The organism is Candidatus Magnetominusculus xianensis (genome assembly GCA_001541255.1).
Lineage (GTDB): Bacteria > Nitrospirota > Thermodesulfovibrionia > Thermodesulfovibrionales > Magnetobacteriaceae > Magnetominusculus > Magnetominusculus xianensis.
In genome coordinates this window covers 1-51,095 of sequence record LNQR01000035.1, presented here as the reverse complement: position 1 = coordinate 51,095, position 51,095 = coordinate 1, and the positions used below count along the sequence as shown (strand labels likewise).

Genomic DNA, 51,095 nt, shown 5'->3' with positions numbered 1-51,095 from the left:
TTTGGCAATTGCATAGGCCATGTAGCAGATTGCTATGTGTGCACGTATACGACTTGGGGTCCAGTGAAACACAGGACGAAATTTCAGGTCATGTTTCTGGACTCGGAATGCCTCCTCAATCTGCACAGCGGTCTTGCCGTTTTTTCTCAGCTTGGTTCGTATAAACATGTTGGTAGTGCAACATAAGCAATCAAGAAAGTCATGTGTTATTTACGTGGAGGCACTACATTCCGCGAATTCACTCCCGCCCCAGTGTTTTCAACCCTCGCCGCGCACCCCGTGCATTCCAAGCGATATAGTCGTGATAAACTGCGACTTAAAGTACAACATGGGCTGCTATTTAATTTTGGAAAATGTAGACATAACGGTCAACACAGGGAAGATATAGTCAAGCTGGTCAATAAGTCTTGCCTGTAGCCTTGCCAGAGTTGTCGAAGATTGGAAACCTTGCAACCCCGTGTTTTTGGCAGATATATTTAAGCGATGCGGCAACGACGCCAAGCCCGTATGTAACGCTGCGTGAGAAATTAATAGAGGACGCCTCGTCGAAGTACTTAGTTGGACAGCTTATCTCGCCGATTTTAAAGCCGAAGTGAAGCGCCTGGACAATCATTTCATTGTCAAAGATGAAGTCATCGGAGTTTTTCTCAAATGGAATCGTCTCAAGCAGTTGTCGGCTAAAGGCACGAAAGCCTGTGTGGTACTCTGAGAGCTTTATTCCAAGCAGCCAGTTCTCGAACATTGTCAGAAACCTGTTGGACACATACTTGTAAACCGGCATCCCGCCCTTAATAGCAGTGCCGCCAAGTATCCTTGAGCCTAGCACAAAGTCGTAATGTCCTGATACTATCATAGAGGCCAGCGCAGTAACCAGGCGCGGCGAATACTGGTAATCAGGATGGAGCATTACAATAATATCAGCGCCGCCTTCAAGGGCGCTCCTGTAACAGGTCTTTTGATTCCCGCCATAACCCTTGTTTTTTTCATGGACAATGGTCTTCAGCCCAAGGCTTCTGGCAACGGCAGGGGTATCATCGCGCGAGGCATCATCGACAACGATAACCTCGTCAACATATTCGTGGGGCATCTCATCATAGGTCATCTGAAGGGTTTTCCCTGCATTATATGCAGGCATTACAACTGCGATCTTCTTATTTAGTATCATCTTGTCCCTCTGCCTTTAATGCATATAGCTCTACTATGCCGCCACGCCCGGCAACGAAAGACTCAAACAGTGAAAATACCATAGACAATGAAGTATACAACGGCACGACAAGTGCGGTCAATATGATATCTTGTAGTCGTGCAGCAATAAGGGCACTTTTCCACCTTCTGGGCGCTTTGAGTAACTCATACAGCATGTTCCTTTGCACGCCGGTAATATTCAGCAGCGTCTGAAGCCAGCCGAAAGGTGAATACTCAAGGTCAAAGTGTCTCTTTCTGTCAATATTAAATGAGACCGCTGTCAATAAAGAGGATATCCCCTTGTCAGAAAAATGATATAAATGATAGGGGACATCGAGATGAAACCAGTTTTTTCTTCCGGCTTTGGACTGAATACCGTCTAAATTGGGAACGGCAATAATCAGCAGCCCGCTGCTTTTCAGAAGTCTGTGACAGGCTTGAATCAGTTCTTTTGGATTTGGTATGTGCTCAAGGACATGATTTAAGGTAATCACATCAAAGGATGCCGGTGCAAATCTCCATGTCTGAGGCTCACCGGAGATGACCTCTATCCCATAGTAAGAGGCGGCATTAGAGGCGGCAGCCTCGTCAAACTCAACCCCTGCAACTTCCCAGCCGTCTTCTTTCATTACGTTGAGAAAAAGCCCTCTGCCGCAGCCTATATCCAGGATTCTACCGGTTTTAATGTATTTTTTAATCCTGTTCTTTCTCTTATGCCTGAAATATAAAATAAAGTTTTCAACAAATGGAATAAAGCGCTTACCGGTCTTTTCCCTGTAACTACCGACTGTGTAGAGTTTTTTCAATTCTTCAGCCGTGGGGACAGGTGTGGTTATGCCAACGGCACAGCCTCGGCAGTAGAACACATCATATGTGTCAAACTCACCGGCTATTGAGCTGATTATCAAATCATCTGTTTCGCTGCCGCATATCTTACAAAGCGCTTTGTTTTTCATTAAATAATCCCTGGCACAGACCATGTGCTAATATGTGATGGAAAAAGGTTCGGCTTCACCCGTGTAGTTCTCCCACTTAATTGAAATATTTGTGACAAGGCTGCCTGGCGGCCCCTTGTAGCAGTTGGCTATCACAACGCCCACGTCTTTTTTAGCGCCTTCGAGGACTGCCTCGACGTCCCCGTTGGGGAGGTTTTTGACCCAGCCTCTGACATCAGACCTGCGGGCTATATCCCTTGTGAACGCCCTGAAGCAAACCCCCTGGACGCGTCCTTCTATCGTTATATGTGCCCTTACTTTACCTTCCATAGCGTATATCATGAAGTGCCGTGCAACCACAAGCGCTGCCCGGGGGAAATGCATAGTCGGGAAAAGTGTTGACAATGAAGACTACTCAAAAATATCCTCGATATTGACTTGAAGTCCTTCGATGACTTTGGATGTAACTATGCCTTCAAATGCAGCGATTGAATGTAATTTATACTTTTCATCCTCTATGGTCAATATCTCGACGGTTTTCAGTTCAGGTATTACGATCCAGTACTCAGGTACTCTGTATTTCTCATAAATTGCCTTTTTTATTTCAATATCCTTTTCATAACTACCATGAGATACTATCTCGCAAACCATATCGGGTACGCCTCTTATCCAGTCTTGAAAGATACTCATGTTTTCTTTCTTGATAAACAATATATCTGGTTGAAGGCGGTTAACCCCTTCCTCAAAGATTACATCAAGTGGAGAAAAATAAACCTTCCCTAATCCATTTGTTTTTATGTGATGTCTTATGATTTCATTTAGGTTACCAATAATATCCCGATGTTTCCCAAACGGGCTTGGACCCATAACTTCCTCTCCATTAATAGTTTCGGTAATAATTTCGGTTAAATCTAAATCTATGGTTTGCATATAAGTATTTTATCATTTGGGTCGATGGTTTGTCTATGACGATGAAACTCATTTTCTCTCCCCGTTTTGCACTTCCCCGGCAGCGCTGCACTACCACAAAAAAATACAGGGGAAACGTTGCCGCTTCCCCTTTCTCCCAACCCGAATGTCCCCTATGGGTTGTTCTATGCCGTCAGGTCAAGGCTTTGCACGTTATTTGCTGCGCTTGTGAGCGAGTTCGCCGTGCTGGAGAACTTCGCCATAAGTGAGTTCATTGGATGTGCAGCCATAAGTTCCTGTATTCCAACAGCCCCTTTAGCGGCAGTGTCGATCGCAGAGAATGCCTCTGGTGAGATATTCATCTCAGTCTCGGTTAATTTCCCGTCACCGTTTATGTCATAGGTCTTGATTAAATCCTGAGTTGCAGTGGTTATCTCTTTTTTTATGTACGCCGCGTTTAACTCATTTGCATCGAGCTTGCTGTCTGCATTCGTGTCTATCGAGGCAAACTCCTTCTGGGAAAGCCCAATCTCATCGGCGCTCAATACGCTGTCCCCGTTTTTATCCAGGGTCTTGATCAAGTCTGACGTTTTTTGCTGTGTCTGTTGCTCAAATGTCTTTAAAAAATCGCTATTGTTCGATGCGACATCGCTTTTCCCTTCCTTTGCCGCAAACATCGAAGACAATGCCGATGAAACCAGCCCTGTAACTGCCCCAAATCCAATCATGTTAACCTCCTTACTCAATTATTTATCGTCACTTAGTTAATAATACTTTAATAATTAAAGCCTTAGTAACCGGGCGATTAATCCTATCTTCTTAAAATACGTAGCAAATAACATACCAGTGATTGTGCAGCACTAAACAACCGCTGATAGTGTCATATATAAATGGTTTTGGACATGGGCAGGTATTTTTTTCCCTGTTAGCTTTGGCGGCAAGAAAATACTACCCGTGGTTGAGTCTTCTGATATTACAAAGCAGCCCTCTAAGGCGGTAAGAGCCAAAGGCCGGGTCGTAGGGCGGTGTATCTGCCGTCAGACAATTGGCATTGGACTCCCACAGGCTCTCAAGCTCATTGTCTCTCTCTGGAAACCACCAGCCATGTTCAACGCTTATAACCTGCGGGTGGATGTCCTCTGTTACATGTACTTTAAATTTTGCCTCACCGCGAATGGTTGACACAACCGCCCAGTCACCTTCAGAAATGCCGGTGGCTGCTGCCGCCTTTGGGTGGAGTTCGCAGGACGGCTCTGGGTGCAGCCTGCGTAATGAGGCCACTTGCCGCTGTTCGCTGTGGAAAAACTCCTTGTTTCTTGCCCCCGTGATAAGCACATAGGGATATTCGGCTGACAGCTCCGGCGAACTTACCGGGCTTTCAGGGGGTTCTGCATACTCCGGCAGCGGCGGGTAGCCCATGCGTTTTAGCACAGAGCTGAAGAGTTCCACCTTTTTTGACGGGGTACGAAACCCGTGTTCCTCATATTTCCTGTACTTATGGGGCGGCATATGATAGCCCTTTTGGGCAAGTGCTGCGTGTGTCAGGCCGGTTGATGAGAGCTGGTGGGCATAGATGTCCTTGTATGACATATCTGAGCCGTGTAGTGAGAGCCTCTTTGACAGTTCGTCAATAATCCATTCGTCCTGTCGGCATTCCGCCGTCTGTGTAACGGCAGTCTGGGCATAGGCATAGTTTTCAACAACGAGGGGAAACCCCTGCACATGGTCTATTTCCGTCCAAAAGGCTGCGGGCAGGACATAATCAGCCAGCCGCGCCGTAGGGGTCATAAATAAATCAGTAACACACAACAGCTCAAGGGCATTAAGCGCCTCATAGACCTTCCTGGAATTTGACACAGTAAGCAGCGGATTACCGCCAAACACCAGCAGACCCCTTATTTTATAAGGCACGCCGTCTGTCATTGCGCTAAACAGGGCGGGTATATGGGCCGATGGCATGTAGGCGCGCCAACTGCTCAAAAGTTTAAACTCCTCGCCGCCAAGCCGTTTTTTTGATGAGTCTGGCGGCAGCTTATCCTTTAAAATCGGGTATCCTTTCAGTATATTCATCCCCAGAATATCGCCGCCTGGTACGTCTAAGTTGCCCGTGATTGCCCTTAAAATGGCAACTGCCCGGACGGTTTGCAGGGAGTTTGCATTTTGCTCAAGCCCCAGCCCCCAGTCCAGGACTGCTGGTTTAGACGTGGCGTATTGCCTTGCCGTGTTTACTATTGCCTCAGCCTTTATCCATGTGACACCCTCTGCCCACTCTGGTGTGTACCTTGCAGTGTGTGCTTGCAGCAGGTCAAAACCTGTCGTATGAGTAGCCACGAATTCTTTGTCATACAGGCCCTCGGTAATTATTACGTTTATCATAGCAAGGGCAAGTGCGGCGTCGGTTGCTGGCCTTATCGCAAGCCAGGTCTTACACCTTTTAGCGGTCTCTGACCTCCTTGGGTCAATTGCAATTGTAGCACAGCCCTCAGTCATTGCCCTTTTTACTGCGGGGGCAAGCTCACCGTCGGCACTGGAGACAAGGGGATTATGCCCCCAGAATATAATACACTTAGGCTTAACCTCTCCATAGTAGTCCCCAACGACAAACCCGCCGTAGGTTAAATGGCTTACGGTGATTCTTGGAATGAAGCACTGAGCGAGGCCGGGTTCGTACCAATTTGGTGTGCCGAGGGCATTTGCAAACCTCACAACATGCATGTAGTGGTGCCTGCCGGTGCCTTGTCCTATGGCTATGGACTCCGGGCCATGTGTCTTTCGTAAATCATCGATTCTATTTGAAATTTCATCAAGGGCCTCTGTCCAGCCGATCTCACTCCAGCGGTTTTCACCCCTGCGGCCTGCCCTTTTTAAAGGGTGCTTTAATCTGTCGGGGTGGTTTGCGATGTCCGGCGATTTGAGACCTTTTACGCACATCCATCCTCTGCTGACAGGGCTTTGTGGGTCGCCTTTTATCTTTACTACCCTGCCGTCCTCAACGCTTACAAGCGCGCCGCAGCCGCCATGACATACCCTGCAGATACTCTTAACTACTGGCATTACTTGGTCGGAATTGACAGAGATGGAGTATTGGTTGTAGTCTTGTTTTTGAATATATCAGAGACCTGTTGAGTCAGTATTATGCCGCTTTCGATAGAGATTAGAAATCCCATTATAGTACCAATTGCGGAGAAGTAACTGCCAAGCGTGGCAATCACAGTGGGGCGGACATACACCGCGTCTCCAGCCATTAAATTAATATTTTGGGACTGGTCGCCCTTAAGCGCCCTGTTTAAGTCAACGGTATAGACCTGAGCGCCTCGTATAAGCGATACCTCAGATGTCTTGGCGCTTCCCGTAACACCGCCCGCTTTTGCGATTGCCTGAAGCAAGGTCATAGGCTCTTCCATAGTGATGACGGTTTGATTTGTAACCTCACCGAGGACAAATATCTTCTTGCTCGATATCGTAACGGCGTTTATGCTGACCTTTGGATTGACTATATAATATGCCAACTTCTCCTCAAGTTTTTTCTCGGCATCCTTAACCGGCATATCAGTTACCTTAAACTCACCTATCAGGGGGACAGATATTGTGCCGTCCATTCTGACCTTCATACTGGTCAACGTAAGGTCGTCGTGCCTGAATACCTTTACCGTAATAACATCACCTGAGCCAAGGGCAAAACTTGGGTCGCCGGAGGGCAGGGGTTTTTCCTGAGTTACTGGTATTGGATTGTTTACACCGGCAGTGGCACATCCGAAGGAAAACAACACCATAACGGCAACAAGCCTTAAAAGCAGCGTCCCCGCCGTGCCAGATTTACATCGCTGATTAAACATCGCAGTAGTAAACATAACATAGTGCGCCGATATGTTTCAAGTTTAACAGTTATTCCTGATGAAAAAAAATATATAGCGCTGCTATCTTACATTCCTGCCAGATGATGATGTAAAATATACGCTGTTCTTAGAGCTATCAGAGATGGCAAGGGGGGCAGGAGGTAAAATGGCATTAATTGTCAGCGGTTTATTAGCTGCCTTATTAATCGGCAGGCTTGTCAGGCTAGTCCTGGTCAGGCTAAATATAATAAAGGGCGGCGCCCGCACAATCACCAATGCAATCAACGACATTGTATTAACCTATTTAATCACCTTTGGCGTAATCTTGTTAATAACCAGATGGCAGGCAAGGCTGTTTATTCCGGGCATTGCTGTAATGATTCTTTACGACATCGCAAGACTTAAACTGTCTGCCCTGAACCCCCGCAGCTTCGAGCACCAGGACAGCGGCTGTAATCAGCCTTCTGCTGAGGCAGACGACCCATATACGATACTTGGCGTACACAAAAATGACTCAATAGATAAGATTAAACGGGTATATCTAAAACTTCAGGAGGCATACCACCCCGATAAACACGCTGCTGACTCGACCGAGGCATCGATGGAGCAAAAAAATAAAAAAATAAAACAAATCAACGCGGCTTACGAGTGGATTTTAAAAAACCACGCTACGTGACTTTATTCACACAATCCTCTGAAGTCCGCCGCACGGCCTTATGGTATCCTGATATGGTATATTGAAAAATATGCAAACTTAATTTTATGATATGGTAAGCAGAGATAACCGTATTTGTTGCTATACAGATTATAATCTAAGAGGAGGCATTAAATGTCGGGAGCTGGAAATATTGATGTACTAATGGACGAGAATAGATTATTTCCACCATCGAAGGAGTTTTCCGAAAAGGCCCATATCAAAAGCATGGCTGAGTACATGAAGATATATGAGCAGTCTATAAAAGACCCTGAGGGGTTCTGGTCCGGCATGGCCGATAAAAATCTTCACTGGTATAAAAAATGGGATAAAATACTTGATTATGATTTCAACAAGCCATATGTCAAATGGTTTGAAGGAGGCAAGCTAAACGCCTCATACAACTGCCTTGACAGGTTCATAAAGACCCCGGCAAGGAACAAGGCCGCGATTATCTGGGAGTCCAACAATGGACTTACCCACAAGACATACACATATCAGCAGCTCTACTATGAGGTCAACAGATTTGCCAATGTACTGAAAAAGCATGGAATTAAAAAGGGCGACCGGGTGACAATATACCTGCCAATGCTCCCTGAGACGGTTATATCGCTCTTGGCATGTGCAAGGGTTGGGGCAATTCACAGCGTCGTGTTTGGTGGTTTCAGCGCCCAGGCCTTAAAAGACAGGATACAGGACTGCCAGTCCAAATTGGTGATAACGGCAGACTACGGCGCCAGAGGCAGCAAGTTTATTCCTCTTAAAGCAAGTGCGGACGAGGCCGTTGTTCACTGTCCCTCTGTTGAAAAAATGATAGTTGTCAAAGACCAAACCGCCTCCCTTGAGGCAGTAGCAGCCACAGCCGGACGGGATTTTTGGTGGCATGACGAGATAAACGCCTCGGACATTAAGTCCTACTGCGAGCCGGAGTGGATGGACGCCGAAGACCCGCTGTTTATACTCTACACCTCCGGCTCAACTGGAAAGCCTAAAGGGGTGCTGCATACAACAGGCGGCTATATGCTTTATACAAACGCTACGTTTAAATGGATATTTGACTACAGAGACGAGGACGTGTACTTTTGTACGGCAGACATAGGCTGGATAACCGGACATAGTTACATCGTATATGGCCCGCTGAGTAACGGCGCTACGGCGATTGTCTTTGAGGGAATCCCCACGTACCCTGACCCCGGACGGCTGTGGAGTATTGTAGAAAAGCACGGCGTGAATATATTTTACACCGCCCCTACGGCCATCAGGGCGCTTATGAAAGAGGGAGACCACTGGGTTAAGCGGCATGATTTGTCGTCTCTGAGGCTCATCGCCTCAGTTGGTGAGCCAATAAATCCGGAGGCATGGATGTGGTACTACAACACGGTTGGAGGGGGGAGGCTGCCGATAGCTGATACATGGTGGCAGACTGAGACAGGAGGCATCCTGATAACCCCGCTTCCAGGCGCTATGACCCTAAAACCCGGCTCGGCGTGCAGGCCGTTTCCCGGCATAGTCCCCGCTGTATTAAAAGAAGACGGCACACCTGCAAAAGCAAACGAAGGCGGTTATCTCACTATAACAAAACCGTGGCCAGGAATGCTCAGGGGGACATACGGCGACCCTGAGAACAAGCGAATCAAGGAGGTCTATTTCTCCCGCTTCCCCGGTGTATATTTCAGCGGAGACGGCGCCAGAGTTGACGAAGGCGGCGACTACTGGCTGATGGGCAGAATAGATGACGTAATAAATATCTCCGGTCACAGGCTTGGCACTGCCGAGGTGGAATCCGCCCTTGTAAGCCATGAATCAGTTGCCGAGGCGGCTGTAGTAGGGTTTCCTCACGATATTAAGGGTGAGGGGCTGTATGTGTATGTTACATTAAAAGAGGGCTATACGCACTCGGGTGAGTTAAAGAAAAAACTCATCGACCACGTAAGGGCAGTAATCGGGGCAATTGCAACGCCTGATAAATTACAGTTCTCCCCGGCGCTGCCAAAGACCAGAAGCGGTAAAATTATGCGCCGGATACTTAGAAATATCGCCAAAGGAGATGTTGACAACCTCGGTGACACAAGCACACTGGCAGACCCGCTGGTTGTGACAGACCTCGTCAATGGAAGACAGTAGCAGTGGACACAGCGCTCCTGCTTGACGGCATACTTCGTTCCTCTATGGACATGGCCATAGCGGCAGCCGATCTGGATTTAATTGTCAGATACGTCAATCCAGCGGCAGAGAAGATGCTAGGCTGCAATGCCGCAGATGTCATAGGCAAGTCTGTGGCATTAGTTCATATGATAGGGAATGTCGCTGCGGAGCGCTTTGACGCAGCAATGGAAATACTCAGAAGAGACGGCGAACATGTCTTCACTTTTATGAACAGCAACTCAGGAGGCGAACAGCAGTATATAGAAGCCAGGGTATCAGCCATATGGAGTATAGAACACACCCTGATAGGCTATGCAATGGCAGCCCGCGATGTAACCCAACGCAGGCTCTCGGCGGAATCCCTTCAGTACCGCGTCCAGATAGATAAACTTATCGCATCTATATCGACGAGTTTTATAAACATAGCAGCAAGCGAAGTAAAGTCAGAGATCAGAAATGCCCTTGAGCGTGTTGGAATCGTCCTGGGGGTTGACAACAGCTGCGCAGTGCTTAACTCAGACGAAGGTGTTCCAGATGAGCTGTTCCTGTGGAGCCCACACCAGCTTCCGAACACTTCGGGGAAATGCAACACACAGTTGCTTGAACTCAGAGAGGACAACAAACTACAATTATTCACATCCAACTCAATGTCATGGTTTAGGGAAATGATTGGCAAGGGAGAGGTTCTCTGCATAAACACGCTGGACACTGTACCTGAGCCTGAGCGGTCAATTTTGTCGAGCGAAGGCCTGAAGTCGATGATAGTTGCCCCCATGTCCTTAGCTGGAGGATTTCTTGCCTTTTCTACTATCATGTCCGAAAGGCACTGGAGCGCTGAGGATATCCTGTTAGTAAAAATGATAAGTGAGATATTTGCCAACGCCATTACAAGAGGTAAAAACGAGCAGATGCTTAAGACCCTAGCACACTATGATGCGTTGACCGGCCTGCCAAACAGGATACTGTTTAACGACCGCCTGAACCAGGCCATAGAGCAGGCAATGAGAAATTCACGCCTGATGGCGGTGCTATTTCTTGACCTCGATAATTTTAAGCTGATAAATGACACACTAGGACATAATATAGGGGATTTGCTGCTAGTAGAGGCCTCGCAGCGACTTCTCAGCAATGTACGCAAGTCTGACACGGTAGCCCGCATGGGCGGCGATGAGTTCACCATTATCCTAAGCAACATAGCGAGGGATAAGTATGCGGTCAGCGTGGCGAATAAAATAATCGACGCCATATCGAAGCCGTTTCACCTCAACGGTCATGAGTGTTCAGTTGGCGTGAGTATCGGAGTCAGTATCTTTCCCAATGATGCCGCTGATGCCGACGTTCTGCTGAAAAATGCCGACATAGCCATGTATCAGGTAAAAGAACGGGGAAGAAATGGTTTCCAGTTTTACTCTGCGGGCATGAATACGCGGGCGGTCAAGCGTCTTAAGATTGAGAACAACCTTCGTAAGAATCTTGAAAAACAGCTTTTTAAGATTACATACCAGCCGCAGCTCGATATAAACACAGGTATGATTATTGGACTTGAGGCACTGCTGCACTGGGAAATCACCGCAGTGGAGGATGTCAGCCAAAGGGAAATCGTCTCTGTCGCCGAAGAAAGCGGCCTTATCATACCAATAGGCCAGTGGTTTTTACGCTGTGTTTGCGCACAAGGCAGCCAGTGGCAAGCACAGGGATTTCAGCATGTGCATATCGCCGTAAAAATCCACACCCGTCAGTTTAAACAGGAAAATCTGACCGGCATTATTAAGCAAACCCTCGATGAGACCGACCTAGTCCCCAACAGCCTTGAGCTTGAGCTGACAGAAGGCACAATAATGCAGGACGTGGAGCAGTCTATCGGTATTATCAAAGACTTAAAGGCAATCGGTCTCTATATCACTATCGATGACTTTGGAACCGGCTACTCCTCTCTGAGCCACCTAAAGCGATTCCCTATAGATTCGTTGAAAATCGACAGGCAGTTCATAAAAAATGTTACAACAGACATGGACTATGCAGCCATAGCAAAGGCAATTATTGCGCTGGCACATACGCTGAACATGACGGTTACTGCCGAAGGTGTAGAGACCGTCGAACAGCTTGAGTTCCTCCGTTCGCTGAAGTGCGATGAGGCACAAGGAAACCTGTTTAGCTCTCCCCTTTCTGCCGAAGACATATCTCAACAGTTGATAGAGGAGCAATATTTCATCATATTCAAAAGAGAGACAGGCGGCACCGCCCCTCACTCTGGATAACACGCACACCAGTGTACCTGCCAAATTTTATTAAAACAATTCATTCGATAGAAATTGAAACTGCCGTTAAGTTAATTGCTTACGCAATTGCCCTCACAGGTTTTATAAGCGTAGCTGCAGATGTGGAATATGTCTACAGCGCGCTCTTCCTCCTTGTGGTTGTCATTGCCATGTACCTTGATTATAGGAGAAGCGCTGACGCTCAATTTGAAGGCTATGTGCCGCGTTGGGTTATCAATGGGTTGTCTGTTGTTGTGATAATCTTATCAGTGTTCCGGATGTATGGCGATGACCTTGTGGAACCGGCAGTTGAGGCATTGTTAATCCTGCTGTCGATAAAATTTCTTGAGAAGAGGAGATTCAGGGATTACATGCAGATTTTTCTTATCTCACTGTTTTTGCTTGCCGGGGCTGCCTTGTTGTCGATAGACCTGTCATTTTTCCTGTATTTTATAATATTTTTCTTTCTTATCTCATCGGCCATAGTGCTGCTCACATATTATTCACAGTCCCCTGAACTCATTATTCAAAAGGATGTGTTTATAAAAATTGTCTTAAAGACGATGGTGATTCCGCTTTTTGCTATCCCCATGGCCGCGATTATTTTCTTAGTCCTGCCGCGAACGGATTACCCGTTTTTCAATTTTTTAAACCGCTCAGGCAAGGGCAGATCGGGCTTTACTGACAGCGTTACGCTTGGCGGTGTCTCCTCAATTCAACAGGACTCAAGCGTGGTATTCAGGGCAACTATGGAAAAACTGGATGACGACCAGCTCTACTGGCGCGGTGTGCTGCTTGATGTCTTTGACGGTGAATCATGGAAGTCATCACTTACGGAAGACCCTGCTGCCCCACAGAACAAACCAGGCAGACCGATACTCAAAGGCAGGCAAATCGCACAGACTATATATCTCGAGCCATACGGAAATAAATACATCTTTGCCCTTGACAAGCCCACACATATATTTCTAAAAAACCTCCACTCCCCAGGCGGCTTCATTTATCTTACAAAAGAACCAATAAAAAGCAAACTGCGCTATGATGCCGTCTCAGTGATAGAAGAAGGGCAGTCCGGCCCGGTTGAGCCGCTGCCCGATATAGAAAAATACCTGAAACTGCCTAAGAACATCCCGTCTGAGATTATAAGGCTTGCCCGGTCGCTTACCAAAGACCGGCAGGGCGCCACGGTTGATGCAATATTGACATATCTCAGAGACGGCAGCTACTCCTATACGCTTGACAACCTGCCCGTGACCCAGTCGCCGCTGAGTGAATTCCTGTTTAAGACAAAGTCAGGCAACTGCGAGTACTTTGCCTCGGCAATGGCCGTAATGCTTCGCTCTGTAGGCATTGCTGCAAACGTAGCCGGAGGCTACAAGGGCGGGCAGTATAACACCATCGGGGGCTACTATCTGGTCATGCAAAAAAATGCCCACGTCTGGGTAGAGGCATATGTTGGCAGCGAGGGCCAGGACGGAGGAAAATGGACACGTTATGACCCCACCCCAGCCGCCGCCTTCTCTTTCGATATGGAATCAAAGGACTCTTTTCTCAGGGCATTTAAGACCTCTTTTGATGCACTTGACTATTATTGGAGCGTATTTGTGATAAACTACAACTTTGACAGACAGTTGTCGATGCTGAAGAAACTCAGGACTAATACCAGGATACCTGTCTTGAGAGCGTCTCTGGCACAAATCCAGGCCCGTTTAAAACAGGGGGCATCGGCTGCCGCGGCAGTCATGGCAGTAATATTATTAATCGTCGCGCTCAGGCACGTCTTTTTTAATAAAACCCCGGAAGAAAAAAGACTGCTTGGCAGCTTTCTCAGGAAACTCAGCAAGTTAGGATTCGTGAAAAAACCGTCCGATGGCCTTGAGGAATTTGTATTGACCATAACAGATGAGGGGCTGCGGCGGCAGTCTGGTATTTTTATAGCAGAGTTCGAGAAGATATACTACAAAGATGAGAGATTCACAAAAGAACATGCACACCGCCTCAGCGTGATGCTCAGAGAAATACGACCGTTTAAGAAATAAGGTGGGCAGGCTTTTCCAGTTTGACACCATATCCCGCTATTTGCTACATTAAAATCACAGCATGGGTACAAGTGACGTGGTGGAGGTGAGTATGCTGCTTAAAGACATGACAGTCGAACAACTGGAAGACCTTATTGAGAGAAAGTTCGATGAAAGGCTTAATGATTTTTTCTTTGACGCTGAGGATTATGCAGTTGCCCTTGAAAGGTCAAAGGCTGTGGGACGAAAAAGTCTTACGTCACAGGAAATAAGAGAACAGCTTGGTTTTTAACGTATTGTGGGATGAAGGGACGGCTGAAGAACTTGAGGCAATAGGCAGGGTGAATGCGGAAGCAGTTATCAGCAAGGTAGAAAACTACCTCTCTCAAAATCCTATAAAATTTGGTGTTCCACTGAGAGGGGCGTTTGAAGGTTTATTCAGATATCGCATTGGTAAGTGCAGGGTCATATATGAGCTTGATACCAAAGCCTGCAAAATTACGGTTTTAAGGGTTGGATTCAGGAAGGATATTTATAATGGGTAATGTGTACTTAACAAATTCAGGGGCAAACTCGTGACACATCATATCTATACATTTTTATTCTCTTTGTCAAGGATTACCGAAAAGGCTTTAGGAATTTGTTCAATAGGAGATAATTGAATAACTTCTGCGTATTTCATTTTTCAGCCCTCGAAAATGTCTTTGATATTGACTTGAAGCCCCTCGATGACCTTAGACGTAACCACGCCTTCAATCTCTGCGATGGAGTGTGTTTTATATTTATCATTGTCAAGAGCTAAAATCTCAATGGCATTAAGCTCCGGTACGACTATCCAATACTCCGGCACTTTATATTTTTCATAGAGAACCCTTTTGACTACCATATCCATTTTGTAAGTCCCATGAGATACAATCTCACAGACCATATCTGGGACACCACGAATCCAGTCCTGCTCTATTGCCACATTCTCTTTTCGAATAAACAGGATATCGGGTTGAAGGCGGTTTATCCCTTCTTCTAAGATCACGTCAAGAGGAGAGAAGTACAATTCGCCTAACCCTTTGGCTTCAACATGACGGTTTATTATCATGGTGAGCTTCCTCGTTATTTTTTGGTGTTTCCTAAGTGGACTTGGTGACACAACTTCCTCCCCGTTGATAGTCTCCGTTAAGTCTAAATCTCTCTCGATCGTAAGTATTTGCATGTTGATATTCTACCTTCAATCTGACGGGTTTGTCCATCTCATTTACTGGCAAACATCGCCTAACGCCTCACTTGTTGACCTCAAGGCCCTATATCATCAGGTGCGAACAATGAGTGGAAATCAGCCCGTTTTGGCCGCTAATTTATTAATCTCAATGCGTACAGCGCTTGCCATAAACTCAGCGGCGGTTTTAAGTGCCTCTTCGTCAAAGTCAAAATTCGGGTTGTGAAGCGGGAAGCCTTCGTGCCCTTTTTTGCGCGCCCCGAAGCGCACAAAACATCCTGGCACTTTCTCAAGGAAAAAGGCAAAGTCCTCTCCCCCCATGCTTGGCGTTGGATAGATAACCACGTTATCACTGCCTGATACCAGAGCGGCAGCCTCCCGTGCCGACTCAAACTGTCCCGGGTGATTTATCAACGGTGGATAGCCGTCGTGAAACTTTACTCCGATTTTTGCCCCATGCAGGGCTTCCAATGACGACGCCAGCAGCTTCAATTTCTCAAATATCATCTGCCTTGTCCCGTCGTCAAGCGTCCTTATTGTTCCTTTTAACAGGCAATGTTCGGCTATAACGTTGTTTACTGTGCCGCCTTTAATCTCTCCTATTGTGATAACGGCGGGTTTCAGAGGATCAACGCTGCGTGAGATAATAGTCTGAATCTGCATTACCATTGAACACGCAATCATAACTGCATCAACAGCCTCGTGCGGGCGTGCCGCGTGACCGGCCCTGCCTGTTATTTCCACATCAAAGCCGTCGGTGTAGGCGGTGTTGACGCCGGGTGTCAGTATTATCTTCCCAGGCTCAAAGCGCGGGTCTATGTGGCCTGCAAATATGGCATCTACGCCATCGAGAATGCCTTCTGCTATCATAGGTTTTGCCCCGCCTGAGCCCTCTTCATTGGGTTGAAAGATGAAGACTACGCGGCCATCGGGCGGATCTTCTTTAAGCAGATATGCCGCACCAAGCACAATCGCCACATGCCCGTCATGCCCACAGGCGTGCATAACCCCCGGCGTCTCAGATGCAAAGGGAAGCCCCGTACACTCAGTAACTGGCAGCGCGTCCATGTCAGCACGCAGGGCAACTACAGGGCCATGTGTCCCAAGAAATCCGGCAACGCCTGTTTGGGCAATAGCTGTCTTAAACTCAATGCCAAGCTCAACTAGTTTAGCTGTAATCAGGGCTGCGGTCTTGTGCTCATTAAACCCAAGCTCCGGGTGCCGGTGGATTTCCCGCCGTATTGCCCTCATCCAACCTATAAGATCGTTCACTGTGTCCTCCTGATGATTTTTCTTTTAAACGTCTTTACTATATAATTAACCTCTTCACTTTTTAGCACATATGCCGCAGCAAAGTAAACCACCGTACACACTGTGATTATAAGGGTAAGATACAGGGATTTTACGAGAAAATGCCCTGAGCTGTCCCACTGCCTGAGATTCACCAGATACCATCCGGCAACACCCATCAATACCGAAGACAGAAGCGTCTTCATAAAAGACCACACAATCCCTCTGATGGCGATGTGTTTGAGTTTCTTGTTTAGGAAATAAAACAAGGCAAGAAAGTTTGCCGAGGCCGACAGTGCATTTGCCAGCGCCAGACCTGCAAATGACAGGTGTTCCATCAGAATGACACTCATCGAGATATTTATGATAAGTGTGAACACGGCAGCCCTGACAGGTGTCTTTGTATCCTGCATCGAATAAAATGTCGATGCCACAACACGCACCCCAACCATAGCCCAAATCCCTGTGCAATAATAGAGCAGTGCTGTAGTAGTGCCTCGCATGGCCTGATAATCAAAGTGACCGTGCTGAAACAGTACATTTACAATGGGTTGACTTAACGAAATCAGCCCTATCATCGAGGGAATAGTAATCGAAAAGAGGAGTTTTAGAGAGAATGTAAAATCCTTCGTAAGGCTGTCGAAATCCCCTCTTGCCGCGTGTTCAGACAGCGACGGCAGTACGGCCATCCCCATGGCAACGCCAAAGACTCCAACGGGGAATTGAATCAGGCGCATGGCATAGTATAGGTATGTTATGCTGCCTGTGGGCAGATATGATGCCAAAATAGTGCTGATAAATATATTCAACTGCGACACCGACGTACCAATGGCAGCAGGCAGGACGAGCAGTCCGATTTGTTTCAGCCCGGGGTGGCTGAAGTTAAAACTTGGCCTTAATGAAAATTCATTTTTATAAAACGTCGGCACTTGTGAGGCAAATTGAAAGAATCCGCCAACCGTAACCCCTATGGCAACAACCATCGAGTGGTCTGCTAATACGAAATAAAGTGCGGCTATCGTTGAAATTATTCCAATATTAAACCATGTAGAGGCCATAGCGGGCACAAAAAAGATCTTCCGCGAGTTCAATGCGCCCATAACAATGGCTGAAATGCTTACAAAAAATAAAAAAGGAACCATTATGCGTGTAAGAAGGACTGTTTGGGTGAACTTCGCAGGGTTTGCAGAAAACCCGGGTGCAATTATATTCACTATTTGAGGGGCAAAGAAAATCCCCACTAAACAGACCAACCCTGACAAGACAGCGATAAACGTGAAGGCAGACCTGACTAACATGGCAGCAGCAGATTGTCCTTTAGTGGCATTATATTGTGAGAGAACGGGGATTACACCCGATGACATTGAGCCTTCAGCAAACAGTTCCCTAAGGAGATTCGGCACCCTGAATGCTACAAAAAAGGAATCAGACAACCCCCCTGCGCCCAAAAAACGGGCTACAAGCATATCTCTGGCAAAGCCCAGTATACGGCTGATTGATGTGGCAGCGGTCATGGAAAACGCTGACCTTGCTATAGCGCTCTTTTCAGTCACACTGGTCAGACTTCTCGGGAGAACCCTACCGTGTTTTTCAAGGCATTTCGCGCGTCTTCAATCGACAGGCCATCTTTCAGAAACCCCAGGGTGAGGGTAGTGAGTATTGCCCGCATCATATCGACAAAGTTGACATTATCTAGTTCGAGGGAATATAAGAACTCTGTGCTGGTGAGGGTCTTTTTCAGTTCTAAGTCATCCGGCAGCCGCTCCGCTATGAACCTGCTGTATGTCAGGACAGTTTGATTTGTGGCAAGCCAGTAAAACAGTGTATAGATGTAATCGACATAGAAGTTCGTCGAATACTCATCCATATTGAAGTTGGCAAGGGTTGTGAGAACCTCCTCTTTGAGGTCTTTTCTATAATCCACTATTGAATACTGCACCTCGCCGGTCAACACCTGCAGGGGTGAAAATTTCCAGTCCATATTGATTTGCCCTCAATGTAATATCTTCTAAATTTTCAGATTAGGTAGATGCCGGGCGTGTCAAGTTCAGGCAACCTCTCTATAACAACATACCGGCCCTCACTGGCGCAAGGCTGCCGCCTTTGGCTGCAAGACGGCCATTGACAAATACGTATTCTATGCCCTCCGGGGCACTCCACGGTTGTGCATAGTCTGATGTATCTCTGATTCGCTTTTCATCAAAGAGTGTGATGTCGGCATATGCGTTTTCCCTCAGCACTCCGCGGTCTTTTAATCCAAACGTCTCTGCAGGCAGGCCAGTAATCTTTCTTATTGCCTCAGTCAGGGGCATCAGTCCCTCAGACAGGACATATTTACTCAAATACCTGGGGAAACTCCCAAAGCCTCGCGGGTGCGGTTTTCCAGATTGACCATTTGAGCCATTGTGCTGTGAAATTGGTCTTATAGTGCTGTCAGACCCTACCATACAGTTCGGCAATGACAGTATGCGCCTCAGATTGTCCTCGTTCATTGAGAAAAATATAGCATCTACGGCAAGGCGTTCCTCAAGTAACAGGTCAATGGCGAAGTCTATGGGTTTAGCCCCTGCCCCTGCTGCGGCATCGGCGATGGTCATCCCCTCAAGGTGCCGGTTTTTTTCAGTTTTTACTGATGACACAAGGACTCCCTTCCAGTAGTCATCGTTTTCACGAAAGGCGGCAGTCTCCGCCTTGATTTTCTTTAACTCAGTGGGGTTTGACAACCGTGCCAGCTCTGCCTCGTCTCCGCCTTCATATGTCCACGAGGGGAGTGCCGTGTCCAGCGAGGTCTGTGAGGCCGTGTATGGATAGCGGTCACAGGTAATCTTGATACCCTCAGCGGCGGCGTCTGCAATTAACCTGAGTACGGCGTCAATTTTGTGCCAATTGTGCTTGCCCGCTGTTTTCAGGTGAGAGATGTGAATCTTTATGCCGGTTTGCCTTCCAATTTCGATGGTGTCTTCGATGGACTCTATAATGGCGTCGCTTTCGCTCCTCATGTGGGTTGCATAAATCAGGTCTGAGACGCCTGATTGTCTTATCAGTTCGATAAGCTCGGCGTTTGATGAGTATACGCCGGGTGAGTATATCAGGCCTGTAGACATTCCGATTGAGCCGTGAGTAACAGATTCCCGCAGAAGTGCCGCCATATTTGCAATATCTGCCCCTTCCGCCGCCTGGTTTTTGTATCCAAGCACAGAGGCACGGATGTTTCCATGCCCTGTAAGGGTGGAAAAATTTATGGCAGGTTTGGCCTCAGAAAGGACTTTGTTGTACTCTTTAAAGGTCTGCCAGCGCTTTTGTACCTTGTGAAGGAGGAATTCCTTCTCCAGATTCTGCCTTGCTTCATTGTAAATCGGCGCTGCTGAAAACCCGCAGTTGCCGTTTATCTCCGTTGTAACGCCCTGGAGGAGTTTAGAGTCTGCCTCAGGATGACTTGTAAGGCTGAACTCAGAATGGCTGTGTACGTCAATAAAGCCTGGGGAGGCGATAAGTCCATCGGCGTCAATAGTAAGTTCGGCTGCCGCGTTTACAGTGTCTGAGACGAAGGCAATCTTTTTGCCTGTGATCCCAATGTCAGCAGAGTACGGCTGCCTGCCGGTGCCGTCGTAAATTAGTGCATTTTTAATTAATATGTCTAACATAGTTCTCCTTAATTATTACTGTTGTCCGTTAGTTCGCCAAATATTTTTTCCGGTGAATTGATAATCTCCCCAAGCATGGGTATGGCAAGAGAGGCAGAAAGCCGTGCCCTGTCTATCAGTCCTGTGGGACGGGCATCAGCGGCCTTTTCCCTGAAATCACGCTTCAGCCGCAGGACAATTGCAGGAAATGCCTTTAAAGTCATACCAGTAATCTCCACAAAATCCGCAACCGACGACTTTCCGGCGGTCTTTCCCCGTGATTTTGATGAAGGCATCATCCTGTTTAACCCAGCAATCATGTCATCAACGCCTGTGGTGAGCATCAGGATTTTTGCACCTACTATCATCAGAAATACCCGAGCGGTCTTCACAATCGCATCATTAAGCCCCTCGTGAGTTATGTCCACACCGGCAAATGACACAATAACCCTGCCGCCGGTAAAACACAGCCCACTCATAAACGTTATGAACAGAAAAATGGAAACCGGCACAATGCCCCTGCGAACTGCCTTGTCAGGATATAGGAAAAAAAAACATGCAGCGGCTGCGCTTGATATAATAAAAAACTGTAGATCCTTCATTAAAAATGTGACCGCAATGAAAATCACATAAAGGGTAATCTTAAATTCAGGTGAAAATTTCATCTGCCGGTAATGTATTGGTGGCTGCCTATTTTTTATGTGCCGATGCCCTAGCGTACTGTGGGGAGTCAGGCAGTGAGCTAATGTACTTATTGATGCCGTAGGCGATGGCCCCGGCCAAAAGCTCCTTGTACTCATCAGTGCTAAGGAGTCTCTCTTCTGTGGGGTTAGTAATATATGATATCTCTACCAGGGCTGCTGGCATGGATGCCCCGACTAAAACATAGAACAATGCCTGTTTGACTCCATGGTCGGTTACGCCTCTGTGCTTTTTGCCGACTTTGGAGATAAGTGACTTTTGAATATAATGGGCAAGGTGCAGCGATTCATCACGCTTGCTCTCTCGCGCCAAAGATGCCAGAATGAGACCCAGGTCAGACTGCACCTCTTTCATCTGCTTCATGGAGATGGCATTCTCACGGGCAGCCACGCGCATGGCCTCATCGGAGTTGGAAAAGTTCAGAAAGTATGTCTCTATCCCCTTTATGGTTGGCGAGTTGTTTGCATTAGCGTGAATGGAGACAAATAAGTCTGCCCTCTTACCGTTAGCAATAGCAGTACGCTCATCCAACGATATGAACTGGTCGTCTGAACGTGTCATATGCACATCAAAATAATATTTTTCCCTGAGTAACCTTGCAAGCTGCTGAGATATATCGAGGACAACATCCTTTTCTTTGAGGCCGTTTTTGCTCAAAGCCCCGGGGTCGTGCCCGCCGTGCCCTGGGTCTATGACTATAGTCTTTCTGGTTATCATTGGTTCGCTCTGCCGTGCCGATTTGGTCTTGTGCCTGCCTGTTTCGATGGGTGGTTTGACTACCTCGTGAGTTTTCTCTGTAGTTCTATCGGTCTCAGGTATCTTTTCAGTTATTTTTTCATGTGTTTTTTCAGGTTCAGGCGCTTTCGCTAGTTCTTTAGCTGGTTTAGCTGCCTCTTTAACTACCTCTGGTTCTTTAACTACTTCCGGTTCTTTAATCGGTTCTTTAGTAATTGCGGCTTCTTTGGTTACTGAGGTTACCGGCGGTTCATTAGCTGCACCTGCAGTTGCGGCTGGGGCATCTGCGGGTTTATCAATGCTGTCCTTTTCGGCTGGGGCTGCCTCTCTTACCCCGTATATATCTACAACAAGTCTGTCTGGATTTATTAATGTGAAAATCTTATAGTCCTCGTAATTGTCAAGGTCAACAACTACCCTGACTGTTTCCTTGTCGAACTGTCCGACCCGGATTCTTTTGACGATTGAGTTATCGACATCGACTTGCCTCTTCATAAAGTTCAGCACTGAGGCATGTTCGATATCGAAATATATCTTCTTGCTGTCTTTAAGCTCGCCTTTTTTGAATTTTGTCAGAGAAACAAGGTCGATGACGACTCGCACATAGTCCTTTGAGGCAAAATAGCGGATGTCTTTTATCTGAGTTATAGGCGTAGCGCTGGCGCGCGACATGCCATAATAACATCCTATGGCAACGCATACAAACAGAACGATATATAGGAAACGGCGCAGCATCAGACCGCCTTGACCCCCTTAAGAGACGGCAGAGCCTCAAGAATAGTCTTTTCGACCCAATTTTTCATCGTAAGACCAGACATTGGGCATGTCTCGCATGAACCGAGCAGCTTAACATACAACATATCGTTCTTCACGCCGATGACTTCAATCCCCCCGCCCTCGGCCTTGAGCTTTTCACTAACCTTTTCTATAACTCTGTCCAGAGCTTCTTTATCCACTATGTATTCAACCTCATACTTAATTATATCACATAGCTCACTATTTTACTAATACATTTATACGTATCGGCGCACAATAATATTTCTTTAGGAAAAGACAGTCTGGGGTGAGCTCATTATTGTTACTGAGACCTTAGCGGTCTGACAACATCATGTCTATATTCCCTGTCAGATTGAGCTTAATATTTCCTATTAGTTCGATAGCGTTAAACTGCCCGTCCTGCCATGGGTAATAAAGCTGTATGGCACGTGATGAGCCGCTCTTATCGCGTACAGGCTGGGAAGTAAGCCTTAAAGACCTTGTAACCAGCGCACTTGCAATATCTTTATACGCTGAAGCACACACTTGCTGCATGTTGTCGGCTGCGTTTGATGAACACCAGTTCTTCCACGCTGTTAAGCGGCAATCATCGTGTACTTTGACTGTAAGCTCCTTCATGTTTGAAAGCCGGTAGCTTACCACTATGTATGCCCCTGTTGAGTGCATGGAGGCATAAGCGCTGCCTCTTAAATCCAGACCGGCCTGAGTAAGCTCTGTAAGAGCTTTATCAATATCTATATTCTTATCAAGAGGAAAGACAGCCTCTACGTGCTGTATAAGCATAAAAACAGGTTTATCAGCGCTTTGGTCAGCTCCTGCATCCCCTCGTTTGTTTTTTACTTCAATGGTGCGCACTAGTTCCTGTAAGTTTAGACGGCCTGTTTTATTTTTTACGATGTCGTCCAGATGTTTGACTTTTTTATCAATTTCTTTAGATGCCTTTACAGCGTCTGCATCATCAGCTCTTAGCGTTCCCTGTATAACTGCGATATCTGGTTTGAGGACAGCGTTGCACTCTGAGTTTATCTGTTTATTGTAAGCCCTCATTATAAATGTATATTTGGAATTCTGCACATCGGACAAACCTTTTTCCTGTGCCAAGAGATCACCAGTCAAAATTATCAGGCACACAACAAAACAAAAGCCAAATTTCACTATAGTCATAGGGCACTCTCCTTAATACAAAATTGTAATACCCATACAGTTATGTCAGTATTTACCGTCAGGGATATTTTACCATAATGACATGTTGTTTTTCAGGGCAATTAAGTCTGCGATACCACATTTAAAACCTCGTAAGCCATGTTGTGCGCCTCCTAAACTATATGCTATTTCAATCGTTTTATGTTAAAATCCACCTAATGTTAGAAGATAATAATAAGGCAATGACCGCAGACCCCTCAATTCTCGGTGTAAAGAGATACTCTCTGGCCGACAGAAAGAGCAAGGTAGCCATTGAGAAGATTGGCAGACCATATGAGCGTGGTGGGCTTTTTTGGGAGTTCTTATCAAGCCTCCCAGATATTCTTGCAGCGGCAGACCTGAGGCGTGCGGCAGCGCGTATCTCTGAAGCGCACAAAAATGGCCGTCCAGTCATTCTGGGCATGGGCGCTCACCCTATTAAAGTCGGCATATCACCCATTATCATAGACCTGATGGAGCGCGGCATTATAACTGCCCTTGCCACAAACGGGGCGTCTATTGTGCATGACTTCGAGCTTGCCTATGCCGGGTTTACATCCGAGGACGTAGCGGCAGAGCTGTGTAAGGGACAATTTGGCATGGCCGAAGAGACCGGCGTTATGCTTAATACCGCTATCGTTAAAGGTGTTGAAAAAGGTCTTGGGCTTGGGAAGGCAATCGGCTCTTTTATTCTCCATGACAAGGCCATTAAAAATAAGGAGATCAGCATCTTTGCGCGCGCCTGTGAGTTAGGGCTGCCCGTAACGGTGCATGTCGCAGTTGGAACTGACATCATTCATATGCACCCGGAAGCCGATGGAAGGGCTATAGGGGAGGGAAGCCTGCGGGATTTTCGTCTCCTTGCTACGCTTATCAGAGGGCTTGAGGGCGGTGTGTTCATAAACCTTGGCTCTGCCGTTATAATACCGGAGGTCTTTATGAAGGCACTTAATCTGGCTAGAAATACCAGCCCCGGCGATAATATTGAGCGCTTTACAGCCATTAATATGGACTTTATAAGCCACTACAGGGCGCAGGTCAATGTGCTGAAAAGACCGGCCCACAGCAGCGATTCGGCCATTAACCTCATAGGCCACCATGAGATAATGTTCCCGCTCTTAGCGGCTGCCATTAAAGAAACCCTGAAAGGACAAGACGGCGATGGAAGTTAAAAAGCTACTAGATGAGTCAAATCAGTATATTATGGACACATATAAGCGTTTTCCGGTTGTGATGGTCAAGGGCAGAGGGATGAAGCTCTGGAGCGCCGACGGCAAGGAGTATCTGGATTTTATGGCCGGTATTGCCGTAAACATACTGGGACACTGCCACCCACGTCATGTAGTCGCCATTCAGAAACAGGCACAGAAGCTCGTGCATGTATCAAACCTGTACCACAACGAATTTCAAATAAAGCTGGCCAAGCTGCTGTGTGATTATTCATTTGCCGACAGGGTATTCTTTTCTAATTCCGGCGCTGAGGCAAACGAGGCAGCGATAAAGCTGGCAAGAAAACACTCGAAAGGACGTTTCGGCGTGGAGAAAATCGGTATAATCACCGCATTAAATTCGTTCCACGGCCGCACGCTGGCAACACTGACGGCTACGGGGCAGCCGAAATTTCACGTCGGCTTTGAACCGCTTTTGCAGGGGTTTTCCTATGTCCCGTTTAACGACTATGAGGCCCTTAAGTCGGCTATCGATGAGAACACCTGTGCCGTTATGCTTGAGCCGATACAGGGTGAGGGCGGCGTTAAAATGGCCACAGATAATTATTTTAAACATGTCCGTGACCTCTGTACCAGACTAGGGATTTTGTTGATCTTCGACGAGATACAAACCGGCACAGGCAGGACAGGGACGTTGTTTGCCTATGAGCAATACGGCATAGAGCCAGACATTCTGACACTTGCTAAGGGGCTTGGAGGCGGTGTACCAATCGGGGCAACGCTGGCACGTGAGGAAGTGGCAAAGGCATTTACCGCTGGAAGCCACGGCTCTACATTCGGCGGTAACCCGCTTGCCTGCGCAGCTGCCCTTGAAACGCTTGAGACCCTGCTTGAGGACGGCATCATGCTCAGTGAATGCAGGAGAATGGGGGAGTATTTCATGGATTCTCTCCTGAAATTACAGAAACAGTTCCCCAAGGTAATCACAGATGTCAGAGGAAAGGGGCTGTTAATCGGCATGGAGCTTACCAGGGATTGCTCAATGGTGGTTCAGGCATGTTTTGAGCGCGGTGTATTAATAAACTGTACGGCAGGAAACACGCTGAGATTCATGCCCCCTTTGATCGTGACGGAGGAGGACATTGACCGCCTTGTAACCGTGTTAAAAGAGATAATGGAGCGGCTGTCGTGAAAAAAAGGGACTTCCTTACTATAAGAGACTTTACGGCCTCTGAAATTACCGCGCTGCTGGATAGGGCAACAGAGTTTAAAAGCGGAAAGGCAGCGGGCAAAAAACCCCTGCTTGGGCGCAGCATAGGGATGTTGTTTTATAAGACCTCAACCAGAACAAGGGTTTCATTTGAGGTTGGCATATACCAGCTTGGCGGGCAGCCGCTTTACCTCACACAAGGTGAGAGCCAGTTAAGCAGAGGTGAGCCGATTGCAGACACTGCACGTGTGTTTTCACGCTATCTCAACGGTATAGTCATACGCACGTTTGAGCATAAGATCGCAGCCGAATTTGCCGCGTATTCGTCTGTCCCTGTGATAAACGGCCTTACCGACACACACCATCCATGCCAGATTCTGGCTGACTTAATGACAATAAAAGAAAAAAAAGGCCGCCTCAAAGGCATTAAGATTGCCTACATAGGAGACGGCAATAACGTGGCGAACTCCTTGATAGAAGGGGCAGCACAAATGGACATGGAACTAAACATTGCCTCACCTGAAGGCTATGCCCCGGCGCCAGACATATTAGACACACAGGCCCGTATAAACGTTGTGCAAGACCCGAAAGACGCCGCCACAGGCGCCGATGTCCTCTATACCGATGTCTGGATAAGCATGGGCGACAAGGACGACATCGCAGATAAACAACAGAAATTCGCAGGCTATCAAATAAACGACAACCTCCTGTCATACGCCAAACCTGATTGCATAGTGTTGCACTGTCTTCCAGCGCACAGGGGACAGGAGATAACCGCCTCTGTCATCGAAGGCCCTCAAAGCGCCGTATTTGACCAGGCAGAAAACCGTCTTCACACGCAAAAGGCCGTGCTGGAAATGCTGATTGAATGATGTTGTAACAAAAATAATATGTCACAGGGAAACAAACTGTCAGATAAAGTGATGATAATACCCCTTGGCGGGGTCGAGGAAATCGGCGCGAACATGACCTTGTTCGAGACACACAACGACATGATTATCGTCGATACCGGACTGATGTTCCCCGATGATGACCTGCTTGGCGTTGACTTCGTTATCCCCGACTACGGTTATGTCATCGAGAGAAAGAACAAACTCAGGGGAATAATAATAACGCACGGTCATGAAGACCACACAGGGGCGCTGCCCTTTCTCCTTCGCGACCTCGGCACCGCTGTTCCTGTCTATGGCACTTCGCTTACGCTTGGCCTGATCAAAGACAAAATAAAAGAACATAACGTAAAGAATATTAACTTCGTTAAAATAAAGCCCAAGGACAAGGCAGAGCTTGGCGATTTTGTAGTGGAATTCATCAGGGTAACTCACAGCATAGCAGACGGCGTGGGGCTTGCTATCACCACCCCTGCCGGAGTAATAATTCACACCGGGGATTTTAAGTTTGACTCCTCGCCGGTGGATAACGAACTGCTGGATTTCGGCAGCTTTTCAGAATATGGAGAAAGAGGCGTCCTTGCCATGCTCTCAGACAGCACAAATGCTGAAAAACCCGGCTTTACCCCGTCAGAAAAGATTGTAAAACGGGCATTTCATGACATATTTTCAAAGGCTGGCGGCAGGATCATCATAGCCACCTTCGCGTCAAACATCCACAGGATTCAGCAGGCCATAGATGTTGCCGCCGAATTTGGTAAAAAGATCATCCTCTGCGGCAGGAGCATAATCTCTAACGCCAAGATTGCCATTGACCTGGGCTACCTGACAATGAACGGCAACTCATGGCTGAAAGTAGAGCAGATTAACTCCCTTGCCCCGAACGAGACCGTTATCATCACAACAGGCAGCCAGGGCGAACCTATGAGCGTTCTGACACGCATAGCAATGAACGAACACAAACACATCAAGGTTGCCCCGGCAGACACAGTAATAATCTCCGCGCGGGCAATCCCTGGAAACGAGCGCGCAGTGGGCAGGATTATTAACCACCTATTCAGGCGTGGCGCTAATGTCATCTATGACAAAATCTCCGAGGTGCATGTCTCAGGGCACGCCTCTCAGGAGGAGCTGAAACTGATGATAAACATAGTTAAGCCCCGTTATTTCATACCCATTCATGGAGAATACAGACACCTCGTCTATCACTCCAAGCTGGCAGAGGGACTTGGCATCCCGCGCCAAAACATCTATATATTGGAAGATGGCTGCGTCCTTGAGCTGTCTCAAACTGGGGCGTCCCGTATAAACAGTGTACCGGCTGGTCGTGTGTCTATCGAGGGCAAAGGCTTTGGCGATATAGGCGACATGATTCTTAAAGACAGGAGGCGGCTGGCCCAGGACGGTTTTGTCATCGTAGTCCTGACAGTCAACAAGGAAACAGGCCGCGTAGAGGAAGGCCCAGAATTCATTACAAAGGGTTTTATATTTGAACACAACACAGGCGACATGGCAAAGGAGGCGGCTAATATTATCTACTCTATTGCCGCCAATCCAGACGAAGGCACGCACGGCGATATGAACGTCCTGCACGCGAAAATCCTGAGTGCCCTGAAGAAATACATTAGAAATAAGACAGACAAGCGTCCTATGATAATGCCGGTTATAGTGCCGGTATAAGCGCAAGCCATGTTAAGATAACGGGAGATATAACGCAGATGGAAATCCTACAGTCAATTCTGATGGGAATAGTGCAGGGGGTTACCGAGTTTCTGCCGGTAAGCAGCACCGCCCATCTGATTCTCGTGCCGTGGTTTTTGGGCTGGGGGGGCGTAATTAACTCGATGTCCTTTGATATAGCCCTGCATGTGGGCACGTTGTTAGCGCTGCTGATAGTGTTTTTCAAGGACTGGCTAGAGATACTGCTGAGGAAGCAGAGGCTCTTAATGCTCCTTGTAATAGCCACAATACCGGGGGCGGTTGTGGGTAAGCTCCTTGATAAATTTGTAGACTCCCATCTTAGAAGCCCCTGGGTAATTGCGGCTTCCCTCGTAGTGGTCGGCATCGTTATGTATCTTGCAGAAAAACAGAGCATTAAACTCACCGGAGTGAACGACCTGTCGGTCACTGACGCGGTGATTATAGGCGTGTCGCAGGCAATAGCCATAATCCCCGGTGTTTCCAGAAGCGGGATAACCATATCAAGCGGTCTTATTCTGGGAATGAAGAGGGATGAGGCCGCCCGTTTTTCATTTCTCATGTCAACGCCGATAATTGCCGGGGCGGCAGCGCTGCACGGCATTCACATGCTTAACGGCAGGGGCGAGGCGATAGACCCGAAGATTTTCATTGCCGGAGTTGCGGCCTCTTTTGTGGCTGGGTTAGTTGCTATCACGTGGTTTCTAAAATTTCTGAAAAGATTCTCTTTGACATTTTTTGTCTATTACCGGTTTGTCCTTGCAGTGGTCGTAGTATTGGGAATATGGCTGAAGAAATCGTAACTAATCAGAGAAACGAAATAAGGGGAGTTATAGCCGCCTTATTTGCCGTATTTTGTGCTGTGAGCCTGTTTACACATGATAAGTGGGACCCGTCGCCGTTTACATACACGAATCTTCATCCTCGAAACTATGCAGGCGTTGTGGGGGCATACTTCTCTGACTCGGCGCTTTCACTGATTGGGACGTCTGCTTTTGTGATACCTCTGACGGCATTTATTTACGGCATAAGAAGGCTGCTTGGGGCAAGGAAAAGGGCTGAGATTGTTGTAGGCTTGATGATATTCATCGTGTCTTTTTCGATGGTGCTGTCGCTTTCTGCTATGATATTCGATACGAATACTATAAAGGGTGGGCTTGTCGGTGATGCCATTACCCATTTATTGGATACGTTTTTCTCCATGGTTGGGGCTTTTATAATAAGCCTTGCCGCCCTGTTTACATCAATAATGCTGATGCTTCCACTTAAATCATCGTCATTAGTAATGACAAGGCCTGAACAGGTTATACCCGAAACTCCGGTTGTCAGCCCTGACATCGTAGTTGAGCCAGTAAAAGCAGCCGTTAAAGACAAGAAAACGCCTAAGCCGCCGGAGGAAGAGGTCAAGGAAGAGGTCCAGCACGAGCTAAAAATAATCACTCACACGCCCGAAGAGACCCGCCACGAAGAGCCGCCAACTGAAACAAGGCCTGAAACAAGAATGGTCAGGCAAGCCCTCTCCGCTATCCCCTCTATACAGGCAGCTCATGAAGCTGACATGTACGCGCTGCCCGGCACAGAGCTGTTGAGCGTGGCACAGGTACAAAACAGGGAAATCTCAAAGGATGAGCTGCAGCGGGCGGCTACAATTCTGCGGGAAAAACTATCAGACTTCGGCGTCGAGGGGAAAATCTCCCAGGCACACCCCGGGCCGGTAATCACCATGTATGAGTTTGAGCCAGCGCCCGGCGTAAAAATCAGCAAGGTCGTAGCCCTGTCAGACGACCTGGGCCGTGCTATGGGCGGCATAAAGGTCAGGGTATCCCTGATACCCGGTAAAACCCCCATAGGCATAGAAGTCCCCAACGAACACAGAAACATCGTAAGCCTAAAGGAAATCATAGCCTCTGATAAGTTCACAAAGAAGGCATCGCTCCTCACCCTGTCACTTGGTAAGGACATCTACGGCAACCCCATCGTAGAGGACCTTGCGCGAATGCCCCATCTCCTTGTTGCAGGAACAACCGGCTCAGGCAAGAGCGTGGCGGTCAACTCCATGGTAATGAGCATTTTATATAAGGCCAAGCCCACAGAGGTGCGAATGCTGATGATAGACCCGAAACTCCTTGAGCTGTCTATCTATGAAGGGATACCGCATCTGGTATCAAACGTGATAACCAATCCGAAGGAGGCCTCAGACGCCTTAAAAAAGATGCTCCTTGAAATGGAGCGGCGCTACAGGCTGATAGCCGAACACGGGGCAAGAAACATTGATATGTTTAACGCCTCAGTGCCAGAAGCTGAGAAACTGCCCTACATAGTGATAATTATAGATGAGCTAGCAGACCTGATGTTCACGGCGGCTAAAAATGTGGAAGACTCCATAGTGCGCCTCGCGCAGATGGCAAGGGCAGCCGGAATGCACCTGATAGTGGCCACGCAGCGCCCATCTGTAGATGTCATAACGGGAATAATCAAGGCAAACTTCCCATCAAGAATAGCCTTCATGGTGTCTTCAAAGGTGGATTCGAGGACGATACTTGACACACACGGGGCAGAGAAATTACTAGGGCGCGGCGACATGCTGGTACTAAGCCCTGGGGCAAAGATTCAAAGGGTACACGGCGCCTTTGTTACTGAGGAGGAGATAAAGGCTGTGGTTGACTATGCCAGGGCGCAGGGCAGCCCAGACTATACATTCTTTGACTCGTTAGTGGTGGAGGAGGCAGGCGGCTCAGATGAGACCTCCCAGGAAGAAAAGGACGAGATATATGCCGAGGTCATAAGATATGCCCGTGATGTGGGTGAGGTCTCCATATCATCAATACAGCGGCGTTTTAAGATAGGCTACAACCGCGCGGCAAGGATTGTGGAGATAATGGAGACAGATGGACTCATAGGCCCATCAAAAGGGGCAGGCAAACCCCGCAACTTTGTCTCGGACTAATTCTTCCAACACTTGAATCAGGCCTTGAGCCTTGCCATATCCGTGTGGGGAATAAACATTGCCCCCTGCAACTCGTTCATAAACCCTATGTCTTCGTTCATCTCCTTATATGTTATCAGGTCTGTTATCACTGATATATCATCAAGGAGGCGGCGGTCACGAAGGAGCTGTCCTGCACCGGTAAGCGAGGCATTTTCTATGTGTACAATCCGGTCTTCTGATACATCGGGCAGCAGCCCCAGTGTTTTTACGTCTTTTGCCTTAATATGCGTACCAAGTGCGCCTGTCAGGATAAACTTGTCTATCTCTGAAAAGCTCAACCCTACCGTGCTTGTCATAACGCAGAGAAGGGTAAACATCGCCGCCTTTGACAAGAGAAAATTGTTTATCTCGGTTTGATAGACAACTAACTGCCTGCCGTTGTCGTATTCGTATAAACGAAACCCGGGGCCTTGTGCGTCTGTGACTACGTTTTTCTTCCCAGCTATTAATGCCCCGTTTTGCCCGATTATGCCTGCCTCGTACAGGCTTGCAATAAGGCTTACCATCCCTGTGCCGCAGATGCGCTCCGGGGGAGCGCCGCCTATTGTCTGTAGCTTTACGGTATGAGTTGAATCTATAGACACATCGCATATTGCCCCATCAGCCGCCCGCCCGCCTATCCCGGAGATTCCCTCGTCAAATGCAGGCCCTCCAGCCCCCGCCCCAACCAGTATCCAGTCCTTTGTCCCTACTGCTATCTCTACGTTTGTGCCGATGTCAAGCAGTACGCAAGGCGCCTCAGCCTTATATATGCCAGATGCAATTATGCCAGAGACAATATCACCGCCAACGTAGCTGCCAGAGTTTGGAAACAGGTATATTACCCCTTCGGGATGGATATCTATTGCCAGACTTGCCGGAGACTGAAACCCCGGCGCGTTCACCACGGGGATGTACGGGCTTGTGGGGATGTTATTGACTGGCAGGTTCAGCAAAAAATGCGTCATCGTGGTATTAGCGGCAACTACAAGGGCGTGGACGGCTGCTATTGCGGCGTCTACCCGAAGGGAGTTGATAATGGTATTAATTGCCTCAATCAGACAGTCATGAAGCTCCACAGCCCCGCCCTGCATCGAATAGAACATTCGTGTAAGGATGTCCGCCCCATAGCGCGTCTGTGGGTTTGTCATGACGTGCTTAGATAAAACCAGGCCGGTATCAAGGTCAATTAACTCCCCCCAGATGTTGGTGCTTCCAATGTCAAGCGCCACGCCATACGCCCGCTGGTGCTGTCCTAAGAATACTATCCTGTTATAACCACCACTGACAGGGGCAAGCAGGCCGGTTAAACTATAATCATTATTGCGTAATATTGAAGGCAGCGCCCTGAGAATACTAAGCGGGATATGCAGGTGCGGCTGTCCCAGTGCGGCTTTAACTCTGGCCGCGTCTGAGGTGTTGTCTGTCAGTGACGGCGCGTTTAGTAAAGCTGAGAATTTCCACACTAGTGGATTCATGGCTAATTTGAGTACATCACCTTTCCCATGTCTGAGATATCGTACCCTCCCATTTGAAGGGTAGTCTGCCTGAACGCAGTGTCAGTGCGAATTATATCAAACAGTGCCTCAACCATAGGAAGTGCATAGGAGTCCTGCGTTAAAACGAAATCATAGCGCTCCTTCGCAACCGGAATAAAATCAAGACCAAGCGCTATGGCAGCCGTTAATATCCCCATCCCTGTGTCAGCGCGCCCGCTGGCAACGGCTGAGGCAACGGCCATGTGCGTATATTCTATTGTGTCATAACCTCTGATCTTCTGCCCCGGAATCCCGCGTTCTCTCAGACACTTGTCCGTGAGGAGCCTCGTGCCGGTTCCCGGCTGCCTGTTAATAAACACAATATCTTCTCTTGTCAGGTCGTCAATTGTGGAGATATGTTTAGGATTTCCCGGCCTTACAATAAACCCCTGCTCCCTGTAGACGAGGTTGACAAGAATGACTTTTTCATCAGGCAGGTATTTTTCGATAAATGGAATGTTGTAAAGACCTGTCTGCTCATCAAGCAGGTGTGTCCCTGCAATGTGGGCCTCGTGTTTTTTTATTGCGATTATGCCGCCCATCGAACCCACATGGGCGGAAGACAGCGAGTACTGCGGGTATTTTCTCTTAAGGAAATTATATAAGACATCCAGCGTATTGTCGTGGCTGCCTATGCAGACAATGGTGTTGAGGATATCGCCTTTCGGTCGCATCAGCGACAGATTGACCTCTGAGGCCGCCCCAACCCCTTCTGACATAGCCGGGATTACCAGCATTGCATCTGCCCTGACCAGGGACATCATTACTCCAGCACCACGTCCAAGTGGCGTGGCCACAAACCTGTTGCCTACCTTGCCGACCTTTACGCGGACAAACTCCTCCTGCCCTATCGCCGAACTTATCGTCCTGCCGATTACTGCTGGGATGGTCTCAACCGCCTGAGCGCTTAGTCCAAGCCATTTTTGTATCAATGGTTTTATAAATAAATCTATGGTTATATAAGCGCTGACCGGGTAGCCGGGAACTCCGGCAACGGCACATCTGCCTATTGTGCCCAGAATGAGCGGCCTGCCGGGTTTGATATTTACACCGTGCAGGATACACTGCCCAAGGTCTTTTATCACCGTTGAGGTATAGTCGCGCGAACCGGCTGATGAACCAGCGATGATTAATACGAGGTCATGCACCCTTACCGCCTCACTTACTGCGGCTTTTATCTCAGACAGGTCGTCTTTCACTATTGGATAGCATATGGCCGATGCGCCGGAAGCGTTTATCAACCCTTGCAGCATCGCAGAGTTGGAGTCAATTATCTTACCCTTTGTAAGCGGCACACCCGGGGTGACAATCTCGCTGCCCGTTGGGATAATCGCCACAGACGGTCTTTTCCTGACCTTAATCTGAGTATGCCCGCCTGCCAGCGCTGCCCCTATGTCTATTGCCCTGATTTTGTGATTTTCAGGCAGAATAAGCTCTGTTGCAACAATATCCTCGCCTATGACCCTGATATGCTGATACGGCGCTGCGGCCTTTATGATTTCAATAGCTTTATCTTCGAGAGAGCTCGTCACCACATTTACGTCTTCTATCATGATAACTGCGTTAAAACCATCGGGAATCGGCTCACCCGTATTTATATATACCGCATCGCCTGGAATCCTAAGCTGCACGGGGGTAGTCTCAGATGCCCCAAATGTCGCGTCAAACCTGACGGCATAGCCGTCCATCGCCGAGGAATGAAAAAACGGTGAGGACACAAGGGCAGTTACCGGCTCAGCCGTAATCCTGTCCATCGAGGCGGCTGCTTCAACGGCCTCACCCGGAAATACTGCTAAGATGCCCTGTTCAGCGAGAAAGGAAAACCACTTTCTCAGCGCCTCGTCTAATGGTATGCTGTCAATGAATATGCTGCCTGCCCTAATTGTAGATTACCCCGCTGCCTTTTACTATGTTTCCTATTATAAATGTCCTCTGGCCCATGCCGTTGAGGATTTCAACGGCACGAGCAGCGTCTTCCTTTGGCGTTACTATCGTATAGCCTATGCCCATGTTAAATGTCTTAAACATTTCATCTTCTGCGATGATGCCTTTGTTTCTTATCAGGCCGAATATCTTAGACGCTTCCCACGAAGACTTATCAATTGATGCGCCAAACCCGGCAGGTAATATGCGCGGCAGGTTGCCGGTTATCCCGCCTCCGGTTATATGTGCCATGCCCTTTATTTTCAGTTCGCTCTTTAGTGAGAACACTGCCTTTACATATATCTTAGTCGGCGTCAACAGCTCCTCTCCTATTGTCTTGCCAAGTTCAGGGATGAAGGCATTAACATCATGGCCTTCTGTCTCAAAGAATAATTTTCTTGCCAGCGAGTAGCCGTTACTGTGAAGCCCAGACGACGCCAGACCAATAACCGTATCGCCTTCCACTATGGATGAGCCGTCTATGATTTCAGGTTTGTTTACAGCACCGACGCAAAAACCCGCCACATCGTATTCACCGTTTGAATAAAAGCCGGGCATCTCGGCTGTCTCACCGCCAATCAGCGCGCAGCCAGCCTCTTTACATCCCTCAGCAATCCCCTTGATAATCTCCCCCGCTGTGTGTGGATCAAGGGAAGATACTGCCAGATAATCCAGAAAAAACAGCGGCTCTGCCCCTGAGGTAAGCACATCGTTTACGCACATTGCAACAAGGTCTATGCCAATCGTATCGTGCCTTCCGGCCATGAACGCTATTTTTAATTTTGTGCCCACACCATCCGTACCGCTCACAAGCACGGGTTCTGTAAATTTGGTAATGTCAAGCCTGAACAAGGCACTAAATGACCCTATGTCTGTGAGTACCTCTTTTCTGAATGTCTTTTTTATTAATGGAGCAATGTCTTTAATGAATGTGTCGGCCTTGTCTATATCAACCCCTGAGTCTTTGTATGTTAATGAGGCTGGGGGATTAGATTTGCCGGTGTCAATCATTGTACTGCCTGGTTATTATGCAGTTGCGGTTCATCTATTGTTTTAGAGCAGGCAATTGCCTCAAGCGCTACGCGTGCTGCCTCAGATTGGGCTGATTTTTTGTTCTTGCCGCTGCCTGACCCCATACATTTACCGCCTAAGTAGACCTCGTAAACAAAGTCTTTATCATGGTCGTTGCCGGACTCTAAGGCGAGCTTATATTCGGGCAGCGAGGAAAATAGTTTTTGGCTGATCTCCTGTAGTTCGGTCTTGTAATCGAAAGATGTGTGGCTGCTCAACACCTGAGTTAATACAGGCTGATAGAGTTTTATGATAACCGTCTTAGCCGTATCGTAGCCGCCGTCAAGGAATACAGCGCCAAAGATTGCCTCAAGGGTATTTGCAAGCAGAGAGTGTTTTTCCCTGCCGCCGGTCATCTCCTCGCCCTTGCCAAGTTTTAGATATTGTCCAAGATTCATATCAAGCGCCAGTTGGGAGAGAATCTTTTTTGATACAAGGTAGGATTTCAATCTTGACATCTCAGATTCAGAGAAGATGGTATGGACTAGCTTATTGTTTTTTTTGCAGAAGACCTTTTCAACATACAGGGTCTCTGAGATGGCAAGCCCCAGGACGGAGTCTCCCAGGAACTCTACCCTTTCATTGTATTGCTGCGACTTGTCAAGACACTCGTGATAGTATGAGCGGTGTGTAACGGCCTCAACGAGCAGTTCCTTGTCGTTAAAATAGTAGTTTAGCGACTGCTCAAGCGCTGTTAGCAATGCTGGGAGTACCATGAGTTAAAATATCGTTCTCTTAAACACTATACAGGCGTTTGTGCCTCCGAAACCGAAGGAGTTCGACAGTGCGTATTCAATGTCGGCCTTGCGTGCCTTATGAGGGGTATAGTCAAGGTCGCAGAGCGGGTCTGGGTTGTCAAGATTTATCGTTGGGGCAATGATGTTGTTACAGATGCTCAACACTGAAAACACAGCCTCCACGCCGCCTGCCGCCCCTAACAGATGCCCTGTCATGGATTTAGTCGAGCTTATGGCAAGCTTATAGGCATGGTCTTTAAACAATTTTTTTATCGCCATTGTCTCAAGTTCATCGTTAAACTTTGTCGATGTGCCGTGGGCGTTTATATAGTTGATTTGCTCCGGTTGAATTTGGGCGTCCTTTAGGGCTGCTCTCATGCACCTGAAAGCGCCGTCGCCGTCGATAGAGGGAGTTGTAATGTGATATGCGTCGCTGCTCATTCCGTAACCACAGAGTTCTGCGTATATCCTTGCCCCTCTTTCCTGGGCGCTCTCAAGGCTCTCAAGTATTACTATACCTGCCCCTTCACCCATAACAAAACCATCACGGTCAATGTCGAACGGGCGGCTTGCCTTTTCCGGGGCGTCATTTCGCCTTGACAGGGCCTTCATAATAGTAAAGCCTGCAACGGCAAGCGGGGATATTACTGACTCAGTGCCGCCTGCTATCATGGCGTCTGCCTCGCCGCGCTGGATTATCTTGTATGCATCTCCTATGGCGTGATTGCCGGAGGCACAAGCGGTAGCAACGGCAGAGTTTGGGCCTTTGGCGCCATATCTCAGCGATACATTACCGGCGGCCAGATTGATTATCAACATGGGGATGAAAAAAGGCGAGACCTTTCTGTGACCACCTTCTAAATATGCCTTGTGGTAGTGCTCAATGGCAGGGAGTCCGCCGATGCCTGAGCCTATCAACACACCCACCCTTTCTGCATTTTCTTCTGTTATCTTCAGTCCCGAATCATTTAAGGCCATCTCAGAGGCGGCCATTGCAAAATGAATGAACCTGTCCATCTTTTTTACTTCTTTTGGATGAATATAGTCTTCCGGGACAAAGTCTTTCACCTCGCCGGCTATTTGCACGGGGAGATTCGGGTCGTTATAGCGTGTAATCCTGCCTATGCCGGAGACACCTGCAAGGACTGCGTTCCATGATTTCTCTACACCAATCCCCAACGGCGTTATCATACCAAGCCCTGTTATGACTACCCTTTTTTTCTCCATTCAGTTCTCCATTCAGGCCGCTATCTTTCTGATATTAACCAAGTTTGCCCTTTATGTAATCTACTGCGTCCTGCACCTTTGTTATTTTCTCAGCAGCTTCGTCGGGTATCTGAATACCGAATGCCTCCTCGAAGGCCATTACCAGTTCTACATTATCAAGGGAATCCGCCCCCAGGTCTTCTATGAATGACGATTCCAGCTTTATCTGCCCGACATCTATGCCAAGCTGTTTAGAGATTATTTCCTTAACCTTTCCTTCTATTTCTGCCATTTGACTGACCTCCATATTTTTTATTCATTATTCAGAACCACCTGAATTATATGCCACATCTATACAGCGCGGCACTTATATCACATATACATACCGCCATTTACGTGAATCACGTTCCCTGTAATGTAACGAGCCTCCGGTGAGACCAGAAAGGCTACGGCGTTAGCAACATCATCAATTTCCCCGAACTGCCCTATGGGTATTGCCGCAAGCATATCCTCCTTCACTTTTTCCGGCAGGGCATCTGTCATCGCCGTTTTGATAAAGCCCGGCGCTACGGCATTTGCAGTTATGCCGCGCTTGGCGTATTCCTTTGCTGTGGTCTTTGTAAGACCTATAATGCCTGCTTTGGAGGCGGAGTAATTCGCCTGCCCTGCGTTGCCCATAAAGGCGACCACAGAGGCTATGTTGACAATTCGCCCGTACCTCTGTTTAGACATTAGCTTTACGGCCTCTTTTGAACATAAAAACACACTCTTGAGATTTATATTTATAACGGCGTCCCAGTCCTCGTCCTTCATTCTCATTATCAGCGCATCGCGGGTAATGCCGGCGTTGTTTACCAGAATATCAAGTCTGCCGAAGGCCTCGCTGATTTGTGCAAAGGCAGAGGTGACCTCCACAGAGTTCGATACATCAAACTTTAAAGGCATCGCCTTAACCCCGAGGGCCTCCATTTCGGTGGCTACAACCTTTGCCTCTTCGATGTTTACGTCAGAGATGACCACGTTTACACCCTTTTTGGCAAGCGCAAGGGCTATTCCTTTTCCAATCCCTCGTGCAGAGCCGGTTACTAATGCCGTCTGCCCCATCATTGTACCACTCATTGTTCTACTGGCTGGTATATCTGCATCCAATGAAATACACCTCCAATTTTATTACACAGCAATTACAGCATGTAATATTAGCAAACTACTATTGAATTTTTCTACCCCTAAAATATAAATATTTTTATAAATATCAAAAATTAATAACAAATCAGGCTGATTCGCACTCAGTACAGGCCGCGCTATAGTCCAGCTGGTACGTAATGACTTGATAAATGGTGGGCATTTGTTGCTCCCAGCCGGTGTAAGTTGAATTTACTATCGACAAGTCCTTAACTCAGGTGATATAATACTTTATGCAAACCATCGAGAGAGACTTAGACTTAACCGAGATTATCAATGGAGAGGAAGTTATGGGGCCAAGCCCGTTTGGAAAACATCAAGGTATTGGTGGTAATTTATATGGCATTATATGGCATTATGTGAAAAAAAATGAATTAGGAAAGGTATATTATTCACCCCTGGATATAATATTTGAAGAAGGAGTTAACCGCCTTCAACCCGATATTCTATTTATTAAAAAGGAGAATATGAGTATCTTTCAGGACTGGATAAGGGGAGTGCCTGATATGGTTTGTGAAATAGTTTCACCAGGTAGTTTTGAGAGGGATACGGAAATCAAGAAGGCGATTTATGAAAAATACAGAGTGCCGGAGTACTGGATAGTTCTACCTGAGTTTTTTACTATCAAGATTTTAACAATAGAAAAGGATAAATATAAACTACATTCCATTGCAGAAGTTGAGGGCGTTGTTACATCTAAAGTCATAGAAGGATTGCAAATTGATATCAAGGATATCTTTGAGTGAAGTGATTCCATGTAGTTTTAACGTGTGCTGCTAACAATGTATTTTGACACTGGATAGATAAGAGGGTAATTCGCAGGGTTGCAGGGCGGGGCAGTGTTATGGTATAGTTTATATAATTAAGGCCATGATAATGCAAAAAGGAGGGTGGCTATGGCAGACAGCCCGGTAAACCCGGTATCCCCGGTAAACCCAGTAAACAAGGAAGACCCGGGAAATAACGACACTCAGGACAAACGATTAAGCGAAAATGAAACTATAAGGTATACCCCTGAAGAAATGAAACTGCTGCAAGAAAAGATGAAAGAGGCTGTGCCTAAGAAATAGACTGCGTAAAATGCCACTAAACAATTCTGCTGCTCACCTGGCAGGCCCTATTTAACTGCCGCTGTGCCGGAGAGATTAATAGATTTATCTCTGAGCGATTCAGGGAGTGACAGTTGCCCGTTCTTTAGGTTGATAAAGATGTATTGTGGTACGATGACGCCCATCTCAGGGGTTTGGAACGTAATATCCCCGTCTTCTACATCGACACTCAACGATAAGACGCTGTTTGTTGAAGCCCCCACTATAATATTTAAGTTTGCCGTTAGTTCCGAGTATATGCCATGAGGTCTGAGATTATATTTATATTCTGCCAGTAAAAACCGCTTCCCCACATCAAATGATTCCTGTATGTAGTTGCCCGGCAGACCGGCCCCCTGCACCGTCCCAGTTATTGTCAACACTCCGTTGTTTACAAAGGATATATTGACATTACACTCTGAACACCGGACAGATATGTTGTACGGCTTTACGTATGCCTCATCGGACGTATGATGTATGTCCTTGTAAACCGGCGTTGTCAGAAGTACCCCCATCATGATCCCGGCAGCGATAACGCAGTATACCAATACTATAAGCACCTTCTTACGAAAACTTAACTGTATGTCTGGTGCGCCAATGGCAGAGTCTTCTCTTTGCGGTATCCTGAGAATAAAATAGTAAAGTGCCCATGAGCTGAAAAACACAATATAGCCCGACCACAAGACATCAGAGAGGAAATGCCCGCCCATAGACATCCTCGTGACCCCAAGCAGTGTGCCGTAGGCGGCTGCCAAAGACCAAAACGCAATTGCCCTCTTCTTACGGCGAAAGATGAAATAAAAGGCAAAGAAGTAATATCCAATCGAGGCATGCCCTGAGGGAAAGGACTTACCCCTGCCGCCCTCGCCTTTTTGCAGCACATGCTGGTAGTCCCACATGCCGCCGAATGTTTTTATCTCTACTGGACGCGGCCTTCCCCAGTAGTTTTTTAGCGTCAGGTTTACCAAAAGGCCTGGGCCTATGACCAGCGCAAGGATTAAATAAATAGCATACAGCCTGTATTTCTTGTACTTGAAGTTTATGTACCCCAATATCAGCACTAAAACGGAGGCTGCTGCCGTCAGCGCGGCAGGCACAGAGGCATAGTAGTAGAGCTGTTTCCACGGAAAACGGTTTGTCAAAAACCATGTCATCTTTGAAGAGGATGCCCCATAGAAATACCTCTCTATCCCGATATCTATAGGGGTCTTAATAAGTACAACCGTAGTAACAGAGACAACTGCAAGCAGCGCCAGGAACTCTGGAAGCCACAGGGCGCGATAAGTCCTCCTCATCGACTCCCGTATCCACAAGTTCCCGGCATTATCACTGGCCGCAGGTCATAGCGCTTAACCCGTATACTGAAACCTTGAGCTGGTGATGTGTTTGCCATTTTTTATTATTATCTTGCGCTCTGCATTATGGCTAGCACGCAGGAGTATCTTAAATACCAACTCGGCATCATCCACTGCCTCGATAGCGGCAGCGGTCTCATCGGCGCTGAATGCCTTGCCCTTATTACATTTCAGATGGTTTAGCACAGCGTGTTGAAGCGTAACCACTGAGCCGGCAGCCTTTTTCCCTGCCTCTACACCCGGCTGATGATACGCGTTAATATTTATCAAAGAGGCATAAAACCCAACTGCCCTTTCATACAGGGCTATGAGTATCCCCAGAGAAAACGCATCAATCTTTTCGATTGTGATGGTCATCGATTCCCTGTCGCTGCCGGTAAGGGCAGAGCGTGTGCCCAGGGCAAATGCGCTGAGATAGTCCCCTGTGGTGAAATCCCCCTCAACGAACATCGATTCGCCTTCTCTGTCTTTGAGGACTTCAACAAAGGTTACAAAGAAATTATTGACGCCGTCTCTGAGCTGCTGAATGTAGGCGTGCTGGTCTGTAGAGCCTTTATTTCCATAGACGGAGATCCCCTGGTGGACGATATTGCCGTCGAGGTCTTTTTCCTTGCCGAGGGACTCCATGATAAGCTGCTGCAAGTACTTTGTAAACAGAGAAAGGCGGTCTTTATATGGCAGTATAACCATGTCCTTCGTGCCCTTTCCCTTAGTAGCATAGTGCCACATAAGGGCGAGGATTGCCGATGGATTTTCCATGGGGTTCCTTGTGCGGGTTGCCTCGTCACACTGCCTTGCCCCCTTGAGGATTGAATCTATGTCAAGCCCCTGCAGCGCGGCAGGCAAGAGCCCAACGGCAGATGTCTCAGATGTCCTCCCTCCTACCCAATCCCACATTGGGAAGCGCTTTAGCCATCCCTCAGTTGTGGCTATTTTATCAAGCTTGCTGTCTTTGCCGGTAACGGCGACGGCGTGTTTGGCAAAGTTCAATCCCATTGACTCATAGGCACGCTTTGCCTCAAGCATTCCATTTCTTGTCTCAAGGGTTGAGCCGCTTTTCGATATTACCAGAGAGAGTGTCTGCCCAAGTGTTTGATTAATTTGACCAAGCACAAAGTCCATACCGTCGGGGTCTGTGTTGTCGAAAAAGTATACTGTCATCGGGTCATTCGGTGTGCCGATTGCTGAGGCGGCAAATTGCGGGCCGAGGGCAGAGCCGCCGATTCCTATGACAAGGACATTCTTAAATGTTGCCCCATTTTCTGACACAATCTTGCCCGTGTGTACGGCATGAGAGAATTCCTTTATGGCTGAGAGTGTATCCTCTATTTCAGAAGTTATCGCTTTGTCCGGGGCAAGGGCTGCATTTCTGAGCCAGTAGTGCCCGACCATGCGTCCCTCGTCAGGGTTTGCGATTGCGCCGGATTCGAGTTTTTGCATATCATCAAAGGCCTTTTGGACGAGAGGCTCCATTTTCTTCATATAGGCATCGGTAAATTTCATCCTGCTAATGTCTATCATCAAGCCAAGTGTTTCGCTGACATATAGGTATTTCTTATATCGTTTCCAATAGTCTGTATTTTTCATGCTCAATCCTCCGTTTAAGGTTAAAGATATTCACAGATGCTTGACCGCGCTGGTAATATAACAGTTTTTTTTATTTAAGTAAAGAACGCCCCCCAGATAACAGGACAACAGGATAAGATAATGGATTGGGGGCAGCGTTTTGACATATAAACGTTAAGGCAGGTCTGGAATATTTACGCGCGTATCGACTATAATACGTTAAACTGCCCACAAATTTAGTTACAGGGAGGACAAAAGTGGCCGATTTGGATAATGTTAAAGACGCAAAGATGTTTTATACCGATGTACCGGCAAAAAATACCCCATTTTTTTTAAAAGGCTCGAACTCACTTGACTGGGGGATGAAAAACAGGCTGTCAAATATATTTAACCCATCAACCGGCAAGACCGTTATGCTTGCCATTGACCATGGATATTTTCAAGGCCCTACCACCGGCCTTGAGCGTGTGGACATTAATATCGTCCCGCTGGTACCATTTACAGATACGCTTATGCTTACACGCGGCATTCTGCGGGCGAACATCCCGCCTTCATATACGGGCGGCATAGTCTTAAGGGCAAGCGGCGGCCCAAGCATATTAAAAGAACTCTCCAACGAAGAGCTTGCCATGAACATTGAAGACGCTATCCGCCTAAACGCCGCAGCCCTCGCCGTTCAGGTCTTTATTGGCGGCGAGTATGAAACCAAGTCAATTCACAACATGACCCGCCTGATAGACAAGGCCAACCGCTATGGCATTCCCGTTCTTGCAGTAACGGCAGTAGGCAAGGAGATGGTGCGCGACGCCCGGTATTTTCGTCTTGCCTGCCGGATTTGTGCCGAACTTGGCGCCACTTACGTAAAGACATATTACATCGCCGAGGGGTTTGATACTGTCACCTCCTCATGCCCCGTACCTGTTGTGATGGCTGGAGGCAAGAAACTCCCGGAGCTTGATGCGCTGACTATGTCATATAATGCCATTCATGAAGGCGCACTTGGTGTCGATATGGGGAGGAACATCTTCCAGTCCGACTCCCCAGTGGCAATGATTCAGGCCGTTCGTAAGGTTGTCCACGAAAACATGAAACCACAGCACGCCTATGAACTCTACCAGACACTGAAAAACAAGATAGATAAGAAAAAGTCAAAAAGGTCAAAATGATAAACAGATGGTCAGACGCCGACGCTGAGGACTTTGTTGCCCGGCATGAAGATAAATGGGGCAGGGCGCTTGCCCTTAGAACTTACTCAGCCAGATTGCTGGGCAGCGACAGACATCTTGTTCTGCACGGAGGCGGCAATACCTCTGTAAAAGATAAACACAGAAACATCATTGGTGAATTAGTCGATGCGGTATATGTAAAGGCGTCGGGCGTGGATATGTCTAAAATCGGTCCGGAAGGTCATGTCGGTCTTGATTTGAATTATCTTCGTGGGCTTGCCTGCATTGAGGATATGTCTGATGAGGTAATGATAAACGAATTTCGTACACACATGTTCTCAGCAGTTGCCCCTACGCCGTCGGTTGAGACACTGCTGCACGTGTTTCTACCCTTTAAGTACATAGACCACACACATGCAGATGCGATCTTAACACTGGCAAATCAGGCAGGCTCTGAACAGTTGATTAAAGAGGCGCTTGGCGCTGACTGCCTTGTCGTTGAGTACTACACGCCGGGCTTTAAATTAGCGAAGGCCGTCCTTAATGCCTTTAACGGCAGCCACAGTAGCCCAGACACTAAGGCAATTTGCCTCCTTCATCACGGGGTTGTTACATGGGGAGACACTGCCCGTGAATCCTATGACCGCATGATAGACATTGTCACTGCCGCTGAGGAATATATTAAAAAACATATAACGACACGCCCGGAAGTTAAACGCACAACATCACCGGATGAGGCGAGAAAGCGCTATATAATGACAGCCCCAATACTCAGAGGGCTGCTTGCCGAAGGCTCAGGCTGCGAGGACAGGCCATTTAACCGTGTCATTCTAAAACCGTTGATAGATGCTGAGACACTTGATTACATTGACTCCGGCATTGGCAGAGAGACTGCCCTAACGCCACCTGTCACGTCGGACTATCTGATAAGGACAAAGAGCTACCCCCTCTGGATAGATGCCCTGAACTATGATGACCTTGAAGTGCTGAGGACTCAGTTGTCTAACGCAATCGAAGATTACAAAAGACGCTATGAAGATTACTTAGCCTCACATGCGATGGGCGGGGATATTTCACGATTTGATTCCATACCGAGGGTACTCTATATTGAAGGGATTGGCGTTGTATGCTCCGGCAGGGACATTGAGTCAGCAACTGTAGCTGCAGACATCACCCACCAGTCGATAGAGATAAAGACAGCGATTGCCAGTATGAGGCGTCAGTTCAAGGGAATCTCCGAAGAGGCAGTCTTCGCAATGGAGTACAGGACATACCAGCACGCCAAACTTGGCCATTCTGCAGAGTTGCCGCTTGCCCGCGAGACTGCAGTCATCACCGGCGCAGCAGGTGCAATCGGCAGCGCTATTGCAAGGGAGCTGCTTTTAAATGGCTGCCATGTGGCTGTCACAGACCTGCCCGGCCAGAGGCTTGACAGTCTCTGTGAAGAATTACACGGTCAGTTCGGCCCTAGAGTAATGGCGCTCCCGATGGATGTTACAGACCATGTGTCTGTTGCTGGCGCGTGTGACAGTGTGATTGAGGCATGGGGCGGGCTTGACATCGTAGTAGTCAACGCAGGGATTGCAATGGTGTCGTCCCTTGCTGATATGTCCATAGAGGCGTTCAGGAAGTTAGAGAAGGTAAACATAGACGGGACGCTGCTTATAATTGCCGAGGCGGCAAGGCGCTTTGCTATCCAGAAAACAGGTGGTGATATTATATTGATTTCGACAAAGAATGTGTTTTCACCAAGCGCTAATTTCGGGGCATACAGCGTTACAAAGGCGGCGGCACATCAGGTGGCGCGTATAGCCTCGCTGGAGCTTGCCGCAGTGGGGGTGCGGGTTAATATGGTAGCCCCGGACGGTGTGTTTTCAGACGGGGCAAGGAGATCAGGCTTGTGGGAAGAAATCGGCCCGGACAGGATGCGAGCCCGTGGGCTTGACGAACAAGGACTTGAGGACTACTACAAGGGGCGCAACCTCCTGAAGGCCCGCGTAACGGCCTCCCACGTGGCAAAGGCTGTGCTGTTTTTTGCCGCAAGACACACACCGACAACCGGGGCGACAATCCCCGTTGACGGCGGCCTGCCCGATGCCGTGCCCCGATGATACCAAATAATCCCAGTGTCATAAGAATGAAGAGTTTAATACAGGCGAGCAGTGGTTTACAAGGCTAACCGGCTTGGAAGGTGAAGAAATTACATTTCCAACAAATGTCATACATACAACAAGGGGTATTAATGGTCGGTTTATTAGAGAAACGGTTAATTTCAATGAGGCCTTGGATAGATTGTTCAAAGCAGCGAATGAAAGAATAGTAACGTTTAATAAGGTAAAGTATGGTGAAATACCTGACAAACAAGCTGAAGAAGCAAAGAAATCTGCCAGGAAACATAATATTGAACTTGATATAAACGGATTCGGAAAAGTTATCGATAGCGAAGCTATCAGGCACATGATGAACCAACATGGCAACCCGGCAAAGGAACAAGCTCGTGGTCAAATAGCCATTACTAAGGATGATATACTAAGTATCCCTGAAATAACAGCCAATCCTGACAGTGTTGAATATGCTGGAAAAACAAGAAAAGGCCAGGACTTACTCTTATACACAAAGCAAATTAACGGTGAAATTTATTACTATGAAGAAGTGCGGACAGGGCAAAAGGAACTTGCAGCTAAAACATTATACAAGAAGGTCAAAACTGTAAAAGAAGGCCAGCGGTATGATGCTATGCCTCATGAAGAGACCTCATCTCAAACGTCCGAAACGCTTACCACCCCGCCTTCTTATACCTATACTATACCATATTCCGACGATGGTGTCAATGAGGAGGAAGTATAACCTATAGCTCCAATAGCACGGTCAGTGAGGACTCTGGCAAGGGCATAATCCCGGTCTACTATGTCGCAGCCCTCGTTGTGGCCTTTGTGCTGCGCTCTGTCTTAGCGGTTTCAACAGAAGGCCATCCGATAGACATCGGTACGTTTAAGGCATGGGCAGTGCGCGCCTCCGCTGTGGGACTTTCCGGGTTTTACTCAGTGGATGTATTTGCTGACTATCCACCAGGCTATGTCTATGTGTTTTATCTGATAGGAAAGATAAAAGATGCCCTTTCGCTGCCAGATATGTCGAAGTCTTTTTTATATCTTATAAAACTCCCTTCGATGATAACAGATATAGCGGCAGCACATCTTGTCTTTTTAATGGCTCGCAGATATTTTCCCATAGCCGTGGCCGTATGGCTTGCCCTTGCCTATGCCCTTAACCCGGCGGTTATAGTTAACTCAGCCGTATGGGGGCAGGTGGACTCAGTATTCAGCCTTTGCGTACTCTTGTTTATCATGCTCATTACGGGGGGGCGGCTCACCGCGGCAGTTGTGGTGTTTGCACTCTCAGTGCTAATCAAACCCCAGGGACTGATATTTACGCCTGTGCTGATTTTCGCCTTGAGCCGTGTGCCGCCCAAAAAGGCAGCCATAGCGGTTGGTTTAGCCGTCTGCGTATTTATTGCGGCGATAGTACCGTTTGCGATTAACAAGGAACTCCTCTGGATAGTCAAACACTACCACGGGACACTGTCGTCATACCCATATGCCTCGTTAAATGCGTTTAATCTCTTTGCCCTTCTGGGCGGGAATTTTGTGCCGGTTACGGACAGGGTGCTTGGCATTACATATGAGGCATGGGGCTATGTGTTTATTGTCCTGACTGTTGCATTCTGCGCATATATATTCTATAAGAAAAGAGATAGAGATACGGGGGGGATTGATACGGGGGGGATTTATCATCTTATCGCTGCTATACTGATAACCGCGGTGTTCGTCACATCGGCAAAGATGCACGAGCGGTATCTGTTTCCCGCCCTTGTACTTTTACTTGTCAGTTATATCAGGATACGAGACAAGAGGCTGTTGTATCTTTACGCATTTGTCAGTGTGACATTCTTTATTAATGAGACCTACGTGCTCTACTACGGCATGAAGGAACTCTACCACTTAAACCCGTATGGCGGCGTGCTTCAGCTTGTCTCAATAGCACACGTTGGGTGTCTTGTATATATTGTAAAGCTGGGTGCAGACTTAAATAAGCCTATGACGACTGTGGCAATACCGGTTAATGAAAATCCTGCCTCTGCCCAAACTTCTCCCCAGTTGAAGCTCGCAGGGAAGGATTACGCTGCCATAACGGTAATCACTATTTTTAATCTTGTCATTATGTTCTACGGCCTCGGTTCGTTGAAGGCGCCTGAGACCTTCTGGAGCGCTGAAGACAAGGGTAAAAGCGTCTATATAGATTTTGGAGGGCAGCACTCGGTAGGCAGGGTCTGTTTTTTTGGTGGCATCGGCGAGGGGCACTACGAGATGCGTTTTTCTCAGGATTTTCAGGACTGGCAAGCCCCTGTTACGCTCAAACAAAAGGCTGTCTTTGAATGGCAGTGTACAGACATGAAGCATAAAGGGCGTTATGTCTTATTGACAGCGGTAACATCCGGGGCAATGCTTAACGAAATAGCATTTTTCGAGATGGACGGGCAGACCCCGCTGCCGGTAAAATCAGCAATGCCATATGAGCTGATTACCAGCGATGCCCTGGCGAATAAATACCCTGCTAATAATCTGGCAAACAATCTGATTGACGAACAGGACACCGTTCCACCCCTGCCTTCATACACAAACAGTACATACTTTGACGAAATCTATCATGCGCGCACGGCATATGAGTACCTGCACGGCTTGACGCCATATGAAACAACGCATCCACCACTGGGAAAGGTCTTTATCGAGGCTGGCATAATTATATTTGGAATGAACCCGTTTGGCTGGAGGTTTACGGGGGCGTTATTTGCCGCGTTTATCCCCGGCATTGTCTATGTATTTGGATATAGACTGTTCGGGTGGATGAGATATGCCATGATAGCTTCTGTATTAATGACATTTGATTTTATGCGGGTAGCACAGGGGCGTATGGCTACGGTGGATACGTATGCGGTGTTTTGCATCATATTGATGTATTACTATATGTACAGGTACTGGGGCTCTATGACCGCCAGTCCGCTTCAAACAGACGGCCTTGCCAGAGACGCCAGATTATATCTTGGCCTGAGCGGGTTATTTTTTGGATTAGGTGTGGCCGTAAAGTGGATTTCTATTTATGCGGGCGGCGGCCTTGCGGTGATATTTTTTGCATCTATTATCAGGAGATACATTGAGTTTGGTAACTTAAGCAAAACAGCCGCACCCCGCAAAAAACAACGCCAGCCTCGAATAAAACAAACTGCTCAAATCAGTATTAAGCACTTACACTCGGCTGCGGTCAAGGCTATACAATATGCCACACTGTTTTTCATACTGATTCCCGCCGTAATCTATGTCCTGTCCTATGTTCCAACAGTAAAATATCACGGTGTTGCCGGGCTGTTAAGCACGGTAAAACAAAGTCAGACAGATATGTACGATTACCACAAAAATCTCGTAGCCGAACATCCGTTTTCATCCAAGTGGTATGAGTGGCCTATAATAAAAAAACCGCTGTGGCTTTATAACGGTAGTGTGCCAGAGGACCAGGTACAGAGTATAGTATCTATGGGGAATCCTGCCGTGTGGTGGTTGGGGATAGCGACTGTGGCGGTTGTGTTAGGGGTAGCGCTGGCGGGCAAGTGGGCAGATGCCGGAGTCTTTGTTGTCTTAACGGGCTTGTGCGCGCAGTATTTGCCATGGGCAGCGGTGCCGCGTCTGACGTTTATATATCATTTCTATGCCTCAGTGCCGTTTGTTATTTTTTGCATAACCTATGTAATAAAATGGCTGGAAGAGCGGAAAAACGGCATGAGATGGTTGACGTATGGGTATATCACAGTGACTGTCTTGCTGTTTACAGCGTTTTACCCTATATTAACCGGCATTCCCGTGAGCAAGGCATATGTCAAAGCGGCACTGAGGTGGTTTGACGGCTGGACATTTTATATCTGACGGCCTTAAATTCAAAAAGGGGGAAGAATAGACAAATGGGATATGCCCCTCATAACATGCCCGATGTTAGCATATTGTATCCCATATGTGATACAATATAAATAAAGGAGAACATTATGTCAAAAACTGCAATGATTAGAGCGCGTACAGAACCCGCACTAAAGAAAGAGGCAGAAGGTATCTTTAAAGAACTGGGAATTTCCAACACAGAGGCAATAAACCTCTTTTACCGTCAGGTTGCCCTTCGTAAGGGCTTACCGTTTGAAGTAAAAATCCCCAACAAAACCACCATTGAAACCTTTAGAAAAACAGACAGAAGAGAAGATTTAACCAGCTTTGAGAGCGTTGATGATTTATTGAAAGACTTGGACATCCATAAGTGAAGTACAAACCTGCTCGTACAGGGCAGTTTAAAAAGGACATCAAGCAGATGTTGCTGCGTGGTGCTGACGTTAAAGAATTATTTGAAATTATGACGAAACTCACCAACGGAGAAAAACTTGACCCAAAACATAGAGACCATAAACTTGCCGGTAATTACATAGGACGGCGGGAATGTCACATCAAATCAGACTGGCTTATGATTTACAAGATAGATGGCGATTGCATTATTTTTGAGCGCAGTGGTACACACTCAGATCTTTTCGACTAAGAGAAAGTTCTTCAAGATGATTAACAACCAATGAGGGGACAGATTAGGACGCGATAATATGGATAATAGTGACAGCGACCATTTTATCTCCTTAACAAGCAATAACAGTCGCTGTCCCAATACTGTCCGGTATAGAAATTGCTTGGCGGAATAATACGCGGCAATGAGGGATATCGAGATTTTAATGTAACCTAACGGGTGA

Annotated in this window: 45 protein-coding genes; 20 read left to right on the top strand and 25 right to left on the bottom strand. The window is 47.5% G+C overall.

All coding sequences use genetic code 11. The features are described from left to right. Positions 1 to 397 precede the first annotated feature (397 nt). The 7 genes from ASN18_RS05640 to ASN18_RS05610 form a co-directional block, all read right to left on the bottom strand. Entirely contained in the window at positions 398 to 1,165 is a 768-nt protein-coding gene (locus tag ASN18_RS05640) for a glycosyltransferase family 2 protein (RefSeq protein ID WP_085051771.1), read from the bottom strand. Next, positions 1,152 to 2,141, bottom strand: coding sequence for a class I SAM-dependent methyltransferase (locus ASN18_RS05635; RefSeq protein WP_236861543.1), 990 nt, complete (start codon positions 2,139 to 2,141; stop codon positions 1,152 to 1,154). The genes ASN18_RS05640 and ASN18_RS05635 overlap by 14 nt, the downstream gene beginning before the upstream one ends. Before the next feature lie 27 nt (positions 2,142 to 2,168). Then, complete coding sequence (locus tag ASN18_RS05630) at positions 2,169 to 2,450, bottom strand: acylphosphatase (RefSeq protein ID WP_085051769.1); 282 nt, start codon at positions 2,448 to 2,450, stop codon at positions 2,169 to 2,171. An 81-nt stretch (positions 2,451 to 2,531) separates the two neighbouring features. Then, positions 2,532 to 3,050: a Uma2 family endonuclease gene (locus ASN18_RS05625; RefSeq protein ID WP_085051768.1), complete on the bottom strand. Its 519-nt coding sequence runs from the start codon at positions 3,048 to 3,050 to the stop codon at positions 2,532 to 2,534. 164 nt (positions 3,051 to 3,214) lie between these two features. Continuing rightward, the gene (locus ASN18_RS05620; protein ID WP_085051767.1) at positions 3,215 to 3,757 is read right to left on the bottom strand and encodes an EF-hand domain-containing protein; all 543 of its coding nucleotides are present in this window, start codon (positions 3,755 to 3,757) and stop codon (positions 3,215 to 3,217) included. Between the two features lie 220 nt (positions 3,758 to 3,977). After that, positions 3,978 to 6,083: a molybdopterin-containing oxidoreductase family protein gene (locus tag ASN18_RS05615; RefSeq protein WP_085051766.1), complete on the bottom strand. Its 2,106-nt coding sequence runs from the start codon at positions 6,081 to 6,083 to the stop codon at positions 3,978 to 3,980. Further along, positions 6,083 to 6,880, bottom strand: coding sequence for a polysaccharide biosynthesis/export family protein (locus ASN18_RS05610; RefSeq protein ID WP_085051765.1), 798 nt, complete (start codon positions 6,878 to 6,880; stop codon positions 6,083 to 6,085). Before ASN18_RS05610 ends, ASN18_RS05615 begins: the two co-directional genes overlap by 1 nt. 151 nt (positions 6,881 to 7,031) lie before the next feature. Here ASN18_RS05610 and ASN18_RS05605 point away from each other — a divergent pair, with 151 nt between their 5' ends. The 6 genes from ASN18_RS05605 (at position 7,032) to ASN18_RS05580 (ending at position 14,525) form a co-directional block, all read left to right on the top strand. Then, the gene (locus ASN18_RS05605; protein ID WP_236861541.1) at positions 7,032 to 7,541 is read left to right on the top strand and encodes a J domain-containing protein; all 510 of its coding nucleotides are present in this window, start codon (positions 7,032 to 7,034) and stop codon (positions 7,539 to 7,541) included. A 153-nt stretch (positions 7,542 to 7,694) separates the two neighbouring features. Continuing rightward, positions 7,695 to 9,683 (top strand): acetate--CoA ligase, encoded by a 1,989-nt coding sequence (gene acs, locus ASN18_RS05600; RefSeq protein ID WP_085051763.1) that lies wholly within the window; start codon positions 7,695 to 7,697, stop codon positions 9,681 to 9,683. 2 nt (positions 9,684 to 9,685) lie between these two features. Further along, positions 9,686 to 11,962, top strand: a complete 2,277-nt coding sequence (locus ASN18_RS05595) for a bifunctional diguanylate cyclase/phosphodiesterase (RefSeq protein WP_085051762.1) — start codon at positions 9,686 to 9,688, stop codon at positions 11,960 to 11,962. An 11-nt stretch (positions 11,963 to 11,973) separates the two neighbouring features. Further along, positions 11,974 to 14,001, top strand: coding sequence for a transglutaminase TgpA family protein (locus ASN18_RS05590; protein ID WP_085051761.1), 2,028 nt, complete (start codon positions 11,974 to 11,976; stop codon positions 13,999 to 14,001). Positions 14,002 to 14,092: 91 nt separating this feature from the next. After that, entirely contained in the window at positions 14,093 to 14,272 is a 180-nt protein-coding gene (locus ASN18_RS05585) for a hypothetical protein (protein WP_085051760.1), read from the top strand. Next, positions 14,262 to 14,525, top strand: a complete 264-nt coding sequence (locus ASN18_RS05580) for a type II toxin-antitoxin system RelE family toxin (protein WP_085051759.1) — start codon at positions 14,262 to 14,264, stop codon at positions 14,523 to 14,525. Before ASN18_RS05585 ends, ASN18_RS05580 begins: the two co-directional genes overlap by 11 nt. Before the next feature lie 140 nt (positions 14,526 to 14,665). On the opposite strand, the gene ASN18_RS05575 is transcribed toward ASN18_RS05580, so the two are convergent. The 9 genes from ASN18_RS05575 to ASN18_RS05535 form a co-directional block, all read right to left on the bottom strand. Continuing rightward, on the bottom strand, positions 14,666 to 15,187 hold the full coding sequence (locus tag ASN18_RS05575) for a Uma2 family endonuclease (protein ID WP_085051758.1): 522 nt from the start codon (positions 15,185 to 15,187) through the stop codon (positions 14,666 to 14,668). A gap of 120 nt (positions 15,188 to 15,307) precedes the next feature. Beyond that, complete coding sequence (locus tag ASN18_RS05570) at positions 15,308 to 16,462, bottom strand: M20 metallopeptidase family protein (RefSeq protein WP_236861540.1); 1,155 nt, start codon at positions 16,460 to 16,462, stop codon at positions 15,308 to 15,310. Further along, positions 16,459 to 18,033: a murein biosynthesis integral membrane protein MurJ gene (gene murJ / locus ASN18_RS05565; protein ID WP_157072849.1), complete on the bottom strand. Its 1,575-nt coding sequence runs from the start codon at positions 18,031 to 18,033 to the stop codon at positions 16,459 to 16,461. The genes ASN18_RS05570 and murJ overlap by 4 nt, the downstream gene beginning before the upstream one ends. Positions 18,034 to 18,038: 5 nt before the next feature. Then, positions 18,039 to 18,461, bottom strand: a complete 423-nt coding sequence (locus ASN18_RS05560; protein WP_085051756.1) for a hypothetical protein — start codon at positions 18,459 to 18,461, stop codon at positions 18,039 to 18,041. A gap of 79 nt (positions 18,462 to 18,540) precedes the next feature. Then, positions 18,541 to 20,124: an N-acyl-D-amino-acid deacylase family protein gene (locus tag ASN18_RS05555; protein WP_085051755.1), complete on the bottom strand. Its 1,584-nt coding sequence runs from the start codon at positions 20,122 to 20,124 to the stop codon at positions 18,541 to 18,543. Between the two features lie 8 nt (positions 20,125 to 20,132). After that, complete coding sequence (locus tag ASN18_RS05550; RefSeq protein ID WP_306688654.1) at positions 20,133 to 20,768, bottom strand: energy-coupling factor transporter transmembrane component T family protein; 636 nt, start codon at positions 20,766 to 20,768, stop codon at positions 20,133 to 20,135. 25 nt (positions 20,769 to 20,793) lie between these two features. Continuing rightward, positions 20,794 to 22,212: an N-acetylmuramoyl-L-alanine amidase gene (locus ASN18_RS05545; RefSeq protein ID WP_236861538.1), complete on the bottom strand. Its 1,419-nt coding sequence runs from the start codon at positions 22,210 to 22,212 to the stop codon at positions 20,794 to 20,796. Between the two features lie 62 nt (positions 22,213 to 22,274). Continuing rightward, positions 22,275 to 22,496 (bottom strand): NifU family protein, encoded by a 222-nt coding sequence (locus tag ASN18_RS05540; RefSeq protein ID WP_236861537.1) that lies wholly within the window; start codon positions 22,494 to 22,496, stop codon positions 22,275 to 22,277. 133 nt (positions 22,497 to 22,629) lie between these two features. Continuing rightward, complete coding sequence (locus ASN18_RS05535; RefSeq protein WP_085051751.1) at positions 22,630 to 23,481, bottom strand: hypothetical protein; 852 nt, start codon at positions 23,479 to 23,481, stop codon at positions 22,630 to 22,632. A gap of 197 nt (positions 23,482 to 23,678) precedes the next feature. Between ASN18_RS05535 and ASN18_RS05530 the strand changes: the two genes are divergently transcribed. From ASN18_RS05530 to ASN18_RS05505, 6 genes are read left to right on the top strand one after another with little or no spacing between them, the layout of a single operon-like run. Then, on the top strand, positions 23,679 to 24,671 hold the full coding sequence (locus tag ASN18_RS05530) for a GSU2086 family protein (RefSeq protein ID WP_236861536.1): 993 nt from the start codon (positions 23,679 to 23,681) through the stop codon (positions 24,669 to 24,671). Further along, a complete protein-coding gene (locus ASN18_RS05525; protein ID WP_085051750.1) occupies positions 24,661 to 25,860 on the top strand; it encodes an acetylornithine transaminase in 1,200 nt (399 codons plus the stop codon). The genes ASN18_RS05530 and ASN18_RS05525 overlap by 11 nt, the downstream gene beginning before the upstream one ends. Then, positions 25,857 to 26,750 carry an ornithine carbamoyltransferase gene (argF, locus tag ASN18_RS05520; protein WP_085051749.1) on the top strand — a complete coding sequence of 298 codons (894 nt, stop codon included), beginning with the start codon at positions 25,857 to 25,859 and terminating at the stop codon, positions 26,748 to 26,750. Before ASN18_RS05525 ends, argF begins: the two co-directional genes overlap by 4 nt. 51 nt (positions 26,751 to 26,801) lie before the next feature. After that, positions 26,802 to 28,448: a ribonuclease J gene (locus ASN18_RS05515; protein WP_236861545.1), complete on the top strand. Its 1,647-nt coding sequence runs from the start codon at positions 26,802 to 26,804 to the stop codon at positions 28,446 to 28,448. Between the two features lie 38 nt (positions 28,449 to 28,486). Further along, complete coding sequence (locus ASN18_RS05510; RefSeq protein WP_085051747.1) at positions 28,487 to 29,269, top strand: undecaprenyl-diphosphate phosphatase; 783 nt, start codon at positions 28,487 to 28,489, stop codon at positions 29,267 to 29,269. Then, positions 29,251 to 31,413, top strand: a complete 2,163-nt coding sequence (locus ASN18_RS05505; RefSeq protein WP_085051746.1) for a DNA translocase FtsK — start codon at positions 29,251 to 29,253, stop codon at positions 31,411 to 31,413. The genes ASN18_RS05510 and ASN18_RS05505 overlap by 19 nt, the downstream gene beginning before the upstream one ends. A 17-nt stretch (positions 31,414 to 31,430) precedes the next feature. On the opposite strand, the gene ASN18_RS05500 is transcribed toward ASN18_RS05505, so the two are convergent. From ASN18_RS05500 to fabG, 7 genes are all read right to left on the bottom strand, one after another. Continuing rightward, positions 31,431 to 32,912, bottom strand: coding sequence for an ASKHA domain-containing protein (locus tag ASN18_RS05500; protein WP_085051745.1), 1,482 nt, complete (start codon positions 32,910 to 32,912; stop codon positions 31,431 to 31,433). A gap of 2 nt (positions 32,913 to 32,914) precedes the next feature. Continuing rightward, complete coding sequence (locus ASN18_RS05495) at positions 32,915 to 34,834, bottom strand: molybdopterin biosynthesis protein (protein ID WP_306688663.1); 1,920 nt, start codon at positions 34,832 to 34,834, stop codon at positions 32,915 to 32,917. 16 nt (positions 34,835 to 34,850) lie between these two features. Further along, positions 34,851 to 35,906 carry a phosphoribosylformylglycinamidine cyclo-ligase gene (gene purM / locus ASN18_RS05490; protein ID WP_085051743.1) on the bottom strand — a complete coding sequence of 352 codons (1,056 nt, stop codon included), beginning with the start codon at positions 35,904 to 35,906 and terminating at the stop codon, positions 34,851 to 34,853. After that, positions 35,903 to 36,682, bottom strand: coding sequence for a ribonuclease III (gene rnc / locus ASN18_RS05485; protein WP_085051742.1), 780 nt, complete (start codon positions 36,680 to 36,682; stop codon positions 35,903 to 35,905). The genes purM and rnc overlap by 4 nt, the downstream gene beginning before the upstream one ends. Positions 36,683 to 36,685: 3 nt before the next feature. Continuing rightward, positions 36,686 to 37,930: a beta-ketoacyl-ACP synthase II gene (gene fabF / locus ASN18_RS05480; protein ID WP_085051741.1), complete on the bottom strand. Its 1,245-nt coding sequence runs from the start codon at positions 37,928 to 37,930 to the stop codon at positions 36,686 to 36,688. A 34-nt stretch (positions 37,931 to 37,964) separates the two neighbouring features. Beyond that, positions 37,965 to 38,201, bottom strand: a complete 237-nt coding sequence (gene acpP / locus ASN18_RS05475; RefSeq protein WP_085051740.1) for an acyl carrier protein — start codon at positions 38,199 to 38,201, stop codon at positions 37,965 to 37,967. A gap of 80 nt (positions 38,202 to 38,281) precedes the next feature. Continuing rightward, on the bottom strand, positions 38,282 to 39,016 hold the full coding sequence (gene fabG / locus ASN18_RS05470; RefSeq protein WP_085051772.1) for a 3-oxoacyl-[acyl-carrier-protein] reductase: 735 nt from the start codon (positions 39,014 to 39,016) through the stop codon (positions 38,282 to 38,284). 308 nt (positions 39,017 to 39,324) lie between these two features. Between fabG and ASN18_RS05465 the strand changes: the two genes are divergently transcribed. Both ASN18_RS05465 and ASN18_RS17075 read left to right on the top strand, forming a co-directional pair. Next, positions 39,325 to 39,837 carry a Uma2 family endonuclease gene (locus ASN18_RS05465; protein ID WP_085051739.1) on the top strand — a complete coding sequence of 171 codons (513 nt, stop codon included), beginning with the start codon at positions 39,325 to 39,327 and terminating at the stop codon, positions 39,835 to 39,837. A gap of 150 nt (positions 39,838 to 39,987) precedes the next feature. Further along, positions 39,988 to 40,161: a hypothetical protein gene (locus ASN18_RS17075; RefSeq protein ID WP_157072848.1), complete on the top strand. Its 174-nt coding sequence runs from the start codon at positions 39,988 to 39,990 to the stop codon at positions 40,159 to 40,161. A gap of 47 nt (positions 40,162 to 40,208) precedes the next feature. Here the strand turns inward: ASN18_RS17075 and ASN18_RS05460 are convergent, their stop codons facing one another. Next, on the bottom strand, positions 40,209 to 41,474 hold the full coding sequence (locus ASN18_RS05460) for a phosphatase PAP2 family protein (protein ID WP_085051738.1): 1,266 nt from the start codon (positions 41,472 to 41,474) through the stop codon (positions 40,209 to 40,211). Between the two features lie 54 nt (positions 41,475 to 41,528). Next, complete coding sequence (locus tag ASN18_RS05455) at positions 41,529 to 43,121, bottom strand: glucose-6-phosphate isomerase (protein ID WP_085051737.1); 1,593 nt, start codon at positions 43,119 to 43,121, stop codon at positions 41,529 to 41,531. A 236-nt stretch (positions 43,122 to 43,357) separates the two neighbouring features. On the opposite strand from ASN18_RS05455, the gene lsrF reads away from it, so the two are divergent. The 6 genes from lsrF (at position 43,358) to ASN18_RS05425 (ending at position 50,893) form a co-directional block, all read left to right on the top strand. Then, positions 43,358 to 44,266: a 3-hydroxy-5-phosphonooxypentane-2,4-dione thiolase gene (gene lsrF, locus ASN18_RS05450; RefSeq protein ID WP_085051736.1), complete on the top strand. Its 909-nt coding sequence runs from the start codon at positions 43,358 to 43,360 to the stop codon at positions 44,264 to 44,266. Next, positions 44,263 to 46,377: a bifunctional aldolase/short-chain dehydrogenase gene (locus ASN18_RS05445; RefSeq protein ID WP_085051735.1), complete on the top strand. Its 2,115-nt coding sequence runs from the start codon at positions 44,263 to 44,265 to the stop codon at positions 46,375 to 46,377. The genes lsrF and ASN18_RS05445 overlap by 4 nt, the downstream gene beginning before the upstream one ends. A 73-nt stretch (positions 46,378 to 46,450) precedes the next feature. After that, the gene (locus tag ASN18_RS05440; protein ID WP_085051734.1) at positions 46,451 to 47,113 is read left to right on the top strand and encodes a PBECR3 domain-containing polyvalent protein; all 663 of its coding nucleotides are present in this window, start codon (positions 46,451 to 46,453) and stop codon (positions 47,111 to 47,113) included. Between the two features lie 77 nt (positions 47,114 to 47,190). Beyond that, on the top strand, positions 47,191 to 50,241 hold the full coding sequence (locus ASN18_RS05435) for a phospholipid carrier-dependent glycosyltransferase (protein ID WP_085051733.1): 3,051 nt from the start codon (positions 47,191 to 47,193) through the stop codon (positions 50,239 to 50,241). Between the two features lie 116 nt (positions 50,242 to 50,357). After that, a complete protein-coding gene (locus ASN18_RS05430) occupies positions 50,358 to 50,624 on the top strand; it encodes a type II toxin-antitoxin system RelB/DinJ family antitoxin (protein WP_085051732.1) in 267 nt (88 codons plus the stop codon). Then, positions 50,621 to 50,893, top strand: coding sequence for a type II toxin-antitoxin system YafQ family toxin (locus ASN18_RS05425; protein ID WP_085051731.1), 273 nt, complete (start codon positions 50,621 to 50,623; stop codon positions 50,891 to 50,893). The genes ASN18_RS05430 and ASN18_RS05425 overlap by 4 nt, the downstream gene beginning before the upstream one ends. Positions 50,894 to 51,095 lie beyond the last annotated feature (202 nt).

Excerpts from the sequence above, each read along its gene's own strand:
- ASN18_RS05460 (WP_085051738.1), bottom strand. The coding sequence starts at position 41,474 with ATGAGGAGGACTTATCGCGCCCTGTGGCTTCCAGAGTTCCTGGCGCTG.
- ASN18_RS05550 (WP_306688654.1), bottom strand. The coding sequence starts at position 20,768 with ATGAAATTTTCACCTGAATTTAAGATTACCCTTTATGTGATTTTCATT.
- ASN18_RS05615 (WP_085051766.1), bottom strand. The coding sequence starts at position 6,083 with ATGCCAGTAGTTAAGAGTATCTGCAGGGTATGTCATGGCGGCTGCGGC.
- ASN18_RS05630 (WP_085051769.1), bottom strand. The coding sequence starts at position 2,450 with ATGGAAGGTAAAGTAAGGGCACATATAACGATAGAAGGACGCGTCCAG.
- fabF (WP_085051741.1), bottom strand. The coding sequence starts at position 37,930 with ATGGAGAAAAAAAGGGTAGTCATAACAGGGCTTGGTATGATAACGCCG.
- ASN18_RS05555 (WP_085051755.1), bottom strand. The coding sequence starts at position 20,124 with ATGTTAGACATATTAATTAAAAATGCACTAATTTACGACGGCACCGGC.
- ASN18_RS05560 (WP_085051756.1), bottom strand. The coding sequence starts at position 18,461 with ATGGACTGGAAATTTTCACCCCTGCAGGTGTTGACCGGCGAGGTGCAG.
- ASN18_RS05610 (WP_085051765.1), bottom strand. The coding sequence starts at position 6,880 with ATGTTTACTACTGCGATGTTTAATCAGCGATGTAAATCTGGCACGGCG.
- ASN18_RS05545 (WP_236861538.1), bottom strand. The coding sequence starts at position 22,212 with ATGTCGCGCGCCAGCGCTACGCCTATAACTCAGATAAAAGACATCCGC.
- ASN18_RS05585 (WP_085051760.1), top strand. The coding sequence starts at position 14,093 with ATGCTGCTTAAAGACATGACAGTCGAACAACTGGAAGACCTTATTGAG.
- ASN18_RS05455 (WP_085051737.1), bottom strand. The coding sequence starts at position 43,121 with ATGAAAAATACAGACTATTGGAAACGATATAAGAAATACCTATATGTC.
- ASN18_RS17075 (WP_157072848.1), top strand. The coding sequence starts at position 39,988 with ATGGCAGACAGCCCGGTAAACCCGGTATCCCCGGTAAACCCAGTAAAC.
- purM (WP_085051743.1), bottom strand. The coding sequence starts at position 35,906 with ATGATTGACACCGGCAAATCTAATCCCCCAGCCTCATTAACATACAAA.
- ASN18_RS05640 (WP_085051771.1), bottom strand. The coding sequence starts at position 1,165 with ATGATACTAAATAAGAAGATCGCAGTTGTAATGCCTGCATATAATGCA.
- acpP (WP_085051740.1), bottom strand. The coding sequence starts at position 38,201 with ATGGCAGAAATAGAAGGAAAGGTTAAGGAAATAATCTCTAAACAGCTT.
- fabG (WP_085051772.1), bottom strand. The coding sequence starts at position 39,016 with ATGATGGGGCAGACGGCATTAGTAACCGGCTCTGCACGAGGGATTGGA.
- ASN18_RS05530 (WP_236861536.1), top strand. The coding sequence starts at position 23,679 with ATGTTAGAAGATAATAATAAGGCAATGACCGCAGACCCCTCAATTCTC.
- ASN18_RS05510 (WP_085051747.1), top strand. The coding sequence starts at position 28,487 with ATGGAAATCCTACAGTCAATTCTGATGGGAATAGTGCAGGGGGTTACC.
- acs (WP_085051763.1), top strand. The coding sequence starts at position 7,695 with ATGTCGGGAGCTGGAAATATTGATGTACTAATGGACGAGAATAGATTA.
- ASN18_RS05465 (WP_085051739.1), top strand. The coding sequence starts at position 39,325 with ATGCAAACCATCGAGAGAGACTTAGACTTAACCGAGATTATCAATGGA.
- ASN18_RS05605 (WP_236861541.1), top strand. The coding sequence starts at position 7,032 with ATGGCATTAATTGTCAGCGGTTTATTAGCTGCCTTATTAATCGGCAGG.
- ASN18_RS05575 (WP_085051758.1), bottom strand. The coding sequence starts at position 15,187 with ATGCAAATACTTACGATCGAGAGAGATTTAGACTTAACGGAGACTATC.
- ASN18_RS05525 (WP_085051750.1), top strand. The coding sequence starts at position 24,661 with ATGGAAGTTAAAAAGCTACTAGATGAGTCAAATCAGTATATTATGGAC.
- ASN18_RS05620 (WP_085051767.1), bottom strand. The coding sequence starts at position 3,757 with ATGATTGGATTTGGGGCAGTTACAGGGCTGGTTTCATCGGCATTGTCT.
- ASN18_RS05535 (WP_085051751.1), bottom strand. The coding sequence starts at position 23,481 with ATGACTATAGTGAAATTTGGCTTTTGTTTTGTTGTGTGCCTGATAATT.
- ASN18_RS05445 (WP_085051735.1), top strand. The coding sequence starts at position 44,263 with ATGATAAACAGATGGTCAGACGCCGACGCTGAGGACTTTGTTGCCCGG.
- ASN18_RS05515 (WP_236861545.1), top strand. The coding sequence starts at position 26,802 with ATGATAATACCCCTTGGCGGGGTCGAGGAAATCGGCGCGAACATGACC.
- ASN18_RS05500 (WP_085051745.1), bottom strand. The coding sequence starts at position 32,912 with ATGAATCCACTAGTGTGGAAATTCTCAGCTTTACTAAACGCGCCGTCA.
- ASN18_RS05430 (WP_085051732.1), top strand. The coding sequence starts at position 50,358 with ATGTCAAAAACTGCAATGATTAGAGCGCGTACAGAACCCGCACTAAAG.
- rnc (WP_085051742.1), bottom strand. The coding sequence starts at position 36,682 with ATGGTACTCCCAGCATTGCTAACAGCGCTTGAGCAGTCGCTAAACTAC.
- ASN18_RS05505 (WP_085051746.1), top strand. The coding sequence starts at position 29,251 with ATGGCTGAAGAAATCGTAACTAATCAGAGAAACGAAATAAGGGGAGTT.
- ASN18_RS05625 (WP_085051768.1), bottom strand. The coding sequence starts at position 3,050 with ATGCAAACCATAGATTTAGATTTAACCGAAATTATTACCGAAACTATT.
- ASN18_RS05635 (WP_236861543.1), bottom strand. The coding sequence starts at position 2,141 with ATGAAAAACAAAGCGCTTTGTAAGATATGCGGCAGCGAAACAGATGAT.